The organism is Lunatimonas lonarensis (assembly GCF_000390185.1).
GTDB lineage: Bacteria > Bacteroidota > Bacteroidia > Cytophagales > Cyclobacteriaceae > Lunatimonas > Lunatimonas lonarensis.
The window spans coordinates 57,672-115,342 of the sequence record NZ_AQHR01000110.1 but is presented as its reverse complement, the minus strand read 5'-3'; the positions used below and the strand labels follow the sequence as shown (position 1 = coordinate 115,342).

Sequence of the window (57,671 nt, the reverse complement as noted above, 5' to 3'; positions counted from 1 at the left end):
GGTATTTTTGTCTTTCGGGAAATATCCAACGTGCCGGGCAAAAAAAGGGCCGCCGCTCCGATATTTTGCATAAAAGCAGATAGGGTACCTACGGAAAGCCCGAGGAAACCGATAATCTTGTTTTTATCGTTACCAACCTTCTTCAGCACAGCCTCCGAGAAGCGTTCCATCACCCCTGTAGTTGTGACACCATAACCCAAGATCATCACGGCCAGCATAGAAATCACGGCGTTGGAAGAAAAGCCCTTGAGCATTTCGTCCGGGGTCAAGACACCTGACCAACCCAAGGCTAGCATGGTTATGATTGCAACCACATCGATGCGTAATATCTCAAAAACCATCATGACAACCGTAGCCACCAATATAGCCAATACGATTACGATCTGAATATCCAATTCCATCGCCATAAGTTAGTTAAACAACCCCAAAGGTACCAGATGGCTGCGGATATTGTCCGTATGAAAAGTCACAATGGGAGATTGGTTCAGATCAATGTTGACATCGACTATAAATCACCAAAATGTTGGTAAATCTGGCGCATCCTGAGTTTGTCCGTAAAAGAGATCTAGGTGTAAGGTTTCTCCGCTACATGGTGATCAGACGCTAAGAATGGATAATGTCAGCCAAGCCCTAGATACTTTTAGGTAAACACTGGAGCGCGTACACACAAAAGAGACTTATTGAACGAAAAAACCTAGATAGTCACCGATTCCTCATTAGGCCTTCATAAAAGACTGGTATAGCATAAATTTATCGAAAATCTTGACCACTGAAATTTTTTTTCAGTGAGAAACAGTAAATTTGTGCCTATAAATCTAAAAACCAAATAATCATGAGAGAGTTAAATGTAACCGAAATGGAAAGCATTGTCGGTGGCAACAGATGCTCTAACTATGACAATGCGATTGCTACTACTGGTTTAATTACGGCAGGTATAGGACTTGCCCTCGCAACTGGCGGGACATCACTTGTATTATCGGCGATAGGATTTGGCTTATCCTATGCATCGGTTTTAAGTTGTAACGGAGTGGGTTTCTATAGATAAAACAATTTTAGTTATGAAAGATCTTTCAAAAATTAGAATAGGACTAATTTTGTTTATTCTAATTCTAGTGTTGGCAGGTTGGTTTGGTTATATAAACGGATGGGCCAACTTAAAGACAGTAATGTTTTTGACGTTTGCAATGCTGTTTACATCTATTTCCATCGTTATGGATCTTAGATCAAAAAAATTGCATCAATAATGTTCTCTTTCCCTTAATTGATCCTTTAGTCCTGATCGACCGAATAAGTCAGCGAGCAGGCGATCCTGTCCTGCTCGCTACTTCAGACTTAAATATAACCTACTTGGTCACCGCCAAGCTGGCTTCATCCAAACCTCTCTTCTTCAGCAAGGCATCGATCTTTGGCTCGGCTCCGCGGAAACGTACGTACATCTCCATGGGGTCGTCGGTACCACCCCGCTCCAGGATCTCTTTTCGGAATGCCAGTGCCTTTTCAGGATTGAACAGCTCTGTCTCCTTAAAGGCTTGGAAGGCATCGGTATCCAACACCCCTGACCAGATATAGCTGTAATAACCAGCCGAATAGCCTCCACTGAAAATATGCTGGAAATAGGTGCTTCGATAACGGGGAATGATCTCGGATATCAACCCCATGTTCTCTACCGATTGCTTCTCAAAGGCTGTTGCATTCTCCTTAATAGGTTCCTTTCGTGTATGGTAATCCAAGTCCAGCAAAGACGCTGCTAGGTATTCCGTGGTGCCGAATCCCTGTCCGAAAGTGCCACTGCTGATGAGCTTCTCGATAAGTGTATCTGGAATGACTTCACCCGTTTGATAGTGAAATGCATATTGCTTCATCACCTCCGGTTCCGTGGCCCAGTTTTCCATCACCTGAGAGGGTAGCTCCACAAAATCCCTGGGGACGGAAGTTCCTGCTAGGCTGCTGTACTGCACATTGGAAAGCAACCCATGGAGGGCATGACCAAACTCGTGGAAAAAGGTGGTCACCTCGTCGAAGGTCAATAGTGCCGGAGCGTCTCCGGCAGGTCGGGAGAAATTGCAGACGATGGAGATCACCGGTGCCAGTCGCTCTCCGTCTACCGTCTTTTGGGAGCGGTAGGAAGTCATCCAGGCGCCGCCCCGCTTAGAGGCTCTGGGGTGAAAATCCATGTAGAGAATGCCGACATGGGTACCATCGGCCTCTTTTACCTCATAGGCTTTGGCATCGGGATGGTAAACAGGCACTTCGGGTCGGTACTCAAAGGTGAGCCCAAAGAGCTTTTCCACCACCAAAAACACCCCTTCCTGTACCTTGTCCAGTGCGAAATAGGGCTTTACCTCCTGCTCGTCCAGATCAAACTTTTGCTTCCTCAGCTTCTCCTCGTAGTAGCGCCAGTCCCAAGGCTGTAAAGAAAAATCCTTGCCCTCGGCCTGTATCATGGCCTGCATCTCGTCCCGCTCTACCTTGGCCTTGGCCAGGGCAGGTGTCCAAAGCTGATTCAAGAGTTTGTACACATTATCGGGATTTTTGGCCATGGTCTCTTCCAATGCATAGTCCGCATGGGTATTGTATCCCAGCATCTGTGCCTTTTCCAGCCGCAGATTGGCGATTTCTACTAGGATAGCCTTATTATCATTTTCGTTGCCCTGATCCGCCCGGTTCTTGTAGGCTTCCCAGATTTGCCTGCGCAGGTTGCGGTTATCGGCGTATTGCAGAAAGGGCATAATGCTGGGGTTGTGAAGGGTAAAGACCCACTTGCCTTCGTTACCTGCGGCTTTGGCATCGTCTGCCGCAGCGGCGATCAGTTCGTTGGGCAAGCCGGCCAGGTCGGTCTCATCCTCGATCAGCAACTGAAAGGCGTTGGTTTCTGCCTGCAGATTCTGGCCAAACTGAAGGGTGAGGGTAGAAAGGCGGCTGTTGATCTCCCGAAGCCGGTCTTTGTTTTCCTCGGCTACGTTTGCCCCGCTGCGCACGAAGCTCTTGTAGGTCTTTTCGAGCAGCTTCTGTTGCTCTGGGGTAAGGTCAAGGCTCTCCCTCGCCTCCCATACCGTCCGCACGCGCTGGAATAAGGCTTGGTTGAGGCTGATGTTGTCGCTGTGCTTGGACAGCTCCGGAGCCATCTCCCGGGCTATGCCTTGGATCTCGTCATTGGTATTGGCGGCGTTGATATTGTAAAATACTCGAGACACCTTACTCAGCAGCTCACCGGAATACTCCAGGGCTTCTATGGTATTGGAAAAGGTGGGTGCCTCGGCATTGTTCACGATGGCGGCTACCTCTACTTCCTGCCGCTGTATGCCTTCCCGCAGCGCAGGCGCAAAATGAGCAGGTTCTATTCGGTCGAAGGGAGGCACCCCAAAGGGGGTATCATAGGTCTCAAAGAAAGGATTCATATCGGACTTTTTTTCGGTTTCCGAACTGCACGCCACCGATAAAGTGGTGGCCACTGCGGATACGATCAATAGCTTTTTCATCTGTTTATAATTGGCTTTAGTAAAGATAACCCGAATTGTCTCTTTTTGGTTGCCGACTCATCCGTGCATTCAAATTCTGGCCGAATATTGGGTTAAAGCTTGATTGTGGATTAACTTTATACGCGCTAACCCGGCCCCTACTTCAGCTCGGAAATGCCCTACTTGTAATTCTTCGCCTTATGAAAATCGAGATTTTAGTCCGGCAATTGCCGCTCAAGCATACCTTTACCATCGCCCACCAAAGCCGGGACGTGCAAACTACGCTGATCGTTCGCCTCTGGGACGGAAAGGCCTTTGGCCTCGGGGAATCCACGACCAACCCCTTTTACGGGATTACCGTGGAGAATATGACGGCTTGCTTGGAAGAGGCGCAACAGATACTCGTAAACGAACCCATTCAACATCCACCCCTGCTGTGGGAGAAGACCAAGGCCATTTTTACCGAAAATCCCTTTGCCCAATGTGCGCTGGACATGGCGGCCTGGGACCTGTACACCAAAACGCGGGGGGAAAAGCTCTACGAACACCTTGGGCTCCATCCGAGTACCATTCCTCTGACCAACTTTACGATTGGCATTGCCTCGGTAGAGAAGATGGTAGAAAAGATGCGGGAATTTGCCTGGCCCCTCTACAAGATCAAACTGGGTACCAACCACGACATGGAGATTGTCCGCGAGCTGAGAAAACACACAGAGGCTATCTTCCGCATCGACGCCAACTGTGCCTGGACGGCCGAGCAGGCTATTCACTACTCACAGGAGCTCAAGCAGCTCAACGTGGAATTCATGGAGCAGCCCCTGGCAAAAGATGATCTGGAGGGCATGAAGGAGGTGTATGCGTATAGCGCGCTGCCCGTCATCGCCGATGAGAGCTGCATCGTGGAAGCGGATGTGAAGAAATGTGCCGGTCTCTTCCACGGCATCAATGTTAAACTCACCAAAGCAGGAGGCATTACGCCCGGCCTCCGGATGATCCAAGAGGCAAAACGATTGGGGATGAAGACCATGGTGGGCTGCATGACCGAATCCAGTGTAGGCATATCGGCCATCGCCCATATCGCACCGCAGCTCGACTACGTGGATATGGATGGGGCTATGCTATTGGCACAGGACATCGCTACCGGGGTGAAAATTTCACGGCAAGGGGTTCAATTTCCCGACAGACCGGGTACAGGTGCCTTGCTAATTTAATCCGAGATGCAGATTCGCCTCGTAACCGACCGGGCTCAACCCGTAATTTTTCAGGATGGCAAACGCTATTTGCAGTTTGCGGGAACTTCCTATTTGGGTATGGGCAGTTTGCCGGAGTTCGTTGCATTGGTTAAGGAAGGAATTGACCGTCACGGTATAAACCACGGCTCAAGCAGAGGGAGCAATGTCCAATTGGGTGTATACGGCGCGTTTGAACATTTTTTCAGTAACCAAGCCGGAGCAGAGGATGCTTGTCTGGTTAGCAGTGGATACCTTTCCGGTCAATTGGCCGTGGATGCTATGCTCCCGCACACGGATCTTTGGTGGGTATCGCCGGATGCCCACCCGGCTATCTTGCCTAGAGGAAAATCCGGTGATTCCCGACAATCGTTTGATAGTTGGGCAGCTTCGTGCGTAGATCGGGCAAAAACCCTCCTTGGACAGCGTATAGCTATCGTCGCCAATGCCGTAGATCCGCTTGCACCAAGGGTACATAATTTTGGTTGGCTGGAGCAACTGCCTCCGGTGAACGAATATACGGTGCTTATTGACGATAGTCACGCGTTTGGTATCGTAGGACCGGGCTGCTTTGGCACTTACCGGAGATGGAACAAAGCTCAAATCTCCTTGTTGGTTTGCGGTTCATTGGGCAAGGCACTTGGGTTGCCTGCCGGCATCGTGCTCGCCGATGCTCTCTGGATAAAACGAATGCGGGACAACAGAATCTTCCGTTCATCATCCCCTCCTGCCCCCGCGCCCTTACATGCTTTTTTGCAGGGACAATCTCTATATTATCGACAGCGAACCCGTCTTGAAGAGGTTGTATACAGGGTAGCAAATGAGCTGGAGACCAACCCGTTTTGCTACACCGCTGATGGGTTTCCCGTTGTCACATTTTCGCCACAGCATTGGGTGGAATCGTTGGCCTGCCACCGTATCGTGGTTTCCTCCTTCGCCTATCCGGATCCAACTGACACACCCGTCAATCGGGTGGTCCTTTCTGCAGCACACCTGGATGAGGATGTCGATTACCTTATCTCACGGTTAAACTCTCTCGCGAAAAGTTGATCCAAAAGACGGCTGGCATGAATCTTGGATCTGAAAGGAAAAACCAAGTCGATCGATGGGAACAAACACCGCCTATTCTCATTCCAACCTGCCCATAATTTTTGGGGTAGCACTCGCTTTCCTTGCTCTTACTTTTCCTCATATTGCCCATGCGCAATGGACTATTGATGCCGAAACGGGCGTTCCTTTCACCGGTTACAATGACATACGTATTCCCAATGAAACCGGAACCTTGTTCAGCTTCAAGGAAGACTTTTCCGTAGCTGGTTCCATCGTTCCCATCAGGTTGCGCATAGGATATAGCTGGAACGACCGAAACCATCTCTTTGGCTTGATCGCTCCCTTGTTTATCAATTATGAAGGGACTGCACCTAGGGATATTGCATTCCAACAAACGGTATTTGATCGGGGAGAGGAGCTTGCCGGTTTTTACCAATTTAACAGCTACCGGCTCACCTACAGAAGGGATGTATACGTAGAGGGACCATGGCGGCTGGGAATTGGCTTTACGGCAAAAGTCCGCGACGCCAGTGTACAGTTGGACAACGAGGCGGGAAAAGCCGATCGTAAGGATGACCTAGGTTTTGTTCCGCTGCTGCATCTTTACGGTGAATATGCTTTGGACAATAATGTAAGGTTTTACCTCGAAGGCGACGGATTGGCCGGCGGTCCGGGAAGGGCGGTTGACGTTTTTTTGGGTAGCCGAATTCCAGTCACCCAAAAAACGGAAATCAAGCTGGGGTACCGTATGTTGGAAGGAGGTGCAAATGTAGAGGATGTCTACAACTTTACCTTGGTTCATTTTGCCGTATTAGGCTTATTTCTCACCCTTTAAGTATTTAGGCACACGATTGCGATAGCTGGTTTTCAGATGGCAGGTTCTCAATAATGACGCCATACTGGGTATTTTTTCGCACTTGGACTTCTGGATCGTTTATAAAGAAATCAAGTAGGTTAGCGCAGCGATTGCTGTAAACTCGTATTCTGGATGTTCCTGTTTATCTTGGCAGCATTAACCATTAATAACCATGTTATCAAGTACTATCCTGCATAGCTAGGCCGGTGCGCTTCCACTGCGCGGCTTCAGACCAAACAGTGGTCGGATCAGACTCCAGCGCCTTATTCCAAATTCGTAGATCAACCAGGCGATACCGAAAGTACCTATCGACATAATCGCAAATTTGGACCAAAAGCCAGCCGGTGAATCCATAAGGTAATATCCGATGGCAATGGTGATCGTTTGATGCAGGATATAGAATGGGTAAACGGCTTCATTTGCATAGGAAAGTAATTCGCTTTTTCGGTTTAGATAGGTGGCAGCATAGCCAAAAAGCACCAAAATCCAAGCCCAGAGGTTGATGACCGTAAATGCGGCTTCAATAAAGTGAACGAGTGTGGAGTCAGCAAACAGTTGCCTCAAGGCTACCATCATGCCAAACATGATTACACCTACGTAGAGCAAATTCCTTCTATGTTGTATTGTGGTTTTCCAGAAGGCCTCCTTCACTGAAATAAGCAAGAATCCATACAGAAAAAAAGTGAGGTAGTTGACAAGATTGAACCAATCGCCTATCAGTGCGTGGGTAGACGGGAAAAAGGGTTCGAGAAAACTCTCCCAAAGGTATAAGGGAATCACCAACCCGAACAAACCATAGGGCGTGGAGGCAAGCCGATGCGTAGCCCTTACTATAATTGATTGGGGGTGGCTGCGTAGAAAGAGTAGCAAAGGAATGGAAATGAGGGAGAATAACAAAAGATAGGGCAAAAACCACAGGTGGTGCCAGGAAAGATTACCTTCTGGATAAACTCCTAAGAAGGCATAAGAAGGCCAAAAATCCAAATAAGATCCACTAAACTGACCTCTGGCCAATCGCTCAAAATAAACCTGCGGCGGCACGATGAAGGCCATGCCTATCGCTAATGGTATCAGGAGCCGCTTGATACGTTCCCAAGCAAACTGTCCCCCCGATCGCTTACCCAGCGCAAAATAGGTTCCCATACCGGAGATGACAAAGAGAATGGGTAACCTCCATTGGTTAACAAAGAGCATGGGCCATCGAGCATCGGGATAAATGACGTTATTTTTGATATGCCAGCCCCAAGGCACGAAAAACATACCCACATGGTAAAATATGAGTAGGGCAAAAACCAGCACTCTCAGCCAGTCCAGATCGTGTCGACGCATAGAAGTAGGGTCATTGAAAATCTTGGAAAAATTTTTGACAGAAGAATAATGGGAAATTTACGACATTTTCTGGAATGAAAACCGAATGGCCGGATGAGTGGAGCTTGATTTTTTTCCAATTTCCCTACTCGCTGGCGGGTTTGTTCTTAACCGGAATCCTCTATCTTTGAAACGCAATCAAATCAAAACCCAGATGAACTTTATCAAATCAACCTTCTTCCTTTTTTTGGGGCTTTTTGCCTTCGCCCTTGGGGTGCAGGCGCAGTCCGTAAGCTTAAAAGTCGCCACCTTCAATATCCGGTATGCCAATCCTGGCGATGATCCCGACACCTGGGAAAACCGCCGCCAAGCTGCCGTGGACCTGATACGATTTCATGAGTTCGATATTTTTGGGATACAGGAAGGCCTGCATTCGCAGGTAAAAGACCTTGAACGCATGCTTCCGGGCTTTGCCTACGTGGGTGTGGGAAGGGACGATGGCGCGGAGAAAGGAGAATACTCCTGCATCTTCTACCATGCCGGAAAGTATGACGTGCTGGATGGTGGAACGTTCTGGTTGGCAGAAGACACCACGAAACCCAACAAAGGCTGGGATGCCGCTTTGCCACGAATTGTTACCTGGGCCAAGTTCAAGGACAAAGCAACCGGAGATGTGTTCTTCCATTTCAACACCCACTTCGACCACCGCGGCTGGGAGGCACGGGTGCAGAGTGCCCAACTGATCTTGGAAAAGGTGGCAGAACTCTCGGATCCCGCCAACCCCGTGATCGTGACAGGTGACTTCAACGTAGACCAGGACTCCGATCCCTACAAGGTGATGCGAGACGCACCGGGATTTTCAGATACCCACGATGTAGCCCGGATCCGGTATGCCAATAACGGCACCTTCAACAGTTTTGACAACACCAAAAGCTCCGACAAACGCATCGACCACATCTTTGTAAACGACAAGATCAGCGTAAAGCGCTACGGTATCCTGACCGACACCTACCATAACCGATACCCATCAGATCATTTTCCGGTAATGGCAGAGATCTATTGGTAAAGAAACAAGCTATAAAAGACCAAAATCGCCACTGCATCTACGCCAGTGGCGATTTTTTTTAGATCCAGCCTCACTGCCTTAAAAGGCCTGCCAATCGCAGATCCGGAACTTGCATCGGGAGCTGCACCGATGTACCTTTAACCAAAAAAACATGTAATGCTGCCCTCCAAGAAACGCCTTGCCCACATCGTTTTTGAATCAGACGACAAAGCATCCAAACGCTTTGATGTCTTCTTGTTGGTATTCATCCTATTAAGCGTATTCATCGTGGTGCTGGATTCGGTAAGTGAAATACACCACCAATATGGCCGCTATTTGTATGCCGCTGAATGGTTTTTTACCCTTGTCTTCACGGGAGAATACGTGCTTCGGATATGGCTAAGCTATGACAAGCGAGGCTATGTGTTCGGATTTTACGGTCTGGTGGACCTACTGGCCATTTTGCCCACCTATATCAGTCTGTTCTTTTTTGCCAGTCAGTATCTTACCGTTATCCGGGCTCTTCGATTTCTCCGTATTTTACGTATCTTGAAACTAACGGAATACGTCAAAGAAGCTGTTATTTTGAAAAATGCCTTAAGGCAAAGCCGCTTAAAGATTCAGATCTTTTTGGGCTCTGTACTGACAATCGTATTGGTGATGGGCTCTTTGATGTACATTGTAGAAGGTCCCGACCACGGGTTTACTTCCATCCCCCGCTCTATGTACTGGGCCATTGTCACGCTCACCACTGTGGGATATGGAGACATCGCGCCAGAAACCGAGTTTGGTCAGTTTCTCGCTTCCCTGATCATGCTCACCGGCTACGCAATTATCGCCGTCCCTACAGGTATCGTATCCTCTGAGCTTACCGCTGCCAAGCAGAAAACAATTGCCTCAATGAAAAGGAGGATCTGCCACCACTGCCAGGTACAGGATCATGAACTTGATGCCAACTATTGCAGGTCTTGCGGCAACCCTCTCGATTAATTGGAGCTACGAATCCCTCTCCTCTTCAGAGCCCCTTCGAAACTCCATAACCTCGCGCCTGAAAGCAAGCAAATCCTGCTTCATCAGGTCTACGTAAGAAGCCAGTATATCTAGCATGGCACTTCTCACCTGAAGCTCTTCCGCCGTGTAAATACCACCGTCTGATAGAAAAAGTGAAAGGTTCCCAGAGACCTCGTAGGGCTCGATAGTATTGAGCAGCTTCTCCTGAATGGACCCCTCGTATAACTTGGTTTCTTCTGCATGAAGATAGTACCATACCGATGGAGGAATTATTTGGCTCCACTCATCCGCCTCACCCGCAAAAACCTCCTGGAGAATATTCAATTCGTGATCAAGCCGAATAACAAAGGTTTCCTTTCGGTTGACTAGGTTAAGGGTAATTTGTGTCAGAGAGGCCCCCACACCCAGTAGCTGACGCAAGGTATTGCCATTGGCAGCCCACAACACAATGCCGGCCGAGACTAGGCTAATAGAGGCGTCGGTCAGTATGCCTGCGATTGTCCTCCTGCTTGATGTAGTGCGCTGCAGCCGGTCGAGGTACCATGCCAACTGATCCACCTTATCTTCTTCGCAATGGATAGCCGCTTTCAGCGATGAAACTTCGAGCTCCGCCAAGGAAATCTTATTCACAATTTCCTGGTACCGAATAAACTGTTCCAGTTCTCCCTTGCCCTGATCAGCGGCCTCTACCCATTGTTCCAGTGCCTTGGTTAGGTAAAGCGCATGAGCCATAAGCAGGCTCTTGGCATGAAAGAAATCCCGTACCCCATCCGAGAAATCATCGCTGACAAACTCCCTTGGACGTCTTGCCTCCAATCCATCCATTTGCCGATAGCAGGCCAGCTGAAAGTCCTCTGTGTCTCTCTCCACCGTTCGGGTAGACCGACAGGAGACAAAGGCCACCCATAAAAACAGGAAGCCTATGAAAATACGAATAGAAGAAGGCCGAAGTGTATTAGGCATGGAATGTTCAGATTTATTTGCCAACAAAAAAGCCTTGCTGCAAAACAGGTGGTAGTTTCTACCGCTCCGAAAACCCAGTAAGATTCTTGTTCAGGAAAGCTTTCCGAGGTTCTTTCCCTTTACGCGCATCAATCTGTGGTGCTTGGGCGAGCCTACGATTTGGGAATTATATATCCCCGCGTGACCGCTAAATAGGTAGGCAAGCACACAGGCCAAGCCGACGTATACACCACTTTCAGCGCCAAACAACTCGATCCCCATGAGCGTACAGGCCAGCGGGGTATTGGTGGCACCTGCGAAAACTCCTACAAAACCCATGCCCGCCAATAAGGCTACGGGAAGAGGAATCAAGCCGGAGAGTGCATTGCCCAAGGTAGCACCTGTATAAAAAAGTGGCGTGACCTCCCCACCTTTGAAACCCGCCCCAAGGGTTAGGGAGGTGGTTCCGATCTTCGCAAGGAAATCATACCAAGGTAAATCCTCCGAAAAAGCTTCCACGATCGTGGGAACACCCAATCCTATGTACTTGGTGGTTCCACTCAGAAAAACTACAAGTGCAATCAATATACCCCCCAAAACAGGTCTCAGTGGGGGATAGGACACATGTTTGGAAAAAAGCCTACTCCAAAAATGAGTAGCCTTGGCAAACAACCTGCCGACCAAGCCAAAAGCCATTCCTGCGGGCAAAATCCAAAGGAGGTGTACCATGTTGAGATCCGGTACCAAGGGAATTTCATAGTGGGTATGAGGCACCATCCAAAGCACCGCACAGGCATAGTCAGCAACATACGCCGCCAAAAACGCCGGCAAGATCGATTCGTACCGAATACGCCCCACAATTAACCATTCCAGTGCAAAAACCGCCCCAGCTAGGGGAGTGCCAAATACCGAAGCAAATCCCGCGGCCACCCCCATGGTGATCAATACCTTGCGATCCTCGGCTTTCAGCCGAAACCACTTGGTAAACTGGTCGGCTATCGCGCCGCCCATCTGAACGGCGGTTCCCTCACGCCCGGCGGATCCCCCAAAGAAATGGGTAGCTACCGTTCCGAACAAAACCAGCGGTGCCATTCGCAGCGGAATGATCTTAAGCGGATTGTAAAACTCCTCCAGCAATTGGTTGTTTCCCTTCACTACCGACTCTCCGTAGCGATGGTATACCCAACCGATCAAAAAGCCGCCCAAGGGCAGCAAGGCAATGATCCATAAATTTGCTTCCCGGTAGTCTGTCGCCCATTTCAGGGAAAGTAAGAAAATAGCGGAGGCCGACCCGGCCAATAGGCCCACGCCAGAAGCCACCAATAGCCATTTAACGGTAAAGTAAAATGTGGGCGAGAATTCCCGATAAACAAATTTCCGCAATGATAAAAACAATTTATTCCTCTTCAACATAGTCATTTAGTTAGGTATTTCCAAAGGTCACCCGGATCCCCATCCAGGAAGTTGAAGTAGGAGTCATCAGCATTCTTGCGAAGCGGTTCAAAAAATCAGAAAACTTCGGATAAGTCCCTGATATTTGGGTGGCACCCCATCACCCGATGGGCAAATATAGAAAACGCAGCACATTTTTGTATCCTTTTACTGCCATCAGTCACGAGGTTAAGCGATGAAAAAACTAACTTAGGGGTAGAAACGCACGGTTTTTGAACAAAAATTCCCATGAGGGGGTATAATGAAATCAAACGGTAAAACAGGAGGAGCAGCATGGAAAGAATATTGATCACCGGTGGATCCGGTTTGGTAGGTAAGGAAATCACCCGCCTATTGGAACAGCAGGGCAAAGAAGTGGCCTGGCTCAGTAGGAACCCAAAAAGCAATACACAGAAATCGTTCTATTGGGATATTGAAAAACAGGAGATGGATGCCGAGGCCTTGACTTGGTGCGATGCCGTCATCCACCTGGCCGGTGCAGGGGTAGCAGAAAAGCGCTGGACCAAGGCCCGCAAGCGCGAGATACTTCAGAGCAGGGTTCTCTCCACACTCTTGCTTTACGACCAACTGGCCCTTTTACAAACTAGGCCAAAAGCTTTCGTCTCCGCCAGTGCGATCGGCTACTATGGACTGGATACAGGCGATGCCCTTCTGCGGGAAGATGATAGGCCGGGTGTTGACTTTTTGGCCTCGGTGGTCAAAAAATGGGAAGGCGAAATTGAAAAAATAGCTACCTTGGGTATCCGAACGGTACTTCTTCGCATTGGCATCGTGTTGTCAAACGAAGGCGGTGCGCTCAAGGAAATGCTGAAGCCTCCTGTAGCTGCCCCCTTGGGTGATGGCCGGCAATATATGAGCTGGATACACATCAGTGATCTGGCCCGGATGTTTTTGCACGTACTGGAAAATGCGGACACCTCTGGGGTATACAATGCGGTGGGTCCGCAGCCGGCTTCCAACGAAGCACTAACCAAACACGCCGCCAAAGCCTCCGGAAAGCCCTTCTTGCCTATAGGAGTCCCGGGCATCGCCTTAAAATTGGCACTGGGTGAGATGGCGCAAATGGTGACAGGCGGAAACCGGGTAAGCAGCGAAAAGATCGAATCTACGGGCTTTGCCTTTACGTACGCTGACCTAACGGATGCGCTGACAGCCATTTACAGGACATAGACCACTGAACGGTGGGTTAATTTAAGGCTCAAAGAGTAGCGAGACACAGCAATGCCGGGTAATGGCGTAAAACTCGGAATCGGTTGGAACGAACTAAAAATGACACATACATGAAGAATTTTTGCATTGGCCTGTTCGGCTGTTTGATGTTGGCCTTCTCCGGTTTTTCGCAGGAACAAGGGTTGGAATACTACCTGCCTGCTGGATTCACCCACGACCCCGGCATTCCCTCTCCCAAGTCGATTTTGGGTTTTGAAGTGGGCGAATGGCATGCCAGTCACGATCAAGTGGCCCAGTACTTCCGGGTGTTGGCGCAGACCTCCGACCGGGTGAAGTTGATAGAGTATGGTCGAACCTACGAAAAGCGTCCACTCCTTATGTTAGTGGTTACTTCCCCGCAAAACCTGCGCAGGCTTGATGAAATCAAAGAGCAGCGAAGAGCCCTGCGACATAAACCGGAGGATGCCAATCCGGAAGACACCCCCTTCGTAATGTATTTGGGCCATTCGGTACACGGCAACGAAGCCTCGGCCATTCAGGCCTCCATCGTCACTGCCTACCACTTCGCCTCGGCCGAGGAGGTGGGCGCCGACCTCGAAAACATGGTACTGCTTATTGATCCCGCCCTAAATCCCGACGGTGTAAATCGCTTTGCATCCTGGGTAAACTCCCACAAAAGTTACCACCTAAACGGCGACCGAAACAACCGGGAGCTGAACGAAGCCTGGCCTGGCGGGCGTACCAACCATTATTGGTTTGATCTGAACCGGGATTGGCTGCCTGTTCAACATCCCGAATCGCGGGGAAGGATACGGCAGATCCAGGAGTGGCTGCCAAACTTGGTGTTGGATTTTCACGAAATGGGACCAGATGCGACCTATTTTTTTCAACCCGGAATCCCCAGCCGAAATAACCCCCTTACCCCTCGAAAAAACATTGAGCTGACCGAAAAAATCGCCGAGTACCATGCCCGTTATCTGGATGAAATAGGTTCCCTTTATTACAGCAGAGAGAGCTTTGATGACTATTATTACGGGAAAGGATCGACCTATCCCGATATTCAGGGAGCCGTTGGGATCTTGTTTGAGCAGGCCTCCTCGCGAGGGCATCTACAGGAGAATCAGTTTGGAAAAATCAGTTTCCCCTTTACCATACGGAACCAGGTACGGACGGCACTTTCTTCCTTCGAAGCCGCCAGGAACCTCAGGTTGGAGATGAACCAATACATGATGGAGTTCTATCGCCAAGCGAAAAGCGAGGCAGGATCCGACAGCAACAAAGCCTTTATTTTTGGGGTAAACGACGACAAGGCACGCTCCTACCACTTGGCTGATATCCTCCTGCATCATGACATCCGGCTGTATAGCTTGGAGGAAGACATTGTGGTCAACGGTATGCCTTTTGAAGCAAAAAAATCCTTTATCATACCCCTGGATCAGCCTCAGTACCGGTTGATCAAATCCATGTTTGAGACCAGAACGGAATTCCAGGACAGCCTGTTTTACGATGTGTCCACCTGGAATTTCCCCATGGCCTTTCAGGTAAATTATCAGGCGTTGAGCAGCCGTATCGTTAACCTCACGAATGTGGAGGAAATCACCAGTGAAATTTCCCTACCTGAAGGATCGGTGATGGGAGCGCCGGGCGCCTATGCCTACGCATTTGAGTGGACAGATTTTTATGCACCAAAAGCTGCTTACGCCCTGATGGGCAAGGGGTATTTGCTGCGTGTAGCCCATAAGCCCTTCAAGAGTCAGACCGAGGTGGATTTTGGCCGGGGCACTATCTTGATCAGCAAGGGGAATGCCGATGTAAGTGACCAATCCTTTTTCAACGACCTTGAAACCATCGCCAAAGACGCAGGCATTACGATACATGCGGTTCCCTCCGGATACACCGCAGGAGTGAACCTGGGATCACCCAGCATGAGCGTACTCCGACAGCCGGAAATAGCCATCGTCGTAGATCGCGGCGTTTCGGCCTCAGATGCCGGGGAAATGTGGCATTTGTTTGATCAGCGTATGGATATGCCTGTGACATTGGTTTCGACAGACCGTTTTTCCAGTGCAGATTTGGATAGGTATAACGTCATCATTTTTCCTACTGGCTCCTATGGTATCCTTGGCAAAACCGGAGCGGAAAAGCTGAAGGCTTGGACACAAAAAGGGGGAACCCTGATCGCCCGAGGTGCTGCTTTGAATTGGTTGGTTTCGATGGAGTTGGCCGCCTTTTCTTTTGTGGCCGAAGAACCTGCCCAAAGTAACGCGTTGCAAAGACCCTACGAAAACCTGGCCTCTGACAGAGGGGCAAGGGTTACCGGAGGTGCCATTTTCAAAGCTAAGCTGGACAATACCCATCCTATCGGCTATGGTTACTCAAATCCGGATCTCTTTGTATTCAAAACCGGTAATCAGTTCCTTACCCCGTCTAAAAACCCTTACGCAAACCCCTTGGTGTACACCGATAGCCCACTCGCGAGTGGCTACATTCATCCCTCCAACTTGGAAAAACTAAAGAGCTCCGCCGTCATTCAGGTAGCTGCCCTTGGATCCGGCAGAATTATCGGGATGGTGGACAATCCGAATTTCCGGGCATTTTGGTTTGGTACCAACAAACTGTTTTTGAACGCCGTGTTCTTTGGCCAAACCATCGACGGCAACTCCGCGAGGTAGTGGGGAACCACACTACTCCCTGTCTGATAAATCCATGCTGGTTTTTCAGGCAGGGAATTCTCTTCCACGTATTCTCCAGCTGCCTAGATGGATGGCAAAAAGGGATCAAAAACAGTTTTTTCTATTCAAACAGTGCTCGATCCGGGATAATTTATTTGTTTGTCGCAATCATAGCTATCGATAAATTTTTTTAACTTTTTAATTCATGTTATTTTTGCCTTTGTTTTCATTGGCTTATGATCCAAAAACTATTCCCGTTAGACAAGAACTATATCCTACGGCAGGCCCAAACCAGCGCCGAGGACGAGGGCATAGCGCTAATGGTCGCAGAGCTACGGCATGCCTACACCCTCCTGCACAATCCGCTGCAGTTAATGGATGACACGTATGTACAGATCCTTTCCAACAAGGCATTCCCAAAAGACAGCATAGCCGTTATCTATCGGCAGCTTTCGGGTATTTACCGTTATCGCTTTGGATCCAATCAGTTGGAGATCCTTTTTGATGGGCGATCCCATCTGGAAAAATACCAGGAAGACTGGCTGGAACAGCTGAGGCTGTGGAGCTGTGAACTGGGTATGCAGGAATCCTATGTGAAGACCATGCTGCGTATGAGCCTGCTGTACGACACGGAAAGCCGGGCTGTATTTGCCGAAAACCGGTGCAAATCGTTAATCAACGATTACTTCTCCCTGAAAATAGTCAAACGAAAAGGGGATTTGGTTTTAAAAATGGCCTAGTCAACGGACTCCAGCAGCGAACGGAAAAAAACAAATTCACCCTGAAACCGCTTTTCAAGTGCTTCTTGAACCAAATGGGCCTGTTGATTTTCGAATCCCATCATCTTTTCCATCGTCTCGGCATAAAACTGCGTGGCAAAATTCACCCCCTCGCCTTCCTCCGGATGGTTGAGTAGCCGAAGAAAGCGGTAATCGAAAAAATAACCCGTGTTCAGCACCATTGGAATGTAGGTATCCTTCATCCATCTGATAAATTCCCCTTCGATTTTCCGATCCACGCTGATCGTGATATTGTATACAATCATTCCTTTAGGTTAATTTTATTAGTTTTGTGCCGTCCATCTAGCAGCCCGCAAAGTTAATCCATTTCACTCCGAAACAAAAAGTGCCTCTTTTTGATTGATAGGGGTAGTCATCAAGCCTATGAACAGCAGCAGCCTCCGCATCGGATCATTCACAATTGAGAAAACGCTTGCGTTTCAAATTTGGATCAGCATCTTCCATGTGGTCGGTATCGTAGGCCTGTACTTGGAGGTTAGCCGTCCACTTTTCCAACTGCTCACCCCCTTCCATCTGTTGATGTGCGCGGGCATCCTACTTTATTTCCATACGGATTGGTCACGATCTTTTTGGATGTTTTTGTTGGCCTCCTTTGGCATCGGGATGATTGCTGAGATCGTAGGCGTACAAACCGGACTCTTGTTCGGCGATTATTCCTATGGCCCGGTGTTGGGGCTCAAGTTGGCCGGGGTACCCTTGATCATCGGCATCAACTGGTTTATTCTGGCCTATGCGTCTGGGCAATTGGCGGCCAATTGGATAAAATCTCCGTTGATAGCGGCGGCAGCGGCTTCCCTCCTTATGGTCGTATTGGATTTCGTCATTGAGCCAGTTGCCATCACCTTGGATTTTTGGAACTGGCAGGGCGGGGAAATCCCGCTCGGCAACTATATAGGGTGGTTTTTGGTCGCATTTTTGATCCAGCTTATTTACCAAAATCTTCCGCTTGTTCGTGAAAATCAAATTTCAACGTACCTTTTGCTAAATTTGTTTTTATTCTTCGCAATTTTAATCTTCCTTTTATAAAGAGACAGAACAAAAAGACTGATTTAAAGTTATCCTTAAGATGGTATATGCAGTTGTGTTTACGGTTATAGGCTTTGCATTGATGGAATTTGCCGGTTGGTTTATTCATAAGTACATCATGCACGGCCCCTTGTGGAACATACACAAGACCCATCATCAGCATACGGAGGGACCCTTTGAACGAAACGACCTGTTCTCCATGCTATTTGGTTCCATTGCTGTCTTGCTGATATTCCTCGGTGTTGGCGCACTGGATTACCGATTTTGGATGGGAGTGGGTATCAGCCTTTACGGTGTCAGTTATTTCTTGCTGCACGATATGCTAATCCACCGGCGGATCAAATTGTTCAAACGTCCACAGGGGGGTTACCTCGCCGGAATATTCCGAGCTCATCAAGCCCATCACGCCACCAATCAGAAAGACGGGTCGGTATCTTTTGGCTTGTTCATAGTACCTAAAAAATATTTTAAGAAGCGCGTATGATGGTGAGAAATTATTCTATTAAGGATCTAGAGCAGCTTTCAGGCATCAAAGCCCATACCCTACGGATTTGGGAACAACGGTATAGCCTGTTGACGCCAAAACGCACGGATACCAACATCCGGTATTACGACGATGCGGATCTTCGCCATATCCTAAATGTAGCATTGCTCAACGAGCATGGCTACAAGATCAGCAAAATAGCGAAGATGTCTCCCGATCAAATCGCACAGGAGGTTTTGCGCCTTACCGAGCGTTCTTTCACGTACGAAGATCAGATCCATGCACTCACCATCTGCATGGTGGAGATGGACGAGGCCCGGTTCGATAAGATCATATCTACCAATATCCTTAAGATCGGGTTTGAGATGACCATGATCCACATCATCTACCCTTTTCTATCCAAAATCGGAGTACTTTGGCAGACTGGCTCCATTCATCCCGGACAGGAGCATTTTATCAGCAACTTGATTCGCCAAAAGCTCATTGTGGCGATCGACGGACAGGTGCAGCAGGCAGGTGGCAAGAAATTTCTGCTTTTTTTGCCCGCCGGCGAGCTTCATGAAATCTCCCTGCTCTTTTCCTGTTACATCCTCAAAGCAAACGGGCATAAGGTTATCTATCTTGGACAGAACACACCGGATGCAGACCTAAATGCGGTTTATCAGGTCCATAAGCCGGACTACCTGCTTACGGTCGTAACGACCTCTCCACCGGCGGAGGAACTACAGGACTATATCTTTTCCCTCTCCACTAGATTCCATGAAAGCACCGTCCTGATTTCCGGGTATCAGGTAATCGGTCAAGATCTGAATTATCCAGACAACGTCCGTGTACTACATTACCTGAAGGATATTAAGGAATACCTCGCCAGTCAGATTAACGTGGCCTAGCGAATCCAACCCATTCGTTAGGCCGGTTGATGTACTTTTTACACGTGTTTTTTGAACAGTCTGAACGTGTAGTCGAGTTTCAATCTGACACCCCTCTTTTTTCCACTCAAAAGCTTTTTTCGGTTTCTAGTCACTATTTTAAGAAGAATCTTCGTCCTCTTTGTTATATTTAAAGAACGTTTACGTTTACAATTGCAATAATCACCCTTTCCAGCTTCGATTCTTCTTCAACAAATTGCAGTATATGTATTGGAAACCTTTACAAAAATTTACGTATCGGGCAAACCCAATAGGGTGGCTTTGCTCACTTGGATTATGCATGCTGCTATCATGCGCACCCGATAGCAATCTCCCCCCGGGAGATCCTGATAATGGCGGGCTTTTCCTGCCGGATGGCTTTCAGGCCGTAGTGGTAATAGATAGCGTTGGACGGGCCCGCCATCTCACGGTAGACCAAAAAGGCGATATCTACATGAAGCTTCGGGTACCCAACAGCGAAGGGCAGGGGCTGGTGGCTCTTCGGGATACCAACAACGACGGCAAAGCGGACGTGGTGGAATATTTTGGAGACTATCCCGACACCGGCAATTATGGTACGGCCATGCGTATCTACAACGGTTACCTGTATTTCAGCACCGCGGGAGAAGTATACCGCATGAAAATGGACATGGATAACCTGGTGCCGACAGGAGATGCCGAACTCATCGTCAAAGATGACTACAAGAACGCCGAGCATGGTTACGAACACATCGCCAAGCCAATCGCCTTCGACAATGAAGGGCATATTTACGTTCCCTACGGGTCTCCCGGCGACGTTTGCCAGGAGTTTAACCGTAGACCGGGCGCACCGGGCATGGATCCTTGTCCGCAGCTCGAATGGCACGGCGGCATTTGGCGTTTTGACGCAAACACACTAAACCAAACCCAACAAGAACACGGATACCGCTACGCTACTGGAATTCGTAGCGTGGTGGCCATGGAATGGAACCAAGAAGAAAACGCATTGTACGTGGTGCAGCATGGCCGGGACAATATGAACCGAACCTGGCCCGACATGTATTCCCCTTGGGAAAGTGCCCTACTACCTTCGGAGGAGTTCTTCCGAGTAGATGAAGGCATAGACGGCGGCTGGCCCTATTACTACTACGATCAAATGCAGGGCAAAAAACTGCTTAACCCCGAGTATGGAGGCGACAAGAAAATCGAGGCAGATCCCGCCAAGATCACCTATCCCTTACTGGGTTTTCCCGGACACTTTGCACCCAACGATCTGCTATTTTACCGGGGTAACCAATTTCCCGATCGCTATAAAAGCGGGGCGTTCGTAGCCTTTCATGGATCAACGATCCGGGGTCCCTACCCCCAAGCAGGCTACTTTGTGGGATTTGTTCCCTTTAAGGACGGTAAACCATCAGGCCCCTGGGAGGTGTTTGCGGACGGCTTTGCCCAACTGGACACGATCGTGAACACCGGCGATGCCGCCGCCAGACCAATGGGACTCTCCATGGGTCCAGACGGATCCCTGTATATAACCGAAAGCGTGCAGGGCAAAGTCTGGCGGGTAATGTATACCGGCAAAAAAGGGGACTTCGGACCGGCAGCATTGGCCAAAATGGAAGAGCGTAAAAATACACGTACGAATATCAAGGATCCCCACCCGGAAAAAGACAACCTAGAAGTCGGACTCTTAGAAGCCGGTGCCAAGACCTATAACCTCTACTGCGCTACTTGCCACCAACGGGATGGAAAAGGCGACGGGACGCGGTTCCCCCCCCTCGCAGAAACCGACTGGGTAACAGGAAATAAACGTAGGCTTATCGAAATTGTCCTTAATGGTATGGAGGGGCCGATCACGGTAAACGGGGTGAACTACAACCAAATCATGCCCGCCCACAACTTCCTGAGCGACGAGGACCTGGCATCCGTGCTTACCTACATCCGAAAGAGCTTCGGCAACAATGCCGTAAGTGTATCCCCGCTCGAAGTGAAGCGCGTTAGGGAGGAACTAGCCGCCAAAGAAACAAATTAACCACACGAAACGTGACGTACCATGTTCATCACAAGTAACCCAGGCGTTTGGATGGCAGCCGCGATGGCCCTGACGATGATGACCATACAACCAAACCAAGAAAAAACCATGCAGGAAAATACCTATCGGGTAAAGCCCATCCCAGGACCGATCACCATCGATGCGGACTGGGATAAAGCCATTTGGAAGGAGGTGGAAGCGGTGGAACTTACCCACTACATGGGCGAAAAACCCCTATTCAGTCCCATCACCCATGCCAAACTGATGTACGATTCGGAGTATATCTATGGGATCTTTCGGGTGCAGGACAGGTATGTACAGAGCAAAGTAACCGAAATCAACGGGCCTGTCTCCACGGATTCCTGCGTGGAATTCTTCTTTTCACCCGACACCGACAGCCCCCTGACCTACTTCAACCTGGAAATCAACGCAGGAGGGATACCGCTGCTCCACTATGTGAAACAGCCCCGGAGCAACTACCAAGTATTGGAGGCGGAGCAGATTCGAAAAATAGAAATAGCCCACTCCATGCCCGCTGTGGTGGATCCCGAGATCGTGAAAGACACCGTCTGGACGATCGAGTACAAGGTGCCTTTAGCCATGCTTTCCGAGCATGGCAAGGTGACCACCCCCGCACCGGGCGTAAAGTGGAAAGCCAATTTCTACAAAACGGGCAGTCGAACCGGCAATCCCCATTATTTTACTTGGAATGTGGTGGATAATCCGCGGCCTGATTTTCATCTACCCCAGTATTTTGGTACCTTGATCTTCGAATAACAACCATTCATTTATAAAAAACAAAACACTATGAAACTATCCTTGCTGACCACTATCGCCTGTTTGTTTTTGGGAACCGCATCTATGCTGTATGCGCAGGGCACCTATGATCCGGAAAAGAAACTTGCCGACATGGGAATTACTTTGGTACCGAAAGGGCCGGGAGCCAGCAACATCGTACCAGCTGTCCGTACCGGTAACTTGGTATTTCTCTCCGGTCACGGCCCTATGCAGGCGGATGGCACCAACATGACCGGTAAACTCGGTGCCGACCTGACGGTGGCCCAAGGCAGGGAGGCCGCGCGCCTCACTGGTATACAGCTGCTCAACGCCCTGAAATACGAAATCGGTGACTTGAAGAAAGTGAAGCGCATCGTCAAGGTACTGGGCATGGTAAACAGCACGCCGGACTTTGTGGAATCCCCTGCGGTAATCCACGGATTCACGGACTTTATGGTGGAAGTATTCGGCCCAGAACGTGGCAAGCACGCGCGCTCCGCCGTGGGCATGGTATCCCTACCCGGCGGCATAGCCGTAGAAATTGAAATGATTGTGGAGGTAGAGGACTAAACCTCCCTTCCTTACAGGCACCGAACCTCCGGGCCAAAAAAGACTTCAGAATATGTTATCAAGAAGAAAATTACTGAAAAGACTGTCTGCTCTCCCACTCGTGGGAGGCATGATAGGCACGGGTTTGCCCTTGCAGTCCGCAATGGGATCATCCCTGGAAGAAGCTCCCAAAAGGGACGTGATGAAGGAACTGGGCATTCGCACCTTTGTGAATGCAGCGGGTACCTACACGGCCATGACCGCCTCCCTGATGCCGAAGGAAGTGATGGAAACCATCCAAATCACCGGTACACAATTTGCCATGCTGGATGAGGTGCAGGACAAGGTAGGTGCCAAGATCGCCGAGCTGTGCCATGCCGAGGCGGCCACCGTAACGGCAGGATGCTGGTCCGCCATGGTGCTGGGCCTCGCCGGTGTGCTTACCGGCACCGATCGAAAAAAGATCGCCCAGCTGCCCAACTTGCAGGGAATGAAAAATGAGGTGATCGTACAGAAAAGCCATAACGTAGGTTATGTGCATGCCCTTACCAATACCGGAGTCACCATGGTTCCGGTAGAGACGGTGGAGGAACTGGAAGCAGCCATCAGCGACCGCACCGCCATGATGTGGTTTCTCAACTACCAAGCACCCGAAGGCAAAATCCAGCACGAGGAATTCGTGGCCTTGGGCAAAAAACACGGTATCCCCACCATGATCGATATGGCTGCCGATGTACCCCCGGTGGAAAACCTCTGGAAATACAACGACATGGGTTTTGACCTGGTCTGCGTTTCTGGCGGTAAGGCCATGAAGGGCCCCCAAAGTGCCGGCATACTCATGGGCCGCAAGGACCTGATCGAAGCCGCCCGGCTCAGTGCGCCTCCACGTGGTGGTACCATCGGCAGGGGTATGAAAGTAAACAAGGAGGAGATCCTAGGCATGTATGTAGCCTTGGAAAAGTACATCAACACGGACCACGATAAGGAATGGAAATCCTGGGAAGACAAGGTTTTCCTGATCGCAGAAACCGTTAAGAAGGTAGGCAATATCACCACAGATGTGAGCGTACCCCCTATTGCCAACCATACACCCTACCTCGAAATTTCCTGGGATCCATCCTATTTCCGCTTGACCCGTCCCCAACTGCAGGAGAAACTCCGTGCCGGTAACCCCTCCATAGAGGTGATCGGAGGCAAGGAGCATGCCATCAGCCTAACGGTTTTTATGTTGCGGCCGGGAGAGGAAAAGATCGTCGCCAAGCGCATATCCGAGGAACTGTCGGCGGCAAAAGTATAGCAAGCATTACCCACACGAATACTTACCAGATTTTTCGGAGGGGCGTCCCTCCGAGGCATCTGAATACCAAAGAACCAAATAACATGATGAAGAAAGTTAGACTACTAGTTGCTCTGATGGCTTTTCTTGCCTCGGGAGCCTTACTGGCCCAAGAATACGATATCGTGATCAAGGGCGGACACGTCATTGACGCGAAGAGCGGTACCAACGGGCTGCGAGATGTGGCCATCAAAGACGGCAAAGTAGCCCGCATCGCCGCATCCATACCCGGAGACGGAGCCACTCAGGTGGTGAACGCAAAGGGCATGCTGGTTGTACCCGGCCTGATCGACATACACGGCCACAACTTTGCCGGCACCCGTGAAAACAGCTACCTAAGCGATGGCCTTACCGCCGTGGATCCAGACGGGTATACCTTTCGTGTGGGCGTCACCACCATCGTAGACTGCGGTGGACCGGGATGGAAAAACATCCATATTTTCAAGCAAAACATCATCGATCCCTCCCGTACCCGGGTACTTGCCTTTATGAACATCGTAGGCGAGGGTATGCGTGGCGGTGCCTGGGAACAGGACACCACCGATATGAATGCGGAAATCACCGCACAGGCGGCGCTGAAGTACAAAGAGCACGTCGTAGGCTTCAAAGTGGCACACTATGCTCGGAGGGACTGGACACCCATAGACCGGGCGGTGCAGGCAGGCAACATCGCCAACATGCCCGTGATCATCGACTTTGGGGGATCTATGGCCTTTGCGCCTTTGCGGCTTCGGGAGCTCTTCTTTGAGCGGCTGCGTCCGGGAGATATCTATACCCATACCTTTGCCGAGTTGGGCGGTGCCAGGGAACCCATCGTGGACTACGAGACCCGGCAGTTTAAGCCCTTCGTTCGCGAGGCACAGGAACATGGGATTGTATTTGACGTAGGATATGGAGGAGCTAGCTTTGACTTCCGTCAGGCGATTCCGGCTATCAAGGCAGGCTTCCTGCCCAATACCATCAGTACCGACCTGCACAAGGGCAGCATGAATGCCGCCATGAAAGATATCCTGAATATCATGTCCAAATTCCTCGCCATGGGCGTGGATCTGGACAAGGTGATCGAAATGAGTACCTGGGCACCCGCACAGGTGATCAACCGCGAGATGCTGGGCAACCTTAGCGAGGGAGGAATAGCGGATGTAGCCATCCTGCAGCTTCGTGAGGGAGACTTCGGCTTCTGGGACCGCAACGGCTACAAGATCGAAGGCGACAAACGCTTTGAGTGTCAGATGACCATCCGCGATGGACGCATCGTCTATGACCTCAACGGCATCGCCAACCCCGTGGTCGTAAGCCGACGCTAGGAGAACATTTTCTACAACTACACAACCCCCAAGTCGAATGGATTTCGGCTTGGGGGTTGTTTTTTTGGGGCTCAGGTTTTTAAAGACTGGATCTTTTTCCGAACTTGGAACTGAACGCAAAAACAGAACCCCATGGAAGCGCAGCAGTTTTGTCCGATTTGTAAGGAGGAGGTTTCCTATTCCTCCCGTTACCCCAAGTATCTCTGTAACACGTGCAGTGAACAGACTACGGACGCCGAGTGTCGGCCGGTAGTATTCTACAATACCACCCTATTTGGCCAGGGCTGTCAGGGCGAGTACCGGGACACCGGCGAACCCTTCGACGGAGACACCTGCTACGTACAGGGAATCCGCTGCCGGGCGGAAGAATTCCGATTTGGAGGGATTGTGGTGCAGGCCCTTTAGTTTTCGAAAACAAGACATATGATTTTTATATTTTCTAACCGACCATGAAGCTTGAATTTGAAAATTGGCTAAGAGCAACCAAAGGATATATTACACAGCCGCTAAAGTATTCAAATACGATAAAGACGATCTCCAATCACCTAAAGAAAAGAGATGGTCTCGCCCACGATATTTATTCCATCACGAATGCCGATGAGCTTTTGAAGGTAAAAGAAATCTACTTTAGCTACGATGAATTCTATCAAAAGAACAAACGTGGCAATAACATGTACAGTCGCTCTTTAGACCTGTATCTTGAGTTTCTTGAGTCATTCTCTGGTATTCCACTAAAACCGGTGGATCCTGAAATAGAGGGCATTATTAAGGATCCAACCTTAACCGAATTGGAAAAAGAGAGTATTATTCTGAGCCGAAGAGGGCAAGGTCTATTTCGAAAGAATGTTTTGAAGCTTTGGGGAAAATGTTCCATCTCAGGTTATCCGGACGCTAGATTCCTAATTGCTTCGCATATAAAACCCTGGAAAAAATGTACAAATTCAGAGAAAACAGACAAATACAATGGACTGCTATTGCTTCCAACGTATGATAAACTCTTTGATCTTGGCTACATTGGTTTTGAAGGTGATGGAAAAATCCGAATATCTAACCAACTTTCCAATCCCTCAATGCTGCAGGTTAGTGGAAATCTTAAGATAAGGATTCAAAAAAATCACGCAAAATACCTTGAGTTTCATTTATTACACATATTCAAAATATGAGTCGGTAAAAAATTATCGTCTCTGTATCTTCTCGGCACTTATAACAAAGTAATTTTTAAACAAAGAACTTTTTTCATTTCTAAAAGCCAATACCCTCGTAAAGAGGACCATCGCTTTTGGCTTGAAGGAAAGGTTATTGCAATTGGAAACGGTTTAGATTTGCGGCTAGACAATCCACCACCCGCTTTACGCACATCCCCAGTTCCCTCTTTACCTCAAAATCCCAGAATCGCAGCACGGTCCAGCCTTTGGACTGGTAGTAGTGGTTGATTTCGCGGTCGCGCTGCCTGTTACGCTCGATCTTGGGAATCCAGAAGTCACGGTTGGATTTGATCGTGGACGCAAAACCTTATTATGTCCATTTTATTAAATAAAATGGACATATATCCGGGTAATGTCCACGAATTTTACGTATTTTGCAGACATGTCCAGAAAAGGTATCTTTTCTGGACATATTCAAGCCATGGTTTACGACAGATCAAAACCTTTTAACAGCCTCCCACTTCTACCCCCTACAGGAATAGAAGAAGATGTCGATATCCTGAAAAAACTCGTTAGTTCCTCCAGAGCACTGGCTTCTGTAGATGGCAAAGTCCAAAGGCTACCAAACCCCTCTATGCTTGTCAATACCATATCCCTCCAAGAGGCAAAGGCATCCTCCGAGATTGAGAATATCTTTACTACTGAGGATGAGCTATACAAAGCCGTTTCTGATACAATCCAAGAAGGGCAAGCCAGCCCTTCCACTAAGGAGGTGTTGCGGTACAGGGAATCACTTTGGGAAGGATATCGACGGATTCAAGAAAAAGGAACAATTGACCTGGATGGAATCGTTGCAATTTTCAGCAAGATCAAAAATACCTCTGGAGGGATACGCCCTCCACATTCATTGACAGTAATCAGACGAGGGCAAAGTGAATTTAGGGCCGGAGAAATAATCTACACGCCACCAAGAGGGCCAGGAATCGTTGAACATTTGATGGCAAATCTTCTGGACTATTTGAGTGACAAGGTAGATCCGAATACTGACCCATTGCTAAAAATGTGTATCTCCCATTATCAGTTTGAGGCAATTCACCCTTTTCCTGATGGGAATGGGCGTTCTGGACGGATCTTAAACTTGTTGTATCTAGTAAACAAAGGACTACTCAATCATCCGATACTATATCTTTCCAAATACATCATTGTCCATAAGGACGATTATTACCACCACCTTGCTGGCGTTACCCAAGCGGGTAAATGGAAACCATGGATCCTTTACATACTGGATGCTGTGGAACAAACAGCCAAACTTACCAATCAGCTAATTACAAACATATTGGAACAAATGGAATCCACACTTGAGCATGGAAGGGAAACAATCAAATGGTACACTAAAGAAATTAACGAATTATTGTTCAGTCAACCCTACCTGAAACCAAAGCTGGTGGGTGACCGTCTGAAAATAGCCTCCAGAACAACTTTGAACAAATACTTCAGTGAATTACAAGCAGCAGGGATGTTGGCTCAAATCAAAGACGGTAGGGAGGTGTTTTATATCAATAGGGACTTGGTTAAAATTTTAGAAGGATAGGATCCATCCAAAATTCACCCACTCAATGCATCCACCACCCGCTTTACGCACATCCCCAGTTCCCTCTTTACCTCAAAATCCCAAAACCGCAGCACGGTCCAGCCTTTGGACAGGTAGTAGTGGTTGATTTCGCGGTCGCGCTGCCTGTTACGCTCGATCTTGGGAATCCAGAAGTCACGGTTGGATTTGATCGCGTCCTTTCGGTTTGCCCAATCGTGCCCATGCCAGAAGGACCCGTCCACAAAGATCACCAGCTTGTATTTGATCAGGCTGATATCGGGTTTGCCGGGCAGCTTTCGCCGGTTGCTTCGGTATCGGATGCCCGCATGCCATAGCGCCCTGCGAAGCCGCTTCTCCGGCTGGGTGTTCTTCCCCTTGATCTTGGACATGGTGCTGGAGCGCTGGGGCGTGGTATAAAAGCCCTCCTCCTCGCAAAAGCGGGGCACGGAAATTTTTGGTTCTGGATAGGGCTTAGGGGGATGTGCCACGTCAATCGGGGATTCCTCGGGGTAAAAATCGGGAAAAGAATCGATAAATACCTATCCAAAACATGATTTCCCATACCCAAACTGCTTAGCTGCGGCAAATTTATGTGTTCGTCATGTCCACTCGGAGCAGCTGGCGTAAGAACCTAGGAAGCATTGGCTACCCGCCAAACCTTCTGGACACACCCAGGCCCAGACTCCAGAATTTTCCGGATTCTCCTGGATTGAAAAGGATGCCGGTCTCGGGTCGGAGAACCCAATTTCCCCGATTACGAATGGCAACGACAACATGGAAAGACACCAATTGGGAATCGTCCCTATCGAATGAAATGAGGTAGCTGGAAGCCACGTTTAGATCAACTTGCTGCCCCGTTGGCATGCCATAAATCAAGCCAGGTGCAAAAACCCATGCCGAGTTGAAATCCGAGATCGTTTAAGGTACGGGTATAATCGAAATCACATCCCAGCCAAACCGGGGAATAATTCACGCCCACTTCGCTTTCACCCGGAAAGAGCAAACGGGCACTATGTTATTCGGAAAAGACTTGCGCAGTGACTGGCACAGTGGACAGGTACGCACAGATCAAAATAAGGGGAGTGAAGCATTTCATCGCTAGGGTGTCAGAGTTTTACGTGCTGACGCCGCACGTTTTGGTTCTACGATAAAATTAGCTAACCCCTAGCTGGTTAAAAAATGGCAAATTAATACGGTTTCGGATATTATTTGCGGCAAATACCAAACAGGCAACAGATATTTTCGAAAATTGCAAAGAATGCAGTTGCGAGTCAAAATCACCCATATAGCTGGGAATTTGTCCTTTTCCAGGCAAAGTGGCTTGGCGGTTTTTTCGTTTGCCTGCAATAAAACGCTGGAACTTCTTCGGAAGTCGGCATCAGTCGGTGTGCCCTTTCCCAAAATCCCCGTGGGAAAATGGCTGCCTTTTGCCGACTGTTTGATAGCCCTTTGATAAGTACTTGATTTTTTCATGGTTCTAACCTCCAGATGGCGATATTTCCCTTATCTTAGTTTATCAAATAGCATCGCTTACATAGTCCTAAATGACAACCCCACTACCCAAACTATCCCAACTATTGCCCATTTGCTCCGCCATCTACCTATTGGGTTGGGGCCTGTTGTCCTGCGACCGGAGGACTTCTTCCCCCAAGGAGGAGATACCGCAGGTGATCAGCTACAATTTCCATATCCGTCCCATCCTTTCAGACAACTGCTTTGCCTGCCATGGACCGGATGCCAACAAGCGGGAGGCAGGCCTTAGACTAGACCTGGCGGACGCTGCCTACAGCGCACTCGCAGAAAACCCCGGCAAATATGGCATTGTCCCGGGTAAACCCCGGGAGTCGGAGGTTTGGCACCGCATCGTTTCCTCCGATGAATCGGAAATAATGCCGCCCCCCTCCACCAATTTGGCCCTCAGCGCCCACCAAAAAAAGTTGATCGAGTCCTGGATCAAACAGGGCGCTCCCTATGAAAAACACTGGGCGTTTGTACCTCCTGCGAAACCGGAAATCCCTCAGGTAAAAAACAAAGATTGGCCAAAAAATGCGATTGACTTCTTTGTGCTGAAGAAACAGGAATCCCTGGGCCTTGCCCCAAATCCGGAAGCAAACCGGGAACGGCTCCTGCGCCGGATCAGCTTTGAACTGACCGGGCTGCCTCCCACTCTGCCGCAGATGGATGCCTTCCTGGCGGATGAGCGGGCAGATGCTTACGAACGTTTGGTAGATGAGTTGTTGGACTCCCCTGCCTACGGGGAACGCATGGCCCTACTGTGGATGGACGTGGCCCGCTATGCCGATTCCTACGGCTACCAGTTGGACAACCTACGAACCCAATGGCCTTGGAGGGACTGGGTGATCCATGCGTTCAACCAAAACCTCCCATACGACACCTTTATCCGTTGGCAACTGGCCGGTGACCTGCTCCCTAACCCTACCAAAGAGCAACTCCTGGCAACCGGCTTTAACCGAAACCATAAAATCACCGAGGAAGGGGCCATCGACGAGGAAGAGTACCGTGTGACCTACGTGGCCGACCGCACCAATACACTTGGCAAGGCCCTACTTGGGATTACGCTGGAATGTGCCGCCTGCCACGATCACAAGTACGACCCCATTTCCCAAAAGGAATACTACGAGTTGTTTACCTTTTTCAACAACATCGACGAACGACGAACCACGACTACACCTATAGATCCTCTGGTAGGCACGCCGGCCTCCTATGCGAAGAAGCCCCTGATGGAAATCACAGACGAGGATGTGCGCTCTGTTCTGTCCTTTGTCAACAAGCAGGACACGGCCAAGTTGATCGTGTCGGTAATGGGTGAACTGGACACACTGCGCAAAAACCACATCCGCGAACGGGGTATATTCGATGCGTACGGCGAAGAGGTTTTTCCGGCAACTCCCGAGGCCATACTTTCCTTCCCCGCTTCTAATCCTCCCAACCGGCTTGGCCTGGTGGATTGGTTGTTTGATCCCCAAAACCCCCTCACAGCGCGGGTATTTGTAAACCTGATATGGAAGGATGTTTTTGGCAGGGGAATCGTCAATACCCCCGGTGATTTCGGTATGCAGGGCGAGCTCCCCAGCCATCCGGAACTGCTGGATTGGCTGGCGAGGGATTTTATGGAAAACGGCTGGGATATCAAGCGCCTGATGCGGCAACTGGTCACTTCGGCCACCTTCCGTCAGTCGGTCGTAGCGGATCCGCGGAGAATGGAATCCAACCCGGACAATACCTACTACACGCGGTTCTCCAGGCAGCACTTGAAAGCCGAATTTATTCGGGACATGGTATTGGCATCCAGCGGGCTGTTAGTGCCCAAACTGGGAGGGCCTAGCGTAAAACCCTACCAGCCGCCCGGGTTATGGGAGGGAGCCACCGCCGGGGGATCCACCCTCTCTGAATACAAACAGGATTCGGGTGCCGCTCTGTACAGGCGGGGACTGTATACCTTTGTAAAACGGACCGTTCCTCCTCCTTCCATGTTGATATTTGATGCCAGCAACCGCGACCAATGTGAGGTGGAGCGGGGAAATACCAATACCCCCTTGCAAGCACTGGTGATGATGAACGACCCCACTGTACTGGAAGCAGCCCGGGTGTTTGCTTCGAAGTTGGGCAAGGAACCCACTTCCACAGAGGAAAAAATCAACAGGGCATTTCGGGTGATCGTTTGCCGCCAACCCAAAGAAAAGGAAAAAGCCCTGCTCGTGGACTATTACCAAAGCAGGCTGGTAGCCACATCACTGGATCAAGCCAAAGAGCTGCTGGACGTCGGGGAATACCCGATGGATGAGGACATCGACCCTCTGGCCACTGCAGCCCTCATGCAGGTGATTACTGCACTGTATAATTTAGAAGAAACCATAAACCGATCCTAACCCATGTCCAAGGAACTAACGGAATACCAGCTGAATCAAACGCGACGGAGGTTTCTCTCCAAGATGAGCCTTGGTGTAGGAGGCGTTGCATTGGGTTCCCTGCTGATACCAGATCTTTTTCGGCGTCCGGTGGAGCCCGATCGCTTGGCCCTCCCGGGCATCCCCGATTTCGCATCTAAGGCAAAGCGGGTGATTTATCTCTTCCAAAATGGAGCCCCTTCCCAGTTGGAATCCTTTGATTACAAACCTCTTCTTGAGAAGATGGTCGGTGAAAACCTGCCGGACGAAGTCCGCGGCGGTCAGCGGCTAACTGGATTTACCGCCAACCAACCGGGCGGTCTCCCCTTAGTAGGCTCCTTTACCGGCTTCAAGCAATACGGTGCGTCGGGCACCTGGGTTAGTGATCTCTTTCCCCACACAGCCAGGATTGTAGACGAGCTGTGTATCGTGAAGTCCATGCATACCGAAGCCATCAATCACGATCCTGCCCTTACCTTTTTTCAAACCGGTGCCCAGCAAGGCAACCGCCCCAGCATGGGTTCCTGGCTTAGCTATGGGTTGGGCAGTGAAAACAGCAATTTGCCCGCCTTTACCGTCCTGATATCCCGTGGCAAGGGCAATAGCCAGGGTGTGTATGCCAAGCTCTGGTCAAATGGCTTCTTGGACCCCATCCATCAGGGAGTGCAGTTTGGATCCGGAGAGGATCCAGTGCTTTACCTTAAGGATCCCAAAGGGATGGGACGGGATGAGCGAAGGGAGATGTTGGACAAGCTTGCACAATTAAATCAGTGGTCCTACGAAGAACTGTATGACCCCGAAATTGCCGCGAAAATCCAACAATATGAAATGGCGTACCGGATGCAAACCGCAGTTCCAGAGACCTTGGATATCAGTCAGGAGCCGCAATCGGTTATCGATATGTACGGAGAAGACTGCCTGACCCCCGGTACCTTCGCCGCCAATTGCCTCATGGCAAGGAAACTGTCCGAAGGAGGCGTTCGGTTTGTACAGCTTTACCATCAGGGCTGGGATCAGCACGTAAACCTCCCCAAAGAGATCACCGGGCAAGCCATGGATGTAGACCGAGCCTCGGCCGCGCTGGTAATGGACCTAAAGCAGCGGGGATTGTTGGACGAAACGCTCGTAGTATGGGGAGGGGAATTTGGACGCACCTGTTTTAGCCAAGGGCCGATCACCAAAGGAAATTACGGGCGCGACCACCATCCGCGCTGCTTTAGCATCTGGATGGCAGGTGGAGGCATCAAGCCCGGCCTCGTATACGGGGAAACAGACGACTTCAGCTACAACATCGTCAAGGATCCAGTGCATGTACACGATTTTCATGCCACCATGCTGCATCAGCTTGGTTTGGATCACGAAAAGTTGGTCTATAAGCACCTGGGCAGGCGGTTTCGCCTCACCGATGTGGCCGGGCGGGTTGTGCATGACCTTTTGGCCTAACCGAGGGCCAACACAAACATGGCTTTAAACGCGCGCATTGCGTATCTTCGCGGAAAAAAAAGATGAGCCTACTGGATCAGATCCGCGAAAACCCTGAAAAAATTGCCTTTTCGGAGGTAATTGCCTTTATTGACACTACCTATTTATTTACACCCACGCGATTCACCAACGGGGATACCACGAATGAGGCCGGTCAGAATAACGGCAGTTGTAAGGTGCTGTTTTTTGCCCAGCTACAGGAATTGGACGAGGGTACAACCCTGCATTTATTTGGTGACTATTACCGCTCCGATGTCCTAGGTGACCCGCAGGGCAACAACCACCAAAATATCCGGAATTTTATGCGCCATGGATGGAAGGGCGTTCGCTTTGAGGGAACTCCATTGGTGCCAAAAGGCTAATCGGCACAGAACTGCGGTGGTCTCCTACACCCTTGGCATCCGAAACTGAATAATCAGCGACGAAGCGATGGTGAGAATCCCTATCAGTAGGATAGCTGCCGTCAGGCCAAATGCATCTGCTGTGAGGCCGGAGAGAATCGCACCAAAGGCGTAGCCCAAATCCCGCCAAAGGCGAAAGGTGCCGATGCTCTCTGCCCGCTGCACGGGGTTGGTCAGTTGGGCAATCGTGGTCAAAAACGTCGGGTATACCATCGCAGTTCCCAGACCCAACAGGGCTGCGATCAATGCCAGCAGGTAAAAATCAAGCTGAAAGGGCAGTGCGACGATTGCCAATCCCTGGATAAGCATACCCCAAAAAAGCATACGCTTTTTGTCGAAATGATCGGCCATCTTGCCGGTAACGAGCTGCCCCATACCCCACACGGTAGGGTAAATGGCGGTAATAATTCCGGCCCGCTCATGGTTAAATCCTGCGGATAACAGTAAAATGGGCAATAGTCCCCAAATCATCCCATCGTTCAGGTTGTTGATGAGGCCCGCTTGTGTGACGGAACTGAGTGCTTTGTTCTTTAGGGTAGTTTCCCAAAAAACCTGCTTCAAATAAGGTCCGTTGCTCGCATTGCTTTCGGAATGTACATGGGTACGGGTATCCCGCACCCAGAATAGGGACAAAAGCAACCCAATAGCCGCAACGGCCAATCCGAGGTAAAAGGGATAGGGGGTAATCCCATAGTTTTCCGCGACCACGCCGGTCAGTAGTGCCATCAACCCCACGGCCAGATAGCCTGCGAATTCGTTTAGCCCCATTGCCAAGCCGCGGTTTTTTTCACCGACCAGGTCAATTTTCATCACTACCGTACTACTCCAAGTGAGTCCTTGGCTTAATCCCAATAACATATTGGCAAAAATGACCCAGTTCCACGAAGGGGCATATATCAGCAGCAGGGGAACGGGAAGGGCTATTAACCAACCGATCACAAGGAGGTTTTTACGACCAATCCGATTGGCAAGTCTGCCGGTATAGTAGTTTGCAAACGCCTTGGTTAGGCCAAAGGCAGTGATAAAGGATAAAATGGCAGTCTTGGATGCAACCCCAAACGTAATTTCAGCGAATTGGGGAAAAATAGTACGCTCCATGCCGATCATGGCTCCCACAAAGGCATTTACGATGACAAGCACGGTAAACTGCTTCCAGTTTTCCTTCAATCCCAATTGTACAGATTGTTGCCGATTATTCATTCGGTTCCAAAGGTACGAATGGATGTTGCTGCGTACAGTTACATCGGTCACAAAAGAAAAAAGGCTCTTCCGTAACCGGATGGTTCCGAAAGAGCCCCTAGCATTACCCAGCCTTTGCTAAAACTTGATACTGATGCCACCCATCAGATTGGTACCCGCCATGGGATAATAGAAATTTTCCGTTACCAAGGTCCTGCCGCCTGCCTGTTCTGCCGGAACAAAGTAACTGAAGGTATACCCATTTGGCTCGTAGAGTCGGTTAAAGATGTTGAACACGATCAAGTTAAAATCGATCTGCTTCACAAATCCGGGACGGATCGTGTAGGATAGTTTGGTATCGGAAACCCAAAAGGCATTCAACTTTCGGTCGTCCCGCTGTGTGTTGTCCAGGTACTGATCACCTACGTATTTATTCATCAGGCTAAAGGTCAGGTTTGGTAATGGCGTGTAGTCGACGATTGCCGAGGCTACGACACTGGGAGAAAACGCAATGTCAGTATCGGTGTAGGTGGCCGCCTCCTGTCCGGCCAAGGCACCACTTTCGGTATAGATATCATAGTAGGCCACGAACTCCTGTATTTTGTTACGGCTAAAGGCAATATTGCCCCCCAAGGTCCACTGACTGTTTACCTTATAGGCCCCATCCAACTCAAGTCCGGCCCGATAGCTATTGGCCACATTTTCCCGAATATAGGCCCCAACATCATTGAGCTGACCGGTAAGTACCAGCTGATCCGTATAGCCCATGTAGTAGGCGTTTACATTGTACTGAAAGTCTCCTTTAGCTACCCGAATGCCCGCTTCCAGGTTTCCAAGCCGTTCGGGACGGGGAATTTCAGTAAGGGGAGAGTCGGTAAAATCACGTCGCACGGGTTCCCTATTGGCAATGGCATAGGAGGCATACCAGGTTTTTCCCGGGGCTGTCTCATATGAAAACCCCAGCTTGGGGTTAAAAAACCCATAATCCTGCATCCCGGATATGTTACGCAGATCGTTGTTCGTTCCGTCAAAGCGGTAGTAGACGTTACGGTATTGCAGATCCCCGAACAGATACAGGTTTTCCGACACCTCTTGGGTCAGCTTGGCATAGATATTCCGGTCGTCCTTTACCGCCACATTGTCGTAGTACCGATCTCGTATGTTTGTATTGCCTGCTACGGCCATCCAGATGATCTCGCCAAAATGGTCCCCGTCGTAGCGGTTGGCGCCTCCGCCTATCGTGAGGTCGGTGCGGCCATCGTCGGACACGTAGTTGAGGGAAAATACCCCACCGTAAAAGTCATTGTCCAGCCACCTTCTGCGAATGATATCGGTGCGTTCGATGAGTTGATTGCCGATTTGAATAGGGGAGATGCCGTAATTCCGGAGCAGGCGGTCATTTGGCCTGAACTGCTCGTAGTACCCTCTTCCATAGGTGTAATGCAGGGCACCGTTGGCTTTCCAGTTGGAACCCAGACTGCCGGCGTAGATCAGTTGGTAGTGATCCTGCTGATAATTGTCGGTTTCGTTTTCGTACGTATAGCTGTTGAAGGTCCGGTTTGTGGCAAGCAGGTGTTCTGGCACGCCATTCCATGCCTGGTAGGTTTGCTCGGCACCAGAAAATAGATTGAACTTAAGTACGTGCTTCTCTCCATAATGGCCTGCCGACACGAAATAGGACCTCAGATCGGAAAATGCCCGATCGATATACCCATCGGAAGTAATCTGGGAGAGTCTCGCATCCACGGCCCACTTCCCGTCCAGCATGCCGGTACCTGCCTTGATGGTGTGGCGACGGGTGTTGAAGGAACCATAGCCATTATCGGTTTCGGCATAGGCTTCTTCCCGCTTGGTGTCTGTTTGGATATTCATGGAGGCACCAAAGGTGGCCGCACCGTTGGTAGAGGTACCCACTCCTCGCTGAATCTGAATATTATCCACCGAGGAGGCAAAATCCGGCATATTTACCCAAAATACACCGTGCGATTCCGCATCATTCAGTGGTATTCCATTCACCGTTACATTGATCCTTGTTTGGTCGGAACCACGGATCCGAAGTCCTGTATAGCCCACACCTGCCCCGGCGTCTGAATGGGAAACGACACTGGGGGTGTGGTTCAGCAAAAATGGCAGGTCCTGCCCGAGGTTGTAGCGGTTAAGCTCCTCTTTGGAAACCACCTTAAAGGTAGTAGGAGTGGTTTCGGATGCCCGGGTAGCGGCCACAATAAACTCTTCGGCAGACAGGGTAGCCGGCTGCAAATTCACAAGCACTTCACCAGCGTGCGGTATGGCCAACGTAACCCGCTGGGATTCATACCCTACGTAGGTAATGCGGAGAGAAAGGGACTGTGCCGGCAAACCGGGCAACAGGAAGGATCCGTCAGAGGCAGAGACCGTACCTTTGTTCTGCCCTTCGACCACGATGTTGGCTCCCGGAAGAGGCTCGCCATTCACGCGATCCATAATTTTCCCTGTGAGGCTATGCTGCGCAAACGCATAGCAGGTCAGGAGTCCGCAAAACAGACTCAACAAACACTTTTTCATGATAAACTGATAAATGAATTGGTTAAACATGAAAGAGATAAAGGGGTTATCTCCTCGATACTGTTCACCCAAAAGCCATGTATTGGCTTAAGTCATTTCCCTTCGCCGGCACTACCCGGATCAGGTTCTATGGGTATGATCTCAGCCCGTAATGTTGGGGCACCCCTAATGATCGACGCAAAATTAGACCAAGGAATGGTAAAAACCAAATGGGATTTGGCACTATATTCATTGGCATTCCTGCCGCTTTCCTACAGGTTGAAGAACATAATTGCTAATGCCTTGACCCTAAGTTCCTCAGGTGATTGACGTGCGAAGCGATCGCCAAACGCATCTTTGGATGTTCGAGGTAGGGAACACCAAATTCCGCGCAGGTGGCTTTGATGATTTTACTGATCTCGTAATAATGCACATGCGAGATATTTGGAAAAAGGTGATGCTCTACCTGAAAATTAAGCCCACCAACCAACCAAGAAAGGATCTTGTTGCTGGTAGCAAAATTAGCTGTAGTCCGTAACTGATGCACCGCCCAATCATTTTCAAGTTGATTCGTTCCCTGATCGGGAAGTGGAAAGGTTGTTTCCTCCAGGGAATGGGCCAGCTGAAAAACCAAACTGAGAAATATCCCCGTAGCTATTGAAAACACCAGAAATCCTACGATCCACGTATTGAATCCCAGCGTGTATATGGGCAATACCAAAAACAACAGCGCATGAATAGCCTTGTAGCCCCAAAAGGAAACATGTTCCTTCCACGTCATAGGTTTTATGGCTATGGATCCGACCTTTCGGCTGATATACTTTTTGTAGTCCGTTACAAATACCCAATAGAGGTACAAGATTGCATATACGAAAAGGAAATATATATGCTGATAATTATGTATGGAATACTTTTTCTGCGTAGGGCATAGACGCAAAAGTGGCCGGGCATTCATGTCATCATCGTGGTCGGCCACATTGGTAAAGGAATGGTGGGCAATATTGTGCTTTGTTTTCCACATAAACACATTCGCTCCCAGAAAATTAATGGACAATCCAGCCATTTCGTTAATCCATTCTTTTTTCGAAAAACTACCGTGAGCACCATCATGCATTACATTGAAACCTATTCCAGCGGCGAACGCCGCCAAAATTACCGATTCGAGTAAAGCCGGAGCCCAATGTGGGGTGAAAAATACGAGATGAATGTATACCGAAACGAATCCAATGATAAAGAATAGTGCTTTGAAGTAGAGAGCGCTATTGCCGGTAGGACTGAGCTTGGTTTCTGCAAAATAGGTTTTAATTCGATGCTTCAATTCAATATGAAACAAACTGGCCTGGTTAAATCGGGGCGGACGCATAAGAAAATGGAAACTTGGAAGAAAGAAGAAAGGAGATGAGGTGATTGGGGTGGGTATAGCTAGGTTGATACCAAAGGTAGGTAAAAAAATCTGGTTAAACCAACCCAACGTAAAATCGAAAAAATGATCTGACCGTATCTAACCTATTATGGAGGGCTCCAGCAGATTGGTAGGCGCACAGATCTTATTAAAAAGCGCACCCAAAGTACGCTTTTGAATAAGAATTTGAACAGCCGGACATCTAGGACTGAATCCTGTGCTGCTTAAGTTTATTGAAGAGGGTCTTTCGGTCGATTCCCAATTGCTGCGCTGCCTTGGTCTTGTTGTACTGGTTTTCCTCAAGCACCTTTTTGATCACTTCCGCCTCCGCATTCGCCGCTATATCCTTTAGATTGATCGGCCCGCTTACGTCCAGTTTGCTTTCATCCAAGCGAATGGGGCTGGACTCGTCCGAAAATGCGATGGTAGGCGCATAAATGATCTCTTGGGGAAGAGCGCTGAGCTGGACTTCATCGGATTGGGTCAGCAGCAAGGCCCTGCGGATTACATTCCGCATCTCCCGCAAGTTTCCAGGCCAGTCGTATTTATTGAAAAGATCCGCCACAGGTGCCGAAAACCCTTTCACCGTCTTGTTCAACTCCTGATTTGCTTGGGCCAAAAAATGCCCTGCAAAAGCCATGATATCCTTGCCCCGCTTTCTCAATGGTGGTACGGTAATCGTAAACTCATTGAACCGGTAGTACAGATCCTCCCTAAATTTCCCATTTTTGACCGCTTCCTTTAGGTCTTCGTTGGAGGCTACTATGATTCGGACATCCAGTTCCTTGTCTTTGATTCCTCCGATTCTCCGAAGTTTCTTCTCCTGCACCAACCGAAGCAGTCCCACCTGTATCTCGTAGGATAAATTGGCTATCTCGTCCAAAAAGATCGTTCCTCCGTCGGCTACTTCAAATTGCCCTGGCTTGGCGGTCACCGCACCGGTAAAGCCTCCTTTCTCATGACCCCAAAGCTCACTCCCCGCCAACTCTTTGGTCAACGCACCACAGTCTATCGCTACAAACGGCTTGTCTTTTCGATCACTGAGCTCATGGATGGTTTTGGCAATGTTTTCCTTACCCGAACCACTTTCACCATAGATGATCACGCTGAAATTGGTGGGTGCTACGAGTTCAACTTCTCGCAGCAGGTCGCTCGATGCTCTATCCTCTCCCCAGATATAATCAGGGTTGGGTGTAACCGTTCCTGTTGATTTCTTTGCCCCTTTTTTTATGATGGCGGTGGGGACAGCTTCGGTGGCAACCGATATGGGCGCATCTTTTGCTTTCAGGGCGCGTTCTATCAGACTTAGAATCTCATCGGGGATCAGTGGCTTGACCACATAGTCAAAGGCCCCTTTTTTGATGACCTCCACCGCGATGCGTACATCCGCATATCCCGTGATGATCGCCACTTTCGTTTGAGGACTGATGGATTTCACCTGTTGCAGCACTTCTCTACCTTCCATTTTGCGAAGATTAAAATCGCAAAAAATCAGATCAAAGGCTTTTTCCTTTACCATAATGATCCCTTCTTCTCCACTCAGTGTCGTATCGACCTCGTGCCCTTTCTTGGATAGAAACCGCTGAAGTAACCTGCAAATATCCAGGTTATCATCAATTACTAAAATACTCGCCATATTACCTTTCTAACATTTGATTAATTGACTCCAGGGAAAAGGGTTTGCTGAGAAATCCACTCGCACCTCTTTCTTTGGCGGCAGCCTGAATACCGCTGTCGCTAAACGCACTCATAAGAATGATGCTGAGATTAGGTTTAAGAACCATAAAGTCCGGAACGGCCTGAAGACCGTTGCCATCGGGCAAATTTACATCCAAAAACACGATATCCGGATAAGACGTTTTCACGCATGCCTTACCCTCTGCAATAGTTGCAGCGGTAACCACCTCATACCCCCTTCGTTTCAAAAACCGCGATAACATCGTCAAAATTTCCTTTTCATCATCTACGATCAGAATTACGTTTTTTCCCATTTTTTCGTTGGTCTTGGCTGAGGTCAGAGTCGACTCCATTGGGGAGCAGTTCAAAGGAATGCACCCGTTATTAACCCAAAAAGGATCAAGCAGGGCAGGTCTTGGTATATAAATTGTGTTTTGACCCAAGACGCAGCCCTGTTTGGCACGCATCGAAAGCGGTGCCGGTGTAATCCCTTACAAATGAATATATTCGACTTCTATTCTACCTTCCGGTACGATGAAACCCTAGACCGGTCTTCCGCCGCCTATGATACGAAATAATACGGAGATGACAGCTAAGACCAACAAGATATGTATCAGTCCGCCTACACTGTACACAAAGGCTCCAAAAATCCATCCTATCACAAGGATAACTGCGATCAAATACAATAAGCTTCCCATTTCTTTAAAGTTTATAGTTTAATGACTAGTTTCAGGTGCCATTTATTGGTTTTAGATGGTCACCGCTCATTTCTTTCCTTCTATTCCCAAATGCCGTGCCTATTGGCGAAAAACTGCGTAAAGGTGTCTACAAAGCCATTCACCTAGAGGAAAACGATCAATCACGCCAATAAAACGGGAAAATTATTCCCCAAAAATTGATGGAAAAAATAAAATCATACACACTGATTACCCTTTCGTTGATCCTCCTATGCGGGGGAATATCGCTATATACGGTATACCGGGTCGGCGACCTCACCAGAATGGGACATACACACGATGAAATAATGGCCTTGGCAAACGCCGTAAACGCGCATGTGCAGGAAAATGAAATCACCATGCTCAGTTTTGGAACCACCTACGACTCCCTCTTTCTGGATAGCCTGGCGGTAATTTCCCGAAAAATAGAAGACAACCTTTCTTCACTGGATCATATACTAGTGTCAAACGGGCTGCTTGAAAACCGGCTGGACTCCATTCGCTTCCTTGTACAAGAGCGAATGTCCTATTTTTTGGCGTCCATCAACGAGTATGAAGGCCCCGAAGCCTATCTGGACTATATCATAGAAAACCGCAAAGCAAACTATCTGCGCTTTGGCAAACGCATAAGGAGTTTGACCGATTCGATTGTAGAGGATCAGCATGAACTGCTGGGACAGCAGGAACGGGGAGTTTTCGCAAACCTCACCGCATTGACCATCGTGCTGTTGGTCATTACCGCCATCGGATTGGCCACCGGGTGGTTTAACCTGCTTTCATTGGCTACCTACCAGCGTGCCCAAAAGGAATCTGACCAGCAGATTCAAGCTTATCAGGAGAAACTCAAGCTTCAGATTGATCAGCTCAATCAGACCAACCACGAGCTGGAGCAATTTGCCTACGTGGCCTCGCATGACCTCCAAGAACCCCTGCGAAAGATCACAGCTTTCAATGACCTGCTGCAGGATCAGTATAAGGATACCATTGAAGGAGAAGGCAAACTCTACCTCGATCGTATGGCTCATGCGGCCAAACGGATGAGAAGGTTGATCACCGACCTTTTGGAATATAGCCGGGCAGGCAGACTGACCGCCGATCGGGAACCCTTGGACCTAAATACGCTCCTGGAAGAAGTACTCGACGACCTAAGTCTACAGATCGACGAGCAGTATGCTACGATTCATCGTGATCCGTTGCCGATGATTGACGGCCACTATTCCGATTGGAGGACTGTCTTCCAAAACCTGCTAAGCAATGCGCTAAAATTCCGGAAAAAGGACACTTCTCCCATTATTTCGATCCGATGCGAAAAAGCGGACAGCAGGCTTGCCAAAGAAAGGGTCTATCATTTCGATCCCGACAGGAACTACTACCACCTTCAGGTGACCGACAACGGCATTGGCTTTAACACCGATTACTCCGACAAAATTTTCACCATCTTCCAACGGCTGCACGGCAAAGACGAATACGAGGGAACCGGGATCGGTTTGGCTATCTGTAAAAAAATCGTCGAACGCTACGACGGCGTCATCTACGCCAATTCGGAACCGGGTAAGGGAACCACCTTTCATTTGCTGTTTGCCGGCACCTAAATTACCTGGCTGAAAAGCTCTATTTTTTGTATCTGAAAATAAAATTAAATGCGATTGATTACCAATATTAAAATATTCATTATAGATTTATATCAATTTATACCTTGAATAAACAAACCAACTATACAAACCGACCAATGAAACCAGAAAAAAACATCATTCTGCTCATAGCAGAAGACGACATAGACGATAGGCTCCTTATCACCAAAGCCTTGAAGGAAAGTTTTGCCCAAGCGAAACTGATGTGTGTCGAAAATGGCGAAATCCTGCTTGAATACCTAAACAGACAAGGCAAGTACAGCGACGACGCTAAGTATCCCATGCCCCAAATCATATTGCTGGATCTTAATATGCCCAAGAAAGACGGTAGGGAAGCCCTTAAAGAGATAAAGTCCGATGCTTCTTTAAAAAAGATCCCCGTAATCGTCTTTACCACTTCCAAGCACGAGGATGACATCATGGTAACCTATAATATGGGGTCCAATAGTTATATCTCTAAACCTGGATCCTTCGAAGGCCTTTTAGCCTTGGGAAGGGAACTGGAAAACTACTGGGCAAAAACGGTTCTTCTGCCAAGTTAAGCGAGTTTTGAAGGCTATATGAACCGCGATTTCTTCAAGGTATTGTATGTCGATGACGACCTGGATGACTTCCTGCTGGTAAAATCCCTGCTAAGACAAAGTAGATCCTCCCAGTTTGAGCTGATTCATGCCAATTCCTACGAAGCGGCATTGGCGATGATAGATGAGGGATTTGATGTTTTTTTGGTAGATTATAAGCTAGGTAAAAATACGGGCATTGACGTACTCGAGGCGATTAAGACCCGTCTTCGCCACGCCCCAGTGATCATCCTGACCGGGATGGAAAGTTCCCATGCCGACCAGGCTGCTATGGAATTTGGTGCCTCCGACTACTTGGTAAAAGGCGGTTTCAATGCCCAGATGCTCGAACGCACCATACGGTATGCAATCAGGGACGCGGCACTTCATGAAAGCCTCGAAATAGCCGGTAAAAAGTTTAAAAATATCTTCGAGCGTTCTGCTGACCCGATCGTTCTCGTCAATGCCGACTCCCTGGTGTTGGATGCGAACCCTTCCTTCAGCAAAAAGTTTGACTACGATCCGGGAAAGGACGATTTCTATCCTCTGTACCTTAAAAACCTCATCGTCGAAGAAAAGGATCAGCTACATTTTGGCACCTTGTTGCACAGCAAAAGGGAATTTTCTGATTTTCAGGTAAAGTTGACGATCAGACAGGGACAGACCATCGAAGCCCTGATAAGCATTGCCCGGGATGAATCGGATGAGGAATTGTTCCAGCTAATGATAAAAGACCTAACACTCCTTAAAGTACAGGAGGAGGATCTCTACAATATGAGGAAATTTTCCTCCACGGGCAGGATGGCGAGAATCCTCGCGCACGAAGTCAAAAACCCCCTAACCACTATTTTATTGTCTGCTGAGCAGTTGGGTTTTGAGCTTCCGGATCCCGTACTGAAAGAAAGCGGCGACTTAGTAGATGTAATCAAGAAAAACTGCGCCCGGATCAATCAGCTAATTACCCAACTGCTTGAGTCTACCCGGTTTTCGGACTTGGACCTACAGCATTGGGATATCAATACGCTATTGGAAGAATCACTCGAGTTGGTAAAAGACCGGATCAATTTACAGAAGCTGACCGTGATCAAAGATTACCAAGAAGATATCTGTGCGATTAATGTAGACGCCGACAAAGTGAAGATCGCATTTGTCAACCTGATCGTCAATGCGGTGGAGGCAATGGATGAAAATCCAGGTTCCCTGACCTTGAAAACCCGCTCCAAGGGAGGAAAATGCCTGATAGAAATCACTGATGACGGCAAAGGGATACCCCCAGAGCACATCGATAGGTTGTTTGAGCCCTTTTATACCAGCAAACCTACCGGGTCAGGTCTGGGACTTACCAACACACAAAATATCATCCTAAGCCACGGTGGGTCCATCCGGGTAAAAAGCGACCGAAACGCAGGAACTACCTTTTTTATCTCCTTCGACCATGCCGAAATGGAGCAACCCGAAAATAACTGATCAATTCCCCATAGTGTGGCACAATATTCCTAGTCTGAGGGTAATAGCTCTAATTTAAAAAGAACCACTCAGTTTTTTAATATCTGATTATCAACCACTTAAAATAAAAAACTGCTCCGTCTAGGTATTGGGCATAATGTATGGACTAGTGTAACCGAAATTATTTCCAACACTAAACCAACAATACAATGAGTGCATTAGCAGATAAAATCAAAGGAAACTGGAACATGGTAAAGGGTAAGCTGAAGCAAGAGTATGCGGAACTTACCGACGACGACTTGGTTTTTGCCGAAGGGCAGGAAGACGAATTGGTAGGCCAAATCCAGAAAAAAACGGGTCAGTCCAAAGAAGAGGTGAAGAAATTCATTGACAGTCTGTAACTACGAATTTTCATTGGTTATATAGTAAGTGTGTAAATTAGGTTATTCCAAACCAGTAAAACCATCCAGGCTTCTTGGATGGTTTTTTGCGTTAAAAAATCGTCGGCAACTAGGGAAACACTGGCTTCAACCGCCTTTTGGTTGCCATCACTTTTTCTAAATCCGGCAACCCAAGGGTACTGGTTCTAAAAAAACCGGATACCTACCATAGGTAAAACGGTGCTCACATTATTGGTGAAGATAAGTCCAGCGTTTAGCTGAATATTTCCTCTAACATGGGATCTATAGGCTATTCGAAACGTATCACCCAAAAAAATCGGGCCGGAACTTTGGAGCAAATAGCCAGCTTGAATAGTGCTTGTGGCTCGTTTGTAGGGATTCAAATCAAATTCAAGATTCATGAACGGGTTATGGTGTACGATCACGCCACCTGCTGTCTTTTCCGTAAAGAAGCTTGTGTTCGTAACGGAGGCTCCAAAACCGAACGTTTTCAAGTCAGCCATTATCCGAAAACCCATTTCAGGAGCAAATCTACCACCGACAAAATCTAAACCAACGGGTATTCCCAACGTGTAACCCACTCTATGCACCGCATACTTTTTTTTGATATCATTTCTTACAAAGTCCAATTGGCTTTCCCAAAAGCTTGGGTGTAGGTAGTAATTCCTTACCTCCTGCTCCGGAAAGTTAACCGCATACTTTAGCGAAGCAGCTATTTTTTCCTCAATTTCCTCCGAGTGATAGTCATCAGGATTAAAATAGACCATTACAGCAGATGCATTTGGCAGAATGAATTCCAACGTATCGCTAAAATACAGCGGATTGGATTCTATAAAACGCTTGAATGAGTTTATGTATCTGGGTGTATTGTCTTCGATGATTTGCGCATAGGCCAGTTGAGTGGTACCGCAAACAAGGGCAAGAATCAGAAGTTTTTTCATTGGATATGTCTCTTTTAGGTTGTAATATTCCTGTATGAAGTACCTCGTTAGTTTGAATTACTCCTTTTCATACAGACGGGCAGACAATGAGTTTATTTGGATTCGGAGTTTACCCTTTTTTCTCATCTTAATTTCTTGGATGGCGGCCAGTTCCTTATCAGAAAGTTCAACTTCCAAGCCCTCGATTCTGACCTTACGAATAGGCACTTCCCAAACGACCGCCACGGTCTTCTTTCTTCTCAACATGGGCTGATCAATTTCCATTGTTGCAGGCAGAGGAGGTTCCGTAAGCTCAATGACTTCGATGCGAGTTTTTAGGATTTCAATGTCAAGGGGCATTCCTACCTTTTCGATCATTTCGGCGGAGATGGGCTGGTATTTTTTTCGGTCTTTTTGAGACGGATAGATCTTTGGATCCGGCCCTGGTAATTCAATCTTCAGGGGGATCGGGTCAATCGTGTTGTCATTAGAAACCTGGGTTATCAGAAAATCCGCCGTATCGTATGTCTGCCGGTTAGCTAGCTGGTTGATTCCCCAAAATCCAACCACTAACATGGCAGCGGCCGAAATCCGAAAAAATGCCCTAAACCGGTTTTTTCGCGAAAGTTCCCGTTCTATTCCTGCCCATAGATCCTCCTTCGGGGCATAAATGGGCATTATTCCTTTTAGCCCTGCAACTTGGCTTTCTAGGCAACGACTCGCCATTAGACTCGCCCAGATTTTTTCATCCGGAAAATGCTCTGGCAAGCTTCCTTGCCAACGATTACTCTTGGGATTGTCTTTAGGATTGTTCATTTGGCGTGGTAATTTTTGCTGAGTGTCTTTTGAAGGCTCTTTTTCGCATAATGAAGCTGGGATTTGGAGGTGCCTTCACTTACCTTCAGCATATTGGCAATTTCCTTGTGGGAATAGCCCTCGATTTCATATAAAACAAATACCGTCCTACTTGATTCAGGCAGTTTTCGGATAGCCTTATCCAATGTTTCAGCATCTATCCATTGATCTATCATGAAATCATTAGATTGGATTTGGTCATGGGAATGGTCAAGTCTGCTCTCAGTTCGGATTTCCCTTAGTGCCTTTCGAACCATGATTATTTTGATCCATGCCCCCAGCGTAGACTCTTGACGAAAGTGCTTTATGTTTCTAAATACGTCAATAAAGCCCTCTTGCAAATGATCGTTGGATCGATCATAGTCATTGCATATCCTGTAGATTAAATTAAACATGGCCACCTTGTATTTCTCGAAAAGCGCAAACTGAGCCTGCGGATCCTGCTCCTTGCAAGCTTTAACCAGTTCGTCCTCGTTCAAGTAGTGCTTTACCATATGCGTATTAAAGAGCCTATTTGGTTCACAAAGGTTGGAAGTGGTTTAAAAAAAACGTTGCTAAGAGGTCTCTGTCGATAATTTGTCAATCCAGAGTAGTCCTATCCATGACTTAGACAGTTCATACAATTATATCGTCACAATCAATTAAATGCAAATAATCCGATGTTTGGCAGTTTTGACACTAGTTGGATCGTCCCTATCCAGCCCTGCCCAAGATATCGCAAAGGGCTATATATATCATGACCTAAATGGCAACCGTACCCGTGAACCCAATGAACCCGGAATCTCTGGCGTTTTGATCTCCAATGGAGAATGTATCGCTCGTTCGGATGAAAAAGGATTCTATCAGATTCCGGTACACGCTACAGGCGAGCTGTTCGTCATCAAGCCGAGCGGTTATTCGGTTCCCCATAATTCAGAAAATCTCCCCCAATACTACTTTTGGCATCTGCCCGCAGGATCGCCCCAAACGGAGGTCTCGGGAATACCCGCGATGGGTTCAGTGCCCGAAGAAGTGAACTTCGCCTTGCTTCCTCAGCCAGAAGAGGAAGCATTCGAAGTACTTTTGTTTGGCGACCCGCAGGCGAGGGGACTGAAAGAGGTCAACTACATCAGCCACGATATCGTGGAGGAGTGCATAGGTACCGATGCGGCATTTGGCATCACGCTGGGGGATATTGTAGCAGATGACCCGCCCCTTTTTTCCGAAGTAAGCCAATCCATCGCCCAAATTGGCATTCCATGGTATTACGTATTTGGCAACCACGACCATAACCGGGAGGTGACGAAGGACGAGGATCGGGATGGTACCTTCAAGCGCTTTTTTGGCCCTAGCACCTATGCCTTTGAATACGGTAGGGCGGTATTTGTTGTGGTCAGGGATATCCACTACGCGCAGGATGGCAGGTACACCTCCTCTTTTTCCGAACGGCAGTTGGCATTTGTTCGCAACTACCTGGCAGAGGTTCCCAAGGAAAAGCTGATTGTATTGATACAGCATGCACCGCTGATCCGCACTGAGGGCCGGGAAGCAATGTACCGGATCCTGGAGCAGTTCCCGCATTCTCTCTCTATTTCCGGGCATACGCACACGATGAATCACGTGTTTGTGGATGAAGAGATGGGCTGGCAGGGAGAAAACCCCCATCACCATTTTATCAATGCCACTGTCAGCGGAAGTTGGTGGTGTGGCCTAAAGGATGAAACCGGCATCCCCCACGCTACGATGAACGACGGGGCGCCAAATGGATACACCTTCCTGCGCATCGATGGTTCGGATTATGCCCTACGTTTTAAAGCTGCCCGACGATCTGCCGATTATCAAATGAATATCTATGTTGCCGACGACATTCCCGCAGCAGAGTTGGAAGCTACCGATGTAATCGTCAACGTTTTCTCGGGCTCCCAACGCTCTACGGTAGCAATGCGGGTTTCGGGTCGGCAGGATTGGCTTCCGATGGATTTTACCCCCATGCCGGACCCCTATAATCTATGGATGCACAGCCTGAGTCCCTTTTTGGATCTGCGACTGCCGGAGGGCGAGAGGGCCGATGAGGCCTTAGGCTGGAAGATGGATCTGCCCCGCAATTCATTCCATATATGGTCGGCTAAGTTGCCGGATGGGCTGCAACCCGGCACCTACTACTTGGAAATCAAAACCACCGACATGTTTGGGCAGGAATGGTCGGGGAGGCGGATTTTTAGGGTAAGGTGAGATAAGAAAGATATCGTAACTTCAACACAACACATTGTAAATGTAAAGCCTTCCATATAGAAACAGCTGGGATTTCCGGCCAAGGAATTGGTCAGATGTTTGCGGCTCTTTTAAAAAAGTGTATGGCCGAGAGTGTGAACGAAAGCCCTACAAGGCCGAATAGGATCAGGGATATCTCACCAATCACAACCAGCACGAAGGAAAGGGCGAGAAGCATAGCGCAAATGAAAGCTAGCACGATATTCAGTTTTGCCATTATCGAATAGGTTTGAACTTCTTCAATTAGGAGGCTTTAGAGACGAGTTACCCTCGTTGATTATCGGTGGCACCCTGATTGTTTTATGTGCAAACTTATTTATCCTGACTGAAAAAAAATTTCAGTCAGTCTAATTTTTTCCACTTTCAGAAACATGATCTTCGGCCTTTTGCATATTCTTTCTGAGGCCATTCCTTCGCTTGCCTAGCTAAGCGAAATAGGGTTCGACGGTTCCCCGCCGCGCCGGATGATCCAAGTAATGTACCTCTAATAATACCTTCCCATCATCGGGTGATCGACTATCTTCCGCCGTAGGTCAAGTGGATCAATGGTACCGGGGATTCGTTCATATACCTTTCCGCCGGGTTCGATCAGGAGCGTCAGGGGTAGGCTACCGTCCCAGTCATTCTTTACCACCTCGATGATGGCATACTTGTCTTCGTGGTCCACCAAATAGTTTCTTGTGGCGGAATGCTTGTTTTTCAGGAATTTCAATGCCTTTTCATATGCATCGGGATTATCCAGGCTCACCGAGGCAAATTCAAAATCCCGGTCACCATACATACGCTGAATTTCGATAAACTCGGGATACTCGACGATGCAGGGGCCGAACCAGGTGGCCCAGAAGTTGACTAAGAGAAGGTTTCCGCTGGGGTTTTGAAGCAAAGCGCCCAACTTATCCAGATCCAGCTTTTCCAAGGTTACGTCTTTCTTTTTTTCAGTCTTCGTTTACCTTGATGGTCCACTCGTTTTTCCAGGCCCACTTGATGGAACAGCCAAAGGCAGGAGTGACGGCGCGGTCAGCAGCTAGGGCATTTCCGGCCAAAGTTTGTTCGATCGCATAGATCAAGTCCTCGGACTGTCCCGTTCCCGGTTTTTCGGAGGCGTCTATTCGGCCTTGATAGGTGAGTTTGCGGTTTTTGTCAAAAACGAACACATGAGGAGTTGCAGTGGGGCCATATAGGGTAGAAAAATGGTGCTTGTCCCCATCGTATAGGTAGGGAAAGCGGTAGTCCATGTCCTTGGCCCGAATTTTCATTGATTCGAAATCGTCGTTCAGATCGGTGTAGCCAAGCTCTTCGGGCAGTACAGCAATTGGGCTATTGGGGGAAATGGCCAGAAAGTCTACGCCTTTATCGCCATAGTCTGCCACGAGCTTGTTGAACCGCTCCTCATAGGCCTGTGCCGTGGGGCAATGGTTGCAGGTGAAATTGATGACGAGCACATCCCCATCAAAATCGGATAGGGAATAGTTCCTGCCATCAACGCCCGGCAGCTCAAAATCGGGTGCAGCGTCACCGGGCTTTAGAACAGCGATCGGCTTTTCGGCTACCACGATGGGGTTGGGGATGAATCCACTGCTACGGTCGTTGTGGTCAGTCCTTTCCGTGCTAGAGTTGCATCCCGAAAAAATCAGGGAAGCAGATAGCATTGTGCAGCAAAAGCGATGGTACGGATAATTAATCTTCATTTCTTCCTATGGTTAGCCCGTTTAATGGAGGAAGTTAACAATTATTTCCGACTCCTAAAACCAACGGGCACAATCTAGACCTACATATAAGCAGGGGTACAGCCGTAGTTGGTTCAGATTTCCTCCACCTGAAACTGCTTCACTGTAAAGAAGATAAGGGCGTCCCGCTCAAAAATCGTATGGGCGTTTGCCCTGACCTTGATGGTCTTGCCTTCTTCGTCTTGGATCTTGAGCAGTTGGTGGTCGCCAAAATAGGTGCTCTTAAGTAGCTTTCCGCACATGGATTGCTGGTCGGTTTTTTCTACCCGCACATTTTCGGGTCGAAAACAAAGTCGCACCTGGCTATAAAAGAGCCTGGACCGCTCGTCTGGAATAAATCCAAAGCCGGAATAAAAACCCTCCTTGGTAGGCGTAGCCAACAACTCATTCCGTCTCCCAAAAAAATTGGCGACATAGCCGTTGACGGGAAACTCATAGAGGTTTCTGGGAGTATCGATCTGCTGCAGATAGCCTTTGTGCAATATGGCGATACGGTCTGAGGTAGAAAGCGCATCCCTGGTATCGTGGGTTACAAATATGGCCGTCACACCGGTGTTTTTGATGATCTGGCGAATCTCTTCCCGAACTTGGTCTTTCAGGATGGTGTCCAAATTGCTAAAGGGCTCATCCATTAGCAGGATGGACGGACTCGGGGCAATAGCTCTCGCCAACGCTACCCGTTGCTGTTGCCCGCCTGAAAGCTGATGGGGGTATTTGCTGAAATTCTCGGAAAGTCCTACCAGAGATAGGGTGTCTTTCGCCAATTTATCGGGGTCGGAAACTTTGCCCTTGAGACCGAATTTCACGTTGTCCAGCAAGGTTAGGTGGGGAAAAAGGGCGTAGTCTTGAAAAACCATGCCCACGTTTCGCTTGTTTGCGGGAACTGACTTTTTCCCCTCCACAATCTTTTGGCCGGCGAGGGAGATGTACCCGCTGTCGGGGTGTTCCAATCCGGCTATAAGCCGAAGCAGGGTAGTCTTGCCGGAACCACTCTCACCCACGAGGGACAGGATCTCGCCCTTATCCACCTGGAACGACACATCGTTGACGGCAAACTGATCGGTTTGTAAATATTTTTTATGTACGCGATGAAGCTCTAATATGGTCATTCAGCATTACCCTCGTTTCCTTATACATACTTGCTTCTGATCAGCCTGTTTAGGAAGATGATGGGCACTATGCCCGTCAAAATAATGATCAAGGAAGCATTTGCCGACTCGGCTATCATCTCGTTGGTAGCCATATCAAAGGCTTTCGTGGCCAGCGTATGATAGTTAAACGGACGAAGGATCAAAGTTAAGGGTAATTCTTTTAAAACATCCACAAAGACCAGTAATATGCCACTTACCAGACTTGTTTTGATCAGCGGCAAATCGACCTTCCACAGCGTTTTTGCGGTCCCTTTTCCCAGTAGCCTGCTGGCTTCATTCACATGAATCCCGATCTTTTGGAAGCCCGAGTCGATGGGGTTGTACCCTACTGCCATGAATCGGACCACATAGGCAAAGACCAAGGCAAGCAGGGTTCCGGAAATGACCAAACTGGTACGGGTAAACGAAGGGCTATCGATAATCCAGTGATCTATCGCCAGCAGGGGAACCATGATTCCCACCGCAATCACGGCACCGGGAATGGCGTATCCCAAGATAGAAATCCGCGTGATGTTTTTGAGCCATTTGAACGGGCTTAGGCGAAGGCTGTATAAGAGCACAACAGACAAAACGGCGATAATCACGCCTGCACCGGCAGCCAAACTAAAACTACGGAACACCAACAAAAGGAAATTCCAATCCATAACCTTTGCATATGTCAGGTATACCCAGTAAAGAATCTGAAAAAAGGGAACCAAAAAACTAACGAGAAACACGCCTGAACAGATGGATATAAACACCCACTTTTGGGCGGTACTAGCCTGAAGTCGTACCAAGGGCTTACTCATGCCATTTCCGTGTGTAAACCGTCGGTTGCCACGTTGCAGGCTTTCCAGGTACAGGATTACAAAGACCATAACCATCAGGATCGCCGCCAAGTAGATTGCGGTTGATGCATCCCCCATCGAAAACCAGGCCCTGAATATCCCGGTCGTAAAGGTGTTTACCCCGAAGTATTTTACCGTTCCGTAGTCGTTTAGTACTTCCATGGACGCCAGTGCTATGCCTCCTACAATCGCAGGCCGGGCCATAGGAAGCGCAACTTTGACGAAGGTGTGAAAATTGCCTTTCCCAAGCAGGTAGGAGGCCTCCTGAAGTGTTTTGGACTGTTGCAAAAAGGAAGCCCTCGTGAGCAGAAACACATACGGAAACAGCGTGATGGAAAGAATAAAGATTGCCCCGGGGATGTTCATCAAATCGACCAAACTGCCGGTGACCTGTATGCCGAGCACGTTGCGGAGGAAAGTCTGAATAGGCCCCGCATAATCGAGTAAGCCCACGTACGTATAGGCCATAATGTAACCCGGAAAGCCAAGGGGTAAAATCAGTAACCACTCAAAATACCTTCTGCCCGGAAACTGATAGTTGGTAAGTATCCAGGCGCAGGTAACACCGAGCAAGAAGGTACAACAGGCCACACCCAGCAGAATCAGCAGCGTATTCGAGAAATATCCTACCAGTAGGTTTTCCGCTAAGTGCGACCAGGTACTCCCAGGCGGCTCAAATATCTTGAAAAAGATGGTGAGTAGCGGTGTGGCTATCAAAAGCAGGATCAAGATGGATCCGAGAATCCAATAATTCCACCAATAATAGGTTTGTCGGTACGTCTGCAAAATTTATAGCGTTTAAAAGGGGAATACTGAGAGGGGCCTGCCCCTCTCAGTATTCCCTAGATCGTTCAGTTCGGTTTATTTCCAGCCTACCTGGTCGAATATCATGACGGCACTACGGTTGTTTTTACCCAATAAGGTAAGATTAATATCATCCGATTTGAAATCCCCCCAGGTCTTGAGAAGAGGGGCGATTTCCACCTTTTCATTGACAGGGTATTCATAGTTGATGTTTGCGAGAAAGCGCTGGGACTCCTCCGCACTCAAAAACTCAATTAGATTAATTGCATTTTCTTTATTGGGAGCATAACGCGTCACGCCGGCACCCGAAATATTGATGTGGGTTCCCCTATCCTGTTGGTTCGGGAAGAAAATACCAACCTGATCGGCCGCTTTTACCTCTTCCGGATTCGAATCATTCAGCATAATGCCGATGTAATAGGTATTAACGATAGCCACATCTCCTTCTCCAGCTGCCACTGCCTTTACCTGATCCCTATCTGATCCCTTGGGACTTCGGGCCATATTGGCCAGTAATCCGGCAGCCCATTCTCGGGCACCGGCCTCGCCGTGGGCAGCAATAATGGAAGCCAATAGCGACTGATTGTAGATATTCTCGGAAGAACGGGTCAATACCCTGCCTTTCCACTTTTCGTCGGTCAGGCTTTCGTAGCTGTCCAGTTCGGACGGATCTACCCTTTCTTTGTGGTAGGCAAAAATTCGGGCCCGATAGGTCAATCCAAACCAATAGCCTTCGGCCTCCCGAAACTTGGCAGGAATGTTGGCGGCAAGGGTAGCTGAAGAAACCGGCTGAAGAAGCTCTTTTTCCTGTGCCCGGTGCAACCTTCCGGCATCCACCGTAATCAATACATCTGCGGGAGATCCCTTCCCTTCCAATTCCAACTTTTGGATGAGTTCATCAGCGCTTGCGCTGACCACATTCACTTTGATACCAGTCTGTTCGGAGAACTTGTCGAACAGCTGTTGATCCGCCTCATAATGGCGGTGTGTATACACATTGACCACCTCCTCGCTGCTTGTTGTGCAGGAAACGAACGTTAACAATAACCCGGTTAGTACTACCGTCTGGATTCGATTTAACATGTCAGGAATGAATTAGTCCTCAAAATTAATGATTATTTAAATCAAATCTAAATAAAAAGAAAAAACATTTTTACCTTTACCGAGGTAATGAGATTGGAAATTTTGAAACGAAGAAATCCAGCCAGGCCATGACAATTCAGCAACTGGAGTACATCATTGCAGTGGATAGATACCGGCATTTTGGACAGGCGGCAGACGCTTGTTTTGTGACCCAACCTACGCTCAGTGCGCAGGTGAGCAAATTGGAAAAGGAACTGGGGGTTATATTCTTTGACCGCTCCAAGATGCCTGTTATACCCACGGAAATGGGCGAGGTGTTGATTGCCCAAGCCCGTAAAGTAGTGGCTGAAAGCAAGGCCATCTACGAAACCGTTGCCCAGTTAAAGGGAGAAGTGGGAGGTATTCTTAAGCTAGGCATCATCCCTACCTTGGCGCCTTACCTGCTTCCTATGTTCATCAAGGGCTTTATCCGAAAATACCCAAACGTAAAGCTGCAGGTACAGGAACTGGTCACGGAAGACATTCTAAAGCGACTGAAAACCGACGAGTTGGATTTGGGCATCGTGGTCACACCACTTGGCGAATCAGGCATCCTTGAGAAGCCTATTTTTTACGAAAAATTCTATGCCTACCTTTCCGTAAACCATCCCCAACTACGTAAGGAGCGGGTGCGTATCGTCGATATTTTAGGCGAAGATCTCTGGGTGCTACAGCAGGGGCATTGCTTCCGTGACCAGGTACTGGCACTTTGCGATCCCTCTAAGTTCCAGCGTATGAACTTCCAGTACGAAAGTGGATCCTTGGAGGGGCTGAAGAATCTGGTCAACCGATACGAAGGGATCACCCTTTTGCCCGAATTGGCGACGTTAGGCCTCTCGGAAGAGGAGAAATCGCGGGTACGTCCGTTTGAAGGCGAGCAGCCTGTACGGGAGGTAAGCTTGGTACTTACAAGGAACTACCTGAAGAAGAAACAGGTGGAGCTGTTATACAAGGAAATCGCCGAGGCGATTCCCCGGCATATGACCTCTTCCAGCCATGGTAAAGTGGTTAAATTCAGATAAGTCGTTGCTTTTGCTCAAAATGCCGTATTTTTGGGTCTAAAACAACATCCAAGGTTATGTCTGTAAACAGCTATATTGCTTCCCATAAAGAACGGTTTTTAAACGAGCTTCTCGAGCTGCTCCGCATCCCTTCTGTGAGTGCGGATCCAAAATTTAAAGACGAAGTATTCCAGGCAGCCGAATTCGTGAAGTCCAGCCTTGAAAGTGCAGGGGTAGACCGAGCTGAAATCTGCGCTACGACCGGCTATCCGATCGTATACGGGGAAAAAATCATTGATCCCTCCGCGCCCACGGTATTGGTGTACGGCCATTACGACGTACAGCCTGCCGATCCTTATGAACTTTGGGATTCACCGCCCTTTGAACCGATAATCAAACCCACCGAAGAGCACCCAGAGGGAGCGATATTTGCGAGGGGATCCGCAGATGATAAGGGACAGTTTTACATGCATGTGAAAGCCTTTGAAGCGATGTTGGCGGCGGGTGAATTGGCCTGCAACGTGAAATTTATGATCGAGGGAGAGGAGGAAGTAGGTTCAGAAAACCTAGATCTATTTGTAAAAGGCAACGTCGACAAACTGAAGGCAGACGTAGTGTTGATTTCGGATACCAGCATGATTTCCATGGAAACGCCTTCGGTCACGGTAGGCCTCAGAGGTCTTGCCTACATGCAGGTCGAAGTAACGGGGCCCAACCGCGACCTCCACAGTGGCACCTACGGCGGCGCGGTAGCCAATCCCATCAACGCACTTGCCAAGATGATCGCCTCCTTACACGACGAGAACAACCGCATCACCATTCCGGGCTTTTACGATCGGGTAGAGGAATACAGTGCAGATTACCGGGAGCAGTTGAACAAAGCCCCTTTTGACGAAGAAGACTACAAAAGAAAACTGGCCATCAAGGAGGTTTGGGGAGAAAAGGGGTATACGACCATTGAACGGGTCGGTATTCGGCCTACGTTGGATGTAAACGGGGTCTGGGGCGGCTATACCGGGGAGGGTGCGAAAACCGTGCTGCCCTCCAAGGCCTTTGCCAAGATATCCATGCGATTGGTGCCAAATCAAGACCACAAGGAGATTGCCCGTTTGTTTGAGGAGCACCTGAAGGCCATCGCTCCCCCATCGGTCACGGTGAAAGTGGTCCCCCACCATGGTGGGCAGGCCGCCGTCGTTCCCACCGACTCTCTGGGATATCACGCGGCCGAGGCAGCCATACAGGAGGCCTTTGGCAAGCAGGCCATCCCTACGAGGGAAGGAGGCTCTATTCCGATCACCAGTCTTTTTCAGCAGGCCTTGGGACTGGATCCTATTTTAATGGGCTTTGGCTTGGATACGGATGCGATTCACTCCCCAAATGAACATTATGGGGTGAAAAACTATTTTATGGGAATAGAAACCATTGCGCTGTTTTTCAAGCATTTTTCCAAACTGCACAAAAACAGCTAAAGTGACATAGGTCACATAATGGTCCGAATCTGGAGGTGGAGGGAACTATTGGCGTTCCGCTGCTCCTTATATCTACTTAATCAGTACTTGCA

General features: G+C 48.8%; 54 protein-coding genes and 2 riboswitches (1 of these 56 only partly in view). Of the genes, 31 read left to right on the top strand and 23 right to left on the bottom strand.

Annotated elements, in window-relative coordinates:
- Positions 1-401: the beginning of an SLC13 family permease gene (locus ADIS_RS19760; RefSeq protein ID WP_010856482.1), read on the bottom strand. It extends 1,396 nt beyond the left edge of the window; only the first 401 of its 1,797 coding nucleotides appear in the window; it begins with the start codon at positions 399-401; its stop codon lies off the left edge, out of view.
- 431 nt (positions 402-832) lie between these two features.
- On the opposite strand from ADIS_RS19760, the gene ADIS_RS23050 reads away from it, so the two are divergent.
- Positions 833-1,045: a hypothetical protein gene (locus tag ADIS_RS23050; RefSeq protein ID WP_155907631.1), complete on the top strand. Its 213-nt coding sequence runs from the start codon at positions 833-835 to the stop codon at positions 1,043-1,045.
- Between the two features lie 298 nt (positions 1,046-1,343).
- Here ADIS_RS23050 and ADIS_RS19750 read toward each other — a convergent pair whose 3' ends face one another.
- Positions 1,344-3,479 carry a M3 family metallopeptidase gene (locus ADIS_RS19750; protein WP_010856480.1) on the bottom strand — a complete coding sequence of 712 codons (2,136 nt, stop codon included), beginning with the start codon at positions 3,477-3,479 and terminating at the stop codon, positions 1,344-1,346.
- A 179-nt stretch (positions 3,480-3,658) separates the two neighbouring features.
- Between ADIS_RS19750 and ADIS_RS19745 the strand changes: the two genes are divergently transcribed.
- The 3 genes from ADIS_RS19745 to ADIS_RS19735 are packed head-to-tail and all read left to right on the top strand — an operon-like array spanning position 3,659 to position 6,572.
- Positions 3,659-4,669, top strand: a complete 1,011-nt coding sequence (locus tag ADIS_RS19745; RefSeq protein ID WP_010856479.1) for a dipeptide epimerase — start codon at positions 3,659-3,661, stop codon at positions 4,667-4,669.
- A gap of 6 nt (positions 4,670-4,675) precedes the next feature.
- Entirely contained in the window at positions 4,676-5,737 is a 1,062-nt protein-coding gene (locus ADIS_RS19740) for an aminotransferase class I/II-fold pyridoxal phosphate-dependent enzyme (protein WP_010856478.1), read from the top strand.
- Positions 5,738-5,792: 55 nt separating this feature from the next.
- Positions 5,793-6,572: a hypothetical protein gene (locus ADIS_RS19735; RefSeq protein ID WP_010856477.1), complete on the top strand. Its 780-nt coding sequence runs from the start codon at positions 5,793-5,795 to the stop codon at positions 6,570-6,572.
- Between the two features lie 219 nt (positions 6,573-6,791).
- Here the strand turns inward: ADIS_RS19735 and ADIS_RS19730 are convergent, their stop codons facing one another.
- Entirely contained in the window at positions 6,792-7,922 is a 1,131-nt protein-coding gene (locus ADIS_RS19730) for an acyltransferase family protein (protein WP_010856476.1), read from the bottom strand.
- A 193-nt stretch (positions 7,923-8,115) separates the two neighbouring features.
- Here ADIS_RS19730 and ADIS_RS19725 point away from each other — a divergent pair, with 193 nt between their 5' ends.
- Both ADIS_RS19725 and ADIS_RS19720 read left to right on the top strand, forming a co-directional pair.
- Positions 8,116-8,967, top strand: coding sequence for an endonuclease/exonuclease/phosphatase family protein (locus ADIS_RS19725; protein ID WP_010856475.1), 852 nt, complete (start codon positions 8,116-8,118; stop codon positions 8,965-8,967).
- Positions 8,968-9,123: 156 nt separating this feature from the next.
- A complete protein-coding gene (locus ADIS_RS19720; protein ID WP_010856474.1) occupies positions 9,124-9,936 on the top strand; it encodes an ion transporter in 813 nt (270 codons plus the stop codon).
- Positions 9,937-9,942: 6 nt separating this feature from the next.
- Here ADIS_RS19720 and ADIS_RS19715 read toward each other — a convergent pair whose 3' ends face one another.
- Positions 9,943-10,920, bottom strand: a complete 978-nt coding sequence (locus tag ADIS_RS19715) for a hypothetical protein (protein WP_035807093.1) — start codon at positions 10,918-10,920, stop codon at positions 9,943-9,945.
- A 90-nt stretch (positions 10,921-11,010) separates the two neighbouring features.
- Positions 11,011-12,312 carry a voltage-gated chloride channel family protein gene (locus ADIS_RS19710; RefSeq protein WP_010856471.1) on the bottom strand — a complete coding sequence of 434 codons (1,302 nt, stop codon included), beginning with the start codon at positions 12,310-12,312 and terminating at the stop codon, positions 11,011-11,013.
- 50 nt (positions 12,313-12,362) lie between these two features.
- A riboswitch (Fluoride riboswitch) is annotated at positions 12,363-12,465 on the bottom strand.
- Positions 12,466-12,624: 159 nt separating this feature from the next.
- On the opposite strand from ADIS_RS19710, the gene ADIS_RS19705 reads away from it, so the two are divergent.
- The 3 genes from ADIS_RS19705 to ADIS_RS19695 all read left to right on the top strand — a co-directional run bounded on the left by ADIS_RS19705 (position 12,625) and on the right by ADIS_RS19695 (position 16,933).
- Entirely contained in the window at positions 12,625-13,521 is an 897-nt protein-coding gene (locus ADIS_RS19705; protein ID WP_010856470.1) for a TIGR01777 family oxidoreductase, read from the top strand.
- A 110-nt stretch (positions 13,522-13,631) separates the two neighbouring features.
- Positions 13,632-16,193 carry a M14 family metallopeptidase gene (locus ADIS_RS19700; RefSeq protein ID WP_010856469.1) on the top strand — a complete coding sequence of 854 codons (2,562 nt, stop codon included), beginning with the start codon at positions 13,632-13,634 and terminating at the stop codon, positions 16,191-16,193.
- A 236-nt stretch (positions 16,194-16,429) separates the two neighbouring features.
- Positions 16,430-16,933, top strand: coding sequence for a hypothetical protein (locus ADIS_RS19695; RefSeq protein WP_010856468.1), 504 nt, complete (start codon positions 16,430-16,432; stop codon positions 16,931-16,933).
- Here ADIS_RS19695 and ADIS_RS19690 read toward each other — a convergent pair.
- Positions 16,930-17,238 carry a DUF4286 family protein gene (locus ADIS_RS19690; RefSeq protein ID WP_010856467.1) on the bottom strand — a complete coding sequence of 103 codons (309 nt, stop codon included), beginning with the start codon at positions 17,236-17,238 and terminating at the stop codon, positions 16,930-16,932. The two genes, ADIS_RS19695 and ADIS_RS19690, sit on opposite strands and share 4 nt — an antisense overlap.
- Before the next feature lie 118 nt (positions 17,239-17,356).
- Here ADIS_RS19690 and ADIS_RS19685 point away from each other — a divergent pair, with 118 nt between their 5' ends.
- The 10 genes from ADIS_RS19685 (at position 17,357) to ADIS_RS19640 (ending at position 26,554) form a co-directional block, all read left to right on the top strand.
- Positions 17,357-18,019: a carotenoid biosynthesis protein gene (locus tag ADIS_RS19685; RefSeq protein ID WP_051113364.1), complete on the top strand. Its 663-nt coding sequence runs from the start codon at positions 17,357-17,359 to the stop codon at positions 18,017-18,019.
- 40 nt (positions 18,020-18,059) lie between these two features.
- Positions 18,060-18,503, top strand: a complete 444-nt coding sequence (locus tag ADIS_RS19680) for a sterol desaturase family protein (protein WP_010856464.1) — start codon at positions 18,060-18,062, stop codon at positions 18,501-18,503.
- Positions 18,500-19,393, top strand: coding sequence for a MerR family transcriptional regulator (locus ADIS_RS19675; protein ID WP_010856463.1), 894 nt, complete (start codon positions 18,500-18,502; stop codon positions 19,391-19,393). The genes ADIS_RS19680 and ADIS_RS19675 overlap by 4 nt, the downstream gene beginning before the upstream one ends.
- 319 nt (positions 19,394-19,712) lie before the next feature.
- Positions 19,713-21,422 carry a c-type cytochrome gene (locus ADIS_RS19670; RefSeq protein ID WP_155907629.1) on the top strand — a complete coding sequence of 570 codons (1,710 nt, stop codon included), beginning with the start codon at positions 19,713-19,715 and terminating at the stop codon, positions 21,420-21,422.
- Between the two features lie 21 nt (positions 21,423-21,443).
- Positions 21,444-22,199: a carbohydrate-binding family 9-like protein gene (locus ADIS_RS19665; RefSeq protein WP_155907627.1), complete on the top strand. Its 756-nt coding sequence runs from the start codon at positions 21,444-21,446 to the stop codon at positions 22,197-22,199.
- A gap of 30 nt (positions 22,200-22,229) precedes the next feature.
- Positions 22,230-22,769 (top strand): RidA family protein, encoded by a 540-nt coding sequence (locus ADIS_RS19660; RefSeq protein ID WP_010856460.1) that lies wholly within the window; start codon positions 22,230-22,232, stop codon positions 22,767-22,769.
- A 52-nt stretch (positions 22,770-22,821) separates the two neighbouring features.
- Entirely contained in the window at positions 22,822-24,045 is a 1,224-nt protein-coding gene (locus tag ADIS_RS19655) for an aminotransferase class V-fold PLP-dependent enzyme (RefSeq protein WP_010856459.1), read from the top strand.
- 83 nt (positions 24,046-24,128) lie between these two features.
- A complete protein-coding gene (locus ADIS_RS19650) occupies positions 24,129-25,391 on the top strand; it encodes an amidohydrolase/deacetylase family metallohydrolase (protein WP_010856458.1) in 1,263 nt (420 codons plus the stop codon).
- Between the two features lie 132 nt (positions 25,392-25,523).
- Positions 25,524-25,796, top strand: coding sequence for a hypothetical protein (locus tag ADIS_RS19645; protein ID WP_010856457.1), 273 nt, complete (start codon positions 25,524-25,526; stop codon positions 25,794-25,796).
- A 44-nt stretch (positions 25,797-25,840) separates the two neighbouring features.
- Complete coding sequence (locus tag ADIS_RS19640) at positions 25,841-26,554, top strand: HNH endonuclease (protein WP_010856456.1); 714 nt, start codon at positions 25,841-25,843, stop codon at positions 26,552-26,554.
- 133 nt (positions 26,555-26,687) lie between these two features.
- Here the strand turns inward: ADIS_RS19640 and ADIS_RS23595 are convergent, their stop codons facing one another.
- On the bottom strand, positions 26,688-26,855 hold the full coding sequence (locus tag ADIS_RS23595; RefSeq protein WP_262493048.1) for a very short patch repair endonuclease: 168 nt from the start codon (positions 26,853-26,855) through the stop codon (positions 26,688-26,690).
- A gap of 93 nt (positions 26,856-26,948) precedes the next feature.
- On the opposite strand from ADIS_RS23595, the gene ADIS_RS19635 reads away from it, so the two are divergent.
- Entirely contained in the window at positions 26,949-28,127 is a 1,179-nt protein-coding gene (locus ADIS_RS19635) for a Fic family protein (RefSeq protein ID WP_010856455.1), read from the top strand.
- A 14-nt stretch (positions 28,128-28,141) separates the two neighbouring features.
- Here the strand turns inward: ADIS_RS19635 and ADIS_RS19630 are convergent, their stop codons facing one another.
- Positions 28,142-28,615, bottom strand: a complete 474-nt coding sequence (locus ADIS_RS19630; protein WP_035807091.1) for a very short patch repair endonuclease — start codon at positions 28,613-28,615, stop codon at positions 28,142-28,144.
- Between the two features lie 157 nt (positions 28,616-28,772).
- Entirely contained in the window at positions 28,773-28,991 is a 219-nt protein-coding gene (locus ADIS_RS19625) for a hypothetical protein (protein WP_155907625.1), read from the bottom strand.
- Between the two features lie 394 nt (positions 28,992-29,385).
- Between ADIS_RS19625 and ADIS_RS19620 the strand changes: the two genes are divergently transcribed.
- From ADIS_RS19620 to ADIS_RS19605, 4 genes are all read left to right on the top strand, one after another.
- Positions 29,386-29,580 carry a hypothetical protein gene (locus ADIS_RS19620; RefSeq protein WP_035807089.1) on the top strand — a complete coding sequence of 65 codons (195 nt, stop codon included), beginning with the start codon at positions 29,386-29,388 and terminating at the stop codon, positions 29,578-29,580.
- 91 nt (positions 29,581-29,671) lie between these two features.
- Positions 29,672-32,017 carry a PSD1 and planctomycete cytochrome C domain-containing protein gene (locus ADIS_RS19615; RefSeq protein ID WP_010856450.1) on the top strand — a complete coding sequence of 782 codons (2,346 nt, stop codon included), beginning with the start codon at positions 29,672-29,674 and terminating at the stop codon, positions 32,015-32,017.
- Positions 32,018-32,020: 3 nt separating this feature from the next.
- Positions 32,021-33,478, top strand: coding sequence for a DUF1501 domain-containing protein (locus ADIS_RS19610; protein ID WP_010856449.1), 1,458 nt, complete (start codon positions 32,021-32,023; stop codon positions 33,476-33,478).
- A gap of 62 nt (positions 33,479-33,540) precedes the next feature.
- Positions 33,541-33,879, top strand: coding sequence for a HopJ type III effector protein (locus ADIS_RS19605; protein ID WP_010856448.1), 339 nt, complete (start codon positions 33,541-33,543; stop codon positions 33,877-33,879).
- Positions 33,880-33,903: 24 nt separating this feature from the next.
- Here ADIS_RS19605 and ADIS_RS19600 read toward each other — a convergent pair whose 3' ends face one another.
- The 6 genes from ADIS_RS19600 to ADIS_RS23045 all read right to left on the bottom strand — a co-directional run bounded on the left by ADIS_RS19600 (position 33,904) and on the right by ADIS_RS23045 (position 41,397).
- Entirely contained in the window at positions 33,904-35,118 is a 1,215-nt protein-coding gene (locus ADIS_RS19600; RefSeq protein WP_035807087.1) for an MFS transporter, read from the bottom strand.
- Positions 35,119-35,235: 117 nt separating this feature from the next.
- Complete coding sequence (locus tag ADIS_RS19595) at positions 35,236-37,641, bottom strand: TonB-dependent receptor (protein WP_035807121.1); 2,406 nt, start codon at positions 37,639-37,641, stop codon at positions 35,236-35,238.
- An 80-nt stretch (positions 37,642-37,721) separates the two neighbouring features.
- A riboswitch (TPP riboswitch) is annotated at positions 37,722-37,818 on the bottom strand.
- 97 nt (positions 37,819-37,915) lie between these two features.
- Positions 37,916-38,983, bottom strand: coding sequence for a fatty acid desaturase family protein (locus tag ADIS_RS19590; RefSeq protein ID WP_035807085.1), 1,068 nt, complete (start codon positions 38,981-38,983; stop codon positions 37,916-37,918).
- Between the two features lie 241 nt (positions 38,984-39,224).
- Complete coding sequence (locus ADIS_RS19585; RefSeq protein ID WP_010856443.1) at positions 39,225-40,658, bottom strand: sigma-54-dependent transcriptional regulator; 1,434 nt, start codon at positions 40,656-40,658, stop codon at positions 39,225-39,227.
- A 1-nt stretch (position 40,659) separates the two neighbouring features.
- On the bottom strand, positions 40,660-41,052 hold the full coding sequence (locus ADIS_RS19580; protein ID WP_010856442.1) for a response regulator: 393 nt from the start codon (positions 41,050-41,052) through the stop codon (positions 40,660-40,662).
- A gap of 189 nt (positions 41,053-41,241) precedes the next feature.
- The gene (locus tag ADIS_RS23045) at positions 41,242-41,397 is read right to left on the bottom strand and encodes a lmo0937 family membrane protein (protein WP_155907623.1); all 156 of its coding nucleotides are present in this window, start codon (positions 41,395-41,397) and stop codon (positions 41,242-41,244) included.
- Between the two features lie 200 nt (positions 41,398-41,597).
- On the opposite strand from ADIS_RS23045, the gene ADIS_RS19575 reads away from it, so the two are divergent.
- The 4 genes from ADIS_RS19575 to ADIS_RS19560 all read left to right on the top strand — a co-directional run bounded on the left by ADIS_RS19575 (position 41,598) and on the right by ADIS_RS19560 (position 45,453).
- Positions 41,598-43,007 carry a sensor histidine kinase gene (locus tag ADIS_RS19575; RefSeq protein ID WP_051113362.1) on the top strand — a complete coding sequence of 470 codons (1,410 nt, stop codon included), beginning with the start codon at positions 41,598-41,600 and terminating at the stop codon, positions 43,005-43,007.
- Positions 43,008-43,144: 137 nt separating this feature from the next.
- Entirely contained in the window at positions 43,145-43,588 is a 444-nt protein-coding gene (locus ADIS_RS19570) for a response regulator (RefSeq protein ID WP_010856437.1), read from the top strand.
- Positions 43,589-43,606: 18 nt separating this feature from the next.
- Complete coding sequence (locus tag ADIS_RS19565; RefSeq protein WP_010856436.1) at positions 43,607-45,073, top strand: hybrid sensor histidine kinase/response regulator; 1,467 nt, start codon at positions 43,607-43,609, stop codon at positions 45,071-45,073.
- A gap of 188 nt (positions 45,074-45,261) precedes the next feature.
- The gene (locus ADIS_RS19560; RefSeq protein ID WP_010856435.1) at positions 45,262-45,453 is read left to right on the top strand and encodes a CsbD family protein; all 192 of its coding nucleotides are present in this window, start codon (positions 45,262-45,264) and stop codon (positions 45,451-45,453) included.
- Positions 45,454-45,638: 185 nt separating this feature from the next.
- On the opposite strand, the gene ADIS_RS19555 is transcribed toward ADIS_RS19560, so the two are convergent.
- Genes ADIS_RS19555 through ADIS_RS19545 form a run of 3 tightly spaced genes read right to left on the bottom strand, consistent with a single transcriptional unit; the run spans position 45,639 to position 47,722 of the window.
- Positions 45,639-46,394 (bottom strand): hypothetical protein, encoded by a 756-nt coding sequence (locus ADIS_RS19555; protein ID WP_010856434.1) that lies wholly within the window; start codon positions 46,392-46,394, stop codon positions 45,639-45,641.
- 57 nt (positions 46,395-46,451) lie between these two features.
- Positions 46,452-47,189, bottom strand: coding sequence for a hypothetical protein (locus ADIS_RS19550; protein ID WP_010856433.1), 738 nt, complete (start codon positions 47,187-47,189; stop codon positions 46,452-46,454).
- Positions 47,186-47,722: an RNA polymerase sigma factor gene (locus ADIS_RS19545; protein ID WP_010856432.1), complete on the bottom strand. Its 537-nt coding sequence runs from the start codon at positions 47,720-47,722 to the stop codon at positions 47,186-47,188. The genes ADIS_RS19550 and ADIS_RS19545 overlap by 4 nt, the downstream gene beginning before the upstream one ends.
- Positions 47,723-47,891: 169 nt before the next feature.
- Between ADIS_RS19545 and ADIS_RS19540 the strand changes: the two genes are divergently transcribed.
- Positions 47,892-49,439, top strand: coding sequence for a calcineurin-like phosphoesterase C-terminal domain-containing protein (locus ADIS_RS19540; RefSeq protein ID WP_238325463.1), 1,548 nt, complete (start codon positions 47,892-47,894; stop codon positions 49,437-49,439).
- Positions 49,440-49,962: 523 nt separating this feature from the next.
- On the opposite strand, the gene ADIS_RS23490 is transcribed toward ADIS_RS19540, so the two are convergent.
- From ADIS_RS23490 to ADIS_RS19520, 5 genes are all read right to left on the bottom strand, one after another.
- Positions 49,963-50,394 carry a TlpA family protein disulfide reductase gene (locus ADIS_RS23490; protein WP_051113361.1) on the bottom strand — a complete coding sequence of 144 codons (432 nt, stop codon included), beginning with the start codon at positions 50,392-50,394 and terminating at the stop codon, positions 49,963-49,965.
- Positions 50,395-50,413: 19 nt separating this feature from the next.
- Positions 50,414-51,166 carry a thioredoxin family protein gene (locus tag ADIS_RS23485; protein ID WP_238325462.1) on the bottom strand — a complete coding sequence of 251 codons (753 nt, stop codon included), beginning with the start codon at positions 51,164-51,166 and terminating at the stop codon, positions 50,414-50,416.
- 113 nt (positions 51,167-51,279) lie between these two features.
- Positions 51,280-52,314 carry an ABC transporter ATP-binding protein gene (locus ADIS_RS19530; protein WP_010856429.1) on the bottom strand — a complete coding sequence of 345 codons (1,035 nt, stop codon included), beginning with the start codon at positions 52,312-52,314 and terminating at the stop codon, positions 51,280-51,282.
- A gap of 20 nt (positions 52,315-52,334) precedes the next feature.
- Complete coding sequence (locus ADIS_RS19525; protein ID WP_010856428.1) at positions 52,335-53,969, bottom strand: ABC transporter permease; 1,635 nt, start codon at positions 53,967-53,969, stop codon at positions 52,335-52,337.
- A gap of 75 nt (positions 53,970-54,044) precedes the next feature.
- The gene (locus ADIS_RS19520; protein WP_035807080.1) at positions 54,045-55,070 is read right to left on the bottom strand and encodes a Fe(3+) ABC transporter substrate-binding protein; all 1,026 of its coding nucleotides are present in this window, start codon (positions 55,068-55,070) and stop codon (positions 54,045-54,047) included.
- Positions 55,071-55,198: 128 nt separating this feature from the next.
- Between ADIS_RS19520 and ADIS_RS19515 the strand changes: the two genes are divergently transcribed.
- A complete protein-coding gene (locus tag ADIS_RS19515) occupies positions 55,199-56,131 on the top strand; it encodes a hydrogen peroxide-inducible genes activator (protein WP_010856426.1) in 933 nt (310 codons plus the stop codon).
- 56 nt (positions 56,132-56,187) lie between these two features.
- On the top strand, positions 56,188-57,579 hold the full coding sequence (locus tag ADIS_RS19510) for a dipeptidase (RefSeq protein ID WP_010856425.1): 1,392 nt from the start codon (positions 56,188-56,190) through the stop codon (positions 57,577-57,579).
- Positions 57,580-57,671 lie beyond the last annotated feature (92 nt).

Coding starts and splice junctions, on each gene's coding strand:
- ADIS_RS23050 (WP_155907631.1), top strand. CDS start 833: ATGAGAGAGTTAAATGTAACCGAAATGGAAAGCATTGTCGGTGGCAAC.
- ADIS_RS19750 (WP_010856480.1), bottom strand. CDS start 3,479: ATGAAAAAGCTATTGATCGTATCCGCAGTGGCCACCACTTTATCGGTG.
- ADIS_RS19745 (WP_010856479.1), top strand. CDS start 3,659: ATGAAAATCGAGATTTTAGTCCGGCAATTGCCGCTCAAGCATACCTTT.
- ADIS_RS19740 (WP_010856478.1), top strand. CDS start 4,676: ATGCAGATTCGCCTCGTAACCGACCGGGCTCAACCCGTAATTTTTCAG.
- ADIS_RS19735 (WP_010856477.1), top strand. CDS start 5,793: ATGGGAACAAACACCGCCTATTCTCATTCCAACCTGCCCATAATTTTT.
- ADIS_RS19730 (WP_010856476.1), bottom strand. CDS start 7,922: ATGCGTCGACACGATCTGGACTGGCTGAGAGTGCTGGTTTTTGCCCTA.
- ADIS_RS19725 (WP_010856475.1), top strand. CDS start 8,116: ATGAACTTTATCAAATCAACCTTCTTCCTTTTTTTGGGGCTTTTTGCC.
- ADIS_RS19720 (WP_010856474.1), top strand. CDS start 9,124: ATGCTGCCCTCCAAGAAACGCCTTGCCCACATCGTTTTTGAATCAGAC.
- ADIS_RS19715 (WP_035807093.1), bottom strand. CDS start 10,920: ATGCCTAATACACTTCGGCCTTCTTCTATTCGTATTTTCATAGGCTTC.
- ADIS_RS19710 (WP_010856471.1), bottom strand. CDS start 12,312: ATGTTGAAGAGGAATAAATTGTTTTTATCATTGCGGAAATTTGTTTAT.
- ADIS_RS19705 (WP_010856470.1), top strand. CDS start 12,625: ATGGAAAGAATATTGATCACCGGTGGATCCGGTTTGGTAGGTAAGGAA.
- ADIS_RS19700 (WP_010856469.1), top strand. CDS start 13,632: ATGAAGAATTTTTGCATTGGCCTGTTCGGCTGTTTGATGTTGGCCTTC.
- ADIS_RS19695 (WP_010856468.1), top strand. CDS start 16,430: ATGATCCAAAAACTATTCCCGTTAGACAAGAACTATATCCTACGGCAG.
- ADIS_RS19690 (WP_010856467.1), bottom strand. CDS start 17,238: ATGATTGTATACAATATCACGATCAGCGTGGATCGGAAAATCGAAGGG.
- ADIS_RS19685 (WP_051113364.1), top strand. CDS start 17,357: ATGAACAGCAGCAGCCTCCGCATCGGATCATTCACAATTGAGAAAACG.
- ADIS_RS19680 (WP_010856464.1), top strand. CDS start 18,060: ATGGTATATGCAGTTGTGTTTACGGTTATAGGCTTTGCATTGATGGAA.
- ADIS_RS19675 (WP_010856463.1), top strand. CDS start 18,500: ATGATGGTGAGAAATTATTCTATTAAGGATCTAGAGCAGCTTTCAGGC.
- ADIS_RS19670 (WP_155907629.1), top strand. CDS start 19,713: ATGCTGCTATCATGCGCACCCGATAGCAATCTCCCCCCGGGAGATCCT.
- ADIS_RS19665 (WP_155907627.1), top strand. CDS start 21,444: ATGTTCATCACAAGTAACCCAGGCGTTTGGATGGCAGCCGCGATGGCC.
- ADIS_RS19660 (WP_010856460.1), top strand. CDS start 22,230: ATGAAACTATCCTTGCTGACCACTATCGCCTGTTTGTTTTTGGGAACC.
- ADIS_RS19655 (WP_010856459.1), top strand. CDS start 22,822: ATGTTATCAAGAAGAAAATTACTGAAAAGACTGTCTGCTCTCCCACTC.
- ADIS_RS19650 (WP_010856458.1), top strand. CDS start 24,129: ATGATGAAGAAAGTTAGACTACTAGTTGCTCTGATGGCTTTTCTTGCC.
- ADIS_RS19645 (WP_010856457.1), top strand. CDS start 25,524: ATGGAAGCGCAGCAGTTTTGTCCGATTTGTAAGGAGGAGGTTTCCTAT.
- ADIS_RS19640 (WP_010856456.1), top strand. CDS start 25,841: ATGAAGCTTGAATTTGAAAATTGGCTAAGAGCAACCAAAGGATATATT.
- ADIS_RS19635 (WP_010856455.1), top strand. CDS start 26,949: ATGTCCACGAATTTTACGTATTTTGCAGACATGTCCAGAAAAGGTATC.
- ADIS_RS19625 (WP_155907625.1), bottom strand. CDS start 28,991: ATGCCAACGGGGCAGCAAGTTGATCTAAACGTGGCTTCCAGCTACCTC.
- ADIS_RS19620 (WP_035807089.1), top strand. CDS start 29,386: ATGCAGTTGCGAGTCAAAATCACCCATATAGCTGGGAATTTGTCCTTT.
- ADIS_RS19615 (WP_010856450.1), top strand. CDS start 29,672: ATGACAACCCCACTACCCAAACTATCCCAACTATTGCCCATTTGCTCC.
- ADIS_RS19610 (WP_010856449.1), top strand. CDS start 32,021: ATGTCCAAGGAACTAACGGAATACCAGCTGAATCAAACGCGACGGAGG.
- ADIS_RS19605 (WP_010856448.1), top strand. CDS start 33,541: ATGAGCCTACTGGATCAGATCCGCGAAAACCCTGAAAAAATTGCCTTT.
- ADIS_RS19600 (WP_035807087.1), bottom strand. CDS start 35,118: ATGAATAATCGGCAACAATCTGTACAATTGGGATTGAAGGAAAACTGG.
- ADIS_RS19595 (WP_035807121.1), bottom strand. CDS start 37,641: ATGAAAAAGTGTTTGTTGAGTCTGTTTTGCGGACTCCTGACCTGCTAT.
- ADIS_RS19590 (WP_035807085.1), bottom strand. CDS start 38,983: ATGCGTCCGCCCCGATTTAACCAGGCCAGTTTGTTTCATATTGAATTG.
- ADIS_RS19585 (WP_010856443.1), bottom strand. CDS start 40,658: ATGGCGAGTATTTTAGTAATTGATGATAACCTGGATATTTGCAGGTTA.
- ADIS_RS19580 (WP_010856442.1), bottom strand. CDS start 41,052: ATGGAGTCGACTCTGACCTCAGCCAAGACCAACGAAAAAATGGGAAAA.
- ADIS_RS23045 (WP_155907623.1), bottom strand. CDS start 41,397: ATGGGAAGCTTATTGTATTTGATCGCAGTTATCCTTGTGATAGGATGG.
- ADIS_RS19575 (WP_051113362.1), top strand. CDS start 41,598: ATGGAAAAAATAAAATCATACACACTGATTACCCTTTCGTTGATCCTC.
- ADIS_RS19570 (WP_010856437.1), top strand. CDS start 43,145: ATGAAACCAGAAAAAAACATCATTCTGCTCATAGCAGAAGACGACATA.
- ADIS_RS19565 (WP_010856436.1), top strand. CDS start 43,607: ATGAACCGCGATTTCTTCAAGGTATTGTATGTCGATGACGACCTGGAT.
- ADIS_RS19560 (WP_010856435.1), top strand. CDS start 45,262: ATGAGTGCATTAGCAGATAAAATCAAAGGAAACTGGAACATGGTAAAG.
- ADIS_RS19555 (WP_010856434.1), bottom strand. CDS start 46,394: ATGAAAAAACTTCTGATTCTTGCCCTTGTTTGCGGTACCACTCAACTG.
- ADIS_RS19550 (WP_010856433.1), bottom strand. CDS start 47,189: ATGAACAATCCTAAAGACAATCCCAAGAGTAATCGTTGGCAAGGAAGC.
- ADIS_RS19545 (WP_010856432.1), bottom strand. CDS start 47,722: ATGGTAAAGCACTACTTGAACGAGGACGAACTGGTTAAAGCTTGCAAG.
- ADIS_RS23485 (WP_238325462.1), bottom strand. CDS start 51,166: ATGAAGATTAATTATCCGTACCATCGCTTTTGCTGCACAATGCTATCT.
- ADIS_RS19530 (WP_010856429.1), bottom strand. CDS start 52,314: ATGACCATATTAGAGCTTCATCGCGTACATAAAAAATATTTACAAACC.
- ADIS_RS19520 (WP_035807080.1), bottom strand. CDS start 55,070: ATGTTAAATCGAATCCAGACGGTAGTACTAACCGGGTTATTGTTAACG.
- ADIS_RS19515 (WP_010856426.1), top strand. CDS start 55,199: ATGACAATTCAGCAACTGGAGTACATCATTGCAGTGGATAGATACCGG.
- ADIS_RS19510 (WP_010856425.1), top strand. CDS start 56,188: ATGTCTGTAAACAGCTATATTGCTTCCCATAAAGAACGGTTTTTAAAC.